Raw genomic sequence first — 56,466 nt, 5'->3', positions numbered from 1 at the left:
CGTGGCCGTCCGGGTGAAGCAGATCCTGCAGAAGAACAAGGAACTGCAGGACATCATCGCCATCCTGGGTGTCGACGAGCTCTCCGAAGAGGACAAGATCACCGTCGCCCGCGCGCGCCGGATCGAGCAGTTCCTCTCGCAGAACACGTACATGGCGGAGAAGTTCACCAACACGCCGGGTTCGACGGTGCCGCTGAAGGACACCATCGAGTCGTTCAAGAAGATCACCGAGGGCGAGTGCGACCACATCGCCGAGCAGGCCTTCTTCAACGTCGGTTCGCTCGACGACGTCGAGCGGCGTTGGGCCGAGCTCCAGAAGGAGCTCTGACCTCTGATGGCTGACGAGGCCGGCAAGCACCTCGAGGTCGCGCTGGTCGCGGCCGAGCGGGTGGTCTGGGAGGGACAGGCGAAGATCGTCATCGCCCGTACCACCGATGGCGACATCGGCATCCTCCCGGGCCATGCCCCGCTGCTGGGTCTGCTGCAGGGCGGTACGGTCCAGGTTCGGACGGTCGACGACGAGTACTTCGTCGCGGCCGCTCCGGACGGCTTCATCTCGGTGGCGCACGACCGGGTCTCGATCCTGGCCGAGAACGCCGAGATGGGACACGACATCGACCTCGAAGAGGCGAAGCGGGCGCTCGAGCAGGCCCAGGCCACCGGGACCGACAGCGAGGACGAGCAGGAGCAGGTCCGGCTCGCCGAAGCCAGGGTGAGGGCCGCCGAGAAGGCGTCCTGAACCCACCTGCAATAATTCAACAGAGTCGGTCAGTACGGTTCGGGGATGGCGCCACCACAGCGAGGGCGCCAGGAATGAGGTTGGCAACTTATGAGCACAGTCCTCGAATCAGTCGGGGTCTGTTGCCTTGCTGCCGTACTGCTGATCATCGCTTTCGCGTGCCGTCGTCGCTGGTTGTCCAGGGACGGCGGCACGTTCGATTGCAGCCTGCAACTCGCTGAGAAGGACCACGGCCGCGGCTGGGCGCTGGGACTGGCCCGCTACGTCGGCGACGACCTGCAGTGGTTCCGGGTCTTCAGCCTCGCCTGGTGGCCGAAACTCACCGTCAACCGCCGCCAGCTCGAAGGCGTGACCACCCGCCGCCCGATGGGCAACGAGCCGCTCGTCACCTACGCCGGCCACGTCATCGTCGACGCCGAGCTCCGCGACCGTACCGTGCACTTCGCGATGACCGAGGAAGCCCTCACCGGCGTCCTCGCCTGGATGGAATCCGCGCCGCCCAGCACCCAGACGTACCTCTGAGGTCACCCGATAGTGGCTGAGTTCGGCTTCTACGACATCGTGCGGATCCGTCGGACCGCCACGACCATCAGGCTCGGGATAGCTGATCAGCTCGGCGTGATCGGCGGGATCTCGACGCCAGAGGTCCTGGCGGTGGTGGTCGATGAAGAGGCCTATTCGCTGGACGCGATGAACCTGGAACCGATGGGCGAGAAGGCGGACCCTGAGCTGTTCCGGAGCGCTGGAAGGATCTCGGTACGACCGCAGCGGTACGGTCCGGAGGATGATCCTGAGTAGCTGCGTGCCGGCGTGAGTTCGGAGCGGCTGGCCGGCCTCAGTGCTGTTGAGGTGAAGAACGCGGTGGGGATGGCGGCCTATGCGCGGGGTCTCGGGTATGCCCAAGGGGGAGCCGTTCGGTCGACCTGGTGGGATCCGGCGGTCAACGCGCTGCGCGGGCGAGTGCGGGGGCAGTTGGAGAACCTGTACGAGGTTGCGGTCTTCGTCTCGATCGGTGGAGACGGCCGGGCGAGCTATCTCGACGGTGAGTGCAGTTGCCCGGTCGGGCTCGACTGCAAGCACGTCGCCGCGGTGGCGCTGACGGCCATCCTGTCCTCGTCGGAGTCGGACGGGTCGGACGAGTCGGGCCTGTCGGCTGCCACGGAGACGGCGGTGACTGCGGAGCAGGCGCCCGTGGGCCGGGCGAGAGGCCGGGCGGTCGGCTGGGAGGCGTCGCTGGATTCCCTGGTTGGCCAGGAGCCGCCCGTCCTGCGCGAGCGAGCCGGCGCCGCGCCGCTCGCGATCGAGCTGTCCCTGGTGATACCGGCTCCGTACTCGACGAAGAGCCGGTCCGGAGCGGGCGAGCCGGTGGTCCTCGCCCGGGTGATGAAGCGGGGCAAGAACGGCTGGATCCGGGGCAACCTGAGCTGGGCGACGCTGGACAACCCCTACAGCGAGCTGGTCGGGGCGCACGCGCAGGCGCTCCAGGAGCTGTATGCGTCCTACACCTCGCGCCGGGCCAGGTCGTCGTACCGCCACGACGAGAAGACGTTCGAGCTGTCGGCCTTCGACAGCAGGCAACTCTGGCCGCTGCTGGACCAGGCGCTGGCCGTCGGCGTCCGCCTCGTCCACAGCCGGAAGAATGCCGGCGATCTCGATCCGTACGGGGTCGCCGAGTTCTGTCTGGACATCACGACGGAGGAGTCCGGGGCGCTTCACGTCCGGCCGCTCACCCGGATCGTCGGCGATCAGCAGGACCCGCCGCCCGACGTGGTGCCGGTCGAGTTCATCGGCGCCGAGGGGCACGGGCTGATCTGGGTCGACCGGTCGGATCTCGGTCCGTCCACGGATCTCGAGGGGTTGCGCTTCCGGCTGGCCAAGTTCGTCAAGCCCGTACCGGCCGAGCTTCAGCAGCTGGCGCTGGCCGCGCAGGAGTTGCAGATCCCGGCGACGGACGGTCCGCGGTTCCGCGCGGAGTACTACCCCAAGCTGCGGCAGTTGGCCACGGTCGTCTCCTCCGACGAGTCGTTCGCCCCGCCGGCGATCTCCGGCCCGGAGCTGAGTCTGCAGGCCGCGTACGGGCCGGACCATGCGCTGGATCTGCAGTGGAGCTGGCTCTATCGGGTCGACGGCTCGGACCTGCGGGTGCCGGTCGGGCAGGACTCCGGCCCAGGCGAGATCTACCGCGATCTGCAGCAGGAACGCGAGATCCTCGCCGAGCTCGACCTCGAGCAGGAGCAGCTACCCGAAAGCCTGCAGGAGTTCGGTACCGTCCGTTTCAGCACCGAACTGCTTCCCCAGCTGGTCGCGGACCCGCAGGTGGACGTCGAGGTGAGTGGCGAACCGGCCGACTATCGCGAGGTCGGCGACTCGCTGACCATCGAGGTCTCCGCCTCGGCCGAGGCCGGTCAGACCGATTGGCTCGATCTCGGGATCACGATCAAGGTCGAGGGCCAGCGCGTTCCGTTCGTCAACGTCTTCCGGGCCCTGACGGCCGGCAAGTCGTCCGTCCTGATGACCAGCGGCGCCTACTTCAGCCTGCAGAAGCCGGAGTTGCGGGCGTTGCGGGCGCTGATCGAGGAGGCGCAAGCGCTCCAGGACATCCCCAACGACAACCTCAGGATCAGCCGGTACCAGGTCAGCTTGTTCGAGGAGCTGGAGAACCTCGGTCTGGTGGAGAACCAGGCCGCGGGCTGGCAGCAGCAGCTGACCGCGCTTCGCTGCGTCGGCACGACCGACGCGGCCGAGCTGCCGGCGACGATCGCCGCGTCGCTGCGGCCGTACCAGCTGGAGGGTTTCCGCTGGCTGGCCTTCCTGTGGGAGTTCGGGCTGGGCGGCATCCTGGCCGATGACATGGGACTCGGCAAAACCCTGCAGACGTTGGCGTTGATCGCTCATGCCAAGGAGAAGCAGGATCCGGGCCCGTTCCTGATCGTCGCTCCGACCAGCGTCGTGTCGAACTGGCCGGCCGAGGCCGGGCGCTTCGCGCCGAGCCTGAAGGTGGTGACGGTCGCCGACACGTTGCGCCGTCGCGGTCAGAGTCTCGACGAGGTGATCGGCGACGCGGACGTGGTGGTGACGTCGTACACGCTGCTCCGCCTCGACATCGACGCGTACGCCGACCGCTCGTGGGCCGGGCTGATCCTCGACGAGGCGCAGGTCACCAAGAACCATCAGTCCAAGGTCTACCAGTGCTGCCGACGACTGCCGGCGCCGTTCAAACTGGCCATCACCGGTACGCCGATGGAGAACAACCTGATGGAGCTGTGGTCGCTCCTCTCGATCACCTCGCCCGGACTGTTCCCCAGCCCGTCCCACTTCGACCGGTACTACGTACGCCCGATCGAAAAGGAGGCCGACGCCGAGCGGCTGGCCCAGCTGCGTCGCCGGATCAAGCCGCTGGTCAAGCGCCGGACCAAGGAGCAGGTCGCCGCGGATCTGCCGGCCAAGCAGGAGCAGGTGCTCGAGGTGGAGCTCCATCCCCGGCACCGCAAGATCTACCAGACCCATCTGCAACGCGAGCGCCAGAAGGTCCTCGGCCTGGTCGCCGACTTCGACAAGAACCGGTTCACCATCTTCCGGTCGCTGACCCTGCTCCGGCAGCTGAGCCTGCATGCGGGCCTCGTCGACGAGGCGCACCGCGAGCTGGCCAGCGCGAAGATCGACGCCCTGCTCGAACAGCTCCCCGACATCATCGGCAGCGGTCACCGTGCCCTGGTCTTCAGCCAGTTCACCGGCTTCCTCGACCTGATCCGGCAGCGGCTGGACGCGGAGGGGATCGAATACTGCTACCTCGACGGCAGCACCAGCAACCGGCCCGCGGTACTGAAGAAGTTCAAGGAAGGCAGCGCGCCGCTGTTCCTGATCAGCCTCAAGGCCGGTGGTGTCGGGCTGAACCTGACCGAGGCGGACTACTGCTTCCTGCTCGATCCGTGGTGGAACCCGGCGACCGAGGCGCAGGCCGTGGACCGGATCCACCGGATCGGCCAGCACAAGTCGGTGATGGTCTATCGGCTGATCGCGAAGGACACCATCGAGCAGAAGGTGATGGAGCTCAAGGAGCGCAAAGCCGCGCTGTTCGCCGGCGTGATGGACGAGGGCAACGCCTTCGGCACCGGCCTCAGCCCCGACGACATCCGCGGCCTGTTCAGTTGATCGGTCGGTCTAGGGTCGATACATGACGGGCATTCTGCTGGAACTGGATCTGACGCGTGGGGTCCTGGAGACTCCGCCTGCTTCGCCGCTGGCCGCTTTTCGGGCTCGGCATCTGCCGACCATGCGGGAGCTGGTGCGGGCGCTGCGCAAGGGCGCCGAGGACGATCAGGTGGTCGGGCTGGTCGCGCACCTGGGCGGGCCGGCGCTGTCGCTGGCTCAGGTACAGGACCTGCGGGAGGCCGTGGCCGACTTCCGGGCGTCGGGGAAGGGCGCGGTCGCCTGGACCGAGTCGTTCGGCGAGATCGGCGGCGGGACCGTGCCGTACTACCTGGCGACGGCGTTCGACGAGATCTGGGTGCAGCCGTCGGGGGATCTGGCGATCACCGGGGTGTCGATCCAGGCGACCTTCATCAAGGGCGCGCTGGACAAGGCTGGGGTGATTCCGCAGTTCGGCAAGCGCCGGGAGTACAAGTCGGCGGTGGAGACCTTCACCGAGAAGGAGATGTCCGGGCCGGCCCGCGAGATGGCGTCGCGGCTGGCCGAGTCGGCGTACGAGCAGATCGTCGAGGGCATCGCAGTACGGCGCCGGCTGGAGCCTGCGAAGGTGCGGGAGTTCGTCGACGACGCTCCGCTGTCCGCAGAGGCCGGTCGTGAGGCCGGGCTGGTCGACAAGCTCGGCTACCGGTCTGATGTCTACGAAGCGTTGGAGAAGCGGCTGGGGGAGACCACACCGCTCCTGGCCGAGCGGTACGTCCGCCGCGGACCCAGGACGCTGCAGGAGGTACGCAAGAACCTCCCCTGGCCGCAGAAGCCCGTAGTGGCGGTGATCCGGATCAGCGGAGGCATCAGTGTCGGCCGCAACTCGGGTGGTGGACCCATTGGCGGCCCGGGCTCGGGGTCGGACACCATCGGAGCCGCCCTGCGCGCTGTAGCCGAGGACGACAAGGTCAAGGCCGTCGTACTGCGGGTAGACAGCCCAGGCGGCTCCTATGTCGCCTCAGACGCCATCCGCCACGAGGTACTCCGCCTGCGGGCCACCGGCCGCCCAGTCATCGCCTCCATGGGCAGCGTCGCCGCGTCAGGCGGGTACTTCGTCGCCATGCCCGCAGACGTCATCGTCGCCCAGCCGGGCACCATCACCGGCTCCATCGGCGTCTTCTCCGGCAAGGGCGTGGTACGGGACGCCCTGGGCCGCATCGGCATCTCCCGAGAGGCTGTGTCGGAAGGCGCCAACGCCCGGATGTACTCGGCCCAGGAAGAGTTCACCACCGAGCAGTGGGAACGCCTGGAAGAGACCCTGGACCGCATCTACGACGACTTCGTCGCCAAAGCCGCCCAGGACCGCGGCCTCCCCGTCGCCGACCTGGAAGCCCTGGCCCGTGGCCGAGTCTGGACCGGCGCCGACGCCCACGAGCGCAAGCTGGTCGACGAACTAGGGGGCTTCGAACACGCCCTCCGCCTAGCCTGCAACCGCGCAGGCCTCGACAGAGACAACATCACCCTCACCGCAGCGCCTCACCGATCCCTGATCGACCGCCTGCGCCCACCGGAGTCCACCGACGACCTGGCGGCCATGGCCCGCTCCTGGACCACAGACGGCCTCACCAGCACCATCTACGCGGCCCTGGGCCTCCCACCCACCGGCACCCTCACCATGCCAATGACCTGGCGCCTCAGCTAGCAGATCCGCGGCGTGACACAGACAGCTGAGGAGTCGCGCCGGATCGCCACGGCCGTGGCGGGCCGTCGGGGTGCCCGGAATGTGCGGCAGGCGGGGATCGGTACCGAGTTCGTGTTCTTCGTGGCGGACGGGGTGGACGGTCCGGAAGGCTACCGGGTCCCGCGGAGCGCGATGTTCCGGACGGCCAACAACGCCGGCGTCGCTGCGGCGAGACTGCAGGAGCAGGAGCGGTCGCTGATGGTGTGGGCCGCTGAACAAGGCGTTCCCAGCGTGCGGGTTCAGGACTTGATCGAGGTGGAGGGAAGCCCGGTTCTCGTCGTCGACGTCGTGCCGGACGACGGATCGGCGCTGGACGGCCGTTCGTTCGGCCGGATCATCGGCCTGCTACATCGTGCACCGGTTCCACGTCTGGCTCCGGTTGCCCAGCAGGGGCGCGCCATCGCCGAGCGGATCGCCCGCCGGCTCACCGAACGCCATGCGGCACTGAGCCGGTACGGGCTGGCAGCACTCCCCGGCGAACCCAGGTTGGCCGAGCTGGTCCGGGCGGGGAGTGGCCCGGAGGTGGTGACGCATCTGGACCTGCGCCGGCAGAACGTTCGCTGCAGGCGGGGAGAGGTGACGGCGTTGTTCGACTGGAGCAACGCACTGCTCGCGCCGGCGGCGCTGGAGCTTGCCCGGCTCACGGAGTACGCCGAGATCGCGGACAACGGACTGCCACTGGACGATGTTCTCGCGGGTTATCGCGAGGCGGGTGGGCAGGTCGCGAACGACACCGAGGCCTGGACGGTCCTCCGGCTGGACACCTCGGTGATGCTCGCGAACGTCTTCGACTCGGTGGCTCCGGACCAGCCGCTGCGGGATCTCTTCCTGGACAGATCCGACCAGCTGGCCCGGTCGATCAGCTGATCGCTACTTGTCGCGGTCTCCGCCGGGGACCCAGAGGACGTCGCCGCCCGAGGACAGGTTGGCTACCCGGCCGAGGATGAAGAGCAGGTCCGACAGGCGGTTCAGGTAGGTGATGGCGAGCAGGTTGACCGTCGGGCCGTGGGCTTCGACGGCTGTCCAGGCGGAGCGTTCCGCGCGGCGGGTGACCGTGCGGGCGACGTTGAGGTACGCGGCGCCCGGCGTACCGCCCGGGAGGATGAAGGAGCGGAGTTTGGTGAGCCGGTTGTTGTACTCGTCGCACCAGCCCTCGAGGCGGTCGATGTAGTCCTGGGTGATCCGCAGGGGCGGGTACTCGGGGTCCGGGGAGATCGGGTTGCACAGGTCGGCGCCGACGTCGAAGAGGTCGTTCTGGATCCTGGTCAGCAGCAGCACCAGGGAACTGTTCAGGTGGCCGGCCGCGATCGCGACGCCGATCGAGGAGTTCGCCTCGTCGACATCGCCGTACGCCACCACCCGTGAATCGGTCTTCGATGCCTTGCTCATGTCGCCCAGGCGGGTCTCGCCGGCGTCTCCGGTCCGGGTATAGATCCGCGTCAAGTTCACAGCCATGTCACGGCACTCTACGCAAGCTTTCGACAGCGAGCCGATACAGTCAGCGGGTGGAACGGTTTCGGATCGCAGGTGAGGCACGGCTCGAGGGCAGCGTCGAGGTGGCGGGCGCGAAGAACAGCGTGCTGAAGCTGATGGCGGCGGCACTGCTGGCGGAGGGTACGACGACGCTGCGGCAGGTGCCGAGCATTCTCGACGTCACCTTCATGGCCCAGTTGCTGGACACCCTCGGCTGCTCGGTGAAGATCGACGCGGACTCGGCCAGCGCGACGATCGCGGTACCGGCCGAGATCGGGTACCAGTGCGACTACGAGCTGGTACGCAAGCTGAGGGCCTCGATCTCCGTCCTCGGCCCGCTGCTGGGCCGCTGTGGCCGCGCCGAGGTGGCCCTGCCTGGTGGCGACAACATCGGCTCCCGCGGGCTGAACATGCACGTCGCCGGGCTGGAGTCGATGGGCGCGAAAGTCCACATCGAGCACGGTTTCGTGATCGCGGAGGCGCCGCAGGGCCTGCACGGCGCGGAGGTCTGGCTGGACTTCCCGAGCGTCGGCGCGACCGAGACGATCATGATGGCCGCGGTGCTCGCCAAGGGCACCACGGTGATCGAGAACGCCGCCCGCGAGCCGGAGATCCAGGACATCGCCGCGATGCTGGTCGAGATGGGCGCGCAGATCGAGGGCGCCGGTACGCCGAGGATCGAGGTGACCGGTGTCGACGGGCTGCTCCAGCCGGTCGACCACGTGACCGTCCCGGACCGGATCGTCTCCGGCAGCTGGGCCTTCGCCGCCGCCATCACCAAGGGTGACATCACCATCGCGAACGGTCACGCCGAGCACCTCGAGTTGCCGCTGGACAAGCTGCACAAGGCCGGCGCCGAGATCACCGTGCTCAACCCGGGCTTCCGGGTCCAGATGCACGACCGTCCGAAGCCCGTCGACGTCGTCACGCTGCCGTATCCGGGGTTCGCGACCGATCTGCAGGCGTTCGTGATCGCGATGAACGCGCTCAGTGACGGGGCCGCGATGGTCACCGAGAACCTCTTCGAGGGCCGCTTCACCTTCGCCCAGGAGCTCACCCGGCTCGGCGCCCACATCCAGACGGACGGCCACCACGCGGTGGTACGGGGTGTTCCGCGGCTGTCCGGAGCCCCGGTGGTCGCCAGCGACATCCGTGCGGGCGCCGCCCTCGTCATCGCCGGGCTCGCCGCCGAGGGCGAGACATTGGTCTCAGCCGCTCACCACGTCCACCGCGGCTACACGGACTTCGCCGGCAACCTGCGCCGCCTGGGCGCCGACGTGACCGTCGAGCCGGACGACGCCGAGCTGTACTGGAACTAACCCGCCCCGCGGGGCGGCGACGGGCTGGGGTGGTTGGAGGGGCGGGGAGGGGAGAGGGCAGGTTAGGGTCGGTCGCATGACTGAGCGTGTGATCAAGCCTGTCGGCCGCGGTTTCCTCTTCTTCGACTCGCACCCGGCCGGGTGCGAGCAGATCGTCCGGGACCTGACCGGGCAGGTCGAGGCGCGCACGCCGGACACCCGCCCGGTCGCGCTCGTGATCGGTTCCAGCTCGGGCTACGGGCTGGCCACGACCATCGCCGGGCTGGCCCGCTACGGCATCGACGGCGTCGGCATCTCCTTCGAGAAGGCGCCGGCCCGCCGTACGGCCACCGCGGGCTGGTACCGCACCGCCGCCACCGCCGCGTACGCCGAAACCGTCGGCAGCACCTTCCACTTCCTCAACGCAGATGCCTTCGCCGACACCACCAAGGCAGACGTGCTCGACCTGCTGCAGGAGAAGTTCGGGGGAGTCGACTACCTGATCTACAGCGTCGCCGCGCCCCGCCGGGTCGACCCGCGCACCGGCACGACGTACCAGTCGGCCATCAAGGCGATCGGCCAGGCCGCGCAGACCAAGAGCCTCGCCTACGACGACGGCCAGCCCGTACTGCAAGAGGTCGGCATCGAGGTCGCCACCGACGAGGAGGTCGCCGAGACCGTCGCTGTCATGGGTGGCGAGGACTGGGCCCGCTGGGTGGACGCACTGGAGGAGCGCAAGCTGCTCAAGGACGGCTTCACCACCGTCGCCCTCACCTACATCGGCAGTGAGCTCACCGGCCCCATCTACCGCCAGGGCTCGATCGGCGCCGCCAAGGCCCACCTGGAGGCCACTGCGCAGGACCTGAGCCGCAGGGACGGCGTACACGCCCGTACGTCGGTCAACGGCGCAGCAGTCACCCAGGCGTCGTCCGCGATCCCCGGCATCGGCCTGTACGTCAGCCTGCTCCACAAGGTGCTAGGCGACGGCATGCAGACCCCCATGCAGCAGTCGATCTCCCTGTGGGACCAGCTCACCGGCGAGCAGCCGCTGGACCTCGACGAGGACGGCCGCATCCGCCTGGACCGCTGGGAGCTGGCCGACGACATCCAAGCCGCGGTGCGCGCCAAGTGGGACGCAGCGACCCAGGAGAACATCGCAGAGGTCGCCGACACCGTCTGGTTCCAAGAGGAAGTCCGCCGCCTCTACGGCTTCGATGTCCCCGGCGTGGACTATGAAGCCCCCACCGAGGTCGACGTGGAGTGGCCGGCCAAGGCCTGAAGCCCTACAGCGGCTTGAAGGAGACCATTTCCAGGACCAGGTCGCCTGCCTCGTCGGAGGCGTCCAGGTCGATGGTGGCGGTGATTCGCCAGTCGTGGTTGCCTTCGGGGTCGTCGATGATCTGCTGGACCTCCCAGTAGCCCGGGTGCTCCTCGACGATGAACAGCGCCGGGCCGCGGGCGGCAGGGCCGGTGGGTAGCGAGTCGTGCTCGGCGTAGTACGCGGTACCGGCCTCTGCCCAGCGTCCGGCGTCCCACCCGGAGTCGTTGTCCAGTTGCCCCAGCTCCGCCCAGCGGTGCATCGAGACGAGCTCCACGCGGCGGAACATCGCGTTGCGGACAAGGACCCGGAAAGCCCTTGTGTTCAAGGTGATCCGGCGTGGGCCTTGGAGGACCGGCACGACGACCTCCTCGGTCGAAGGGTTGGTCAGCTCCTCCCACTCGTCGAGCAGGCTGGAGTCGGTCTGCCGGACGACCTCGCCGAGCCACTCGATCAGGTCGGTCAGGTCCTCGTTCACCTTGTCCGGCGGGACCGTCTGACGCAGCGCCTTGTACGCGTCGCTGAGGTAGCGCAGGACGATGCCCTCTGAGCGCGCCAGCGCGTAGTACTGGATGTACTCGCCGAACGTCATCGCCCGCTCGAACATGTCCCGGACGACGGACTTCGGCGACAGCCCGGCCTCGGCGATCCACGGGTGGGTCTGCCGGTAGATCTCCAAGGTTGCCTCGAGCAACTCCTCCAGCGGTTTCGGCCAGCTGATCTCGTCGAGCAGCTCCATCCGCTCCTCGTACTCGATCCCGTCGGCCTTCATCCCCTGCACGGCTTCGCCCTTGGCGTGGTGCAACTGCGCCATCAGGATCGCCCGCGGATCCTCCAGCGTCGCCTCGACCACCGACACCACATCCAAGGCATACAGCGGGTCCTCGGGGTCGAGCAGATCCAGCGCCGCCAGCGCGAAGGTGGACAGCGGCTGGTTCAGTGAGAAGTCCTTCTGCAGATCGACCGTCAGCCGCAGCGTCCGGCCGAACTCGTCGGGCTCGTCCAGTCGCTCGACGACGCCCGCGGTCAGCAGCGTGCGGTAGATCTGGATCGCGCGCCGGATCAGCCGCAGCTGCGCCTTGGAGTCCTCGTGGTTGTCCTGCAGCAGGTGCCGCATGCTCGCGAACGCGTCGCCGTCGCGGGCGATCACGTTCAGCAGCATCGCGTGGCTGACCCGCATCCGCGACTGCAGCGGTTCGGGGTCGGCGGCGACGAGCCGGTCGAAGGTGTCCTCGCCCCAGGTGACGAAACCCTCCGGCGGCTTCTTGCGCTGGACCCTGCGCTGCTTCTTCGGGTCGTCGCCGGCCTTCGCGAGCAGGCGGACGTTCTCGACGACGTGATCCGGCGCCTGGACGACGACGCTGCCGGAGGTGTCGTACCCGGCGCGACCAGCGCGGCCGGCGATCTGGTGGAACTCGCGCGCCTTGAGGATGCGCTGGCGGCGGCCGTCGTACTTGCTCAGCGCGGTCAGCAGGACGGTACGGATCGGGACGTTGATGCCGACGCCGAGGGTGTCGGTGCCGCAGATGACCTTCAGCAAGCCGGCCTGCGCGAGCTGCTCGACCAACCGCCGGTACTTCGGCAGCATGCCCGCGTGGTGGACGCCGATGCCGTGCATGATCAGGCGCTGCAGCGTCTTGCCGAAGCCCGGGCTGAAACGGAAGTGCCCGATCAGCTCCTTGATCTTCTCCTTCTCCTCCTTCGTGCAGACGTTGATGCTGGTCAGCGCCTGGGCGCGTTCCAGGGCGGACGCCTGGGTGAAGTGGACGACATACACGGGGGACTGGTGGGTGACCAGGAGCTCGGCGAGCGTCTCGTGCAGCGGCGAGGTGACGTACTTGTAGACCAGCGGCACGGGTCGCTCGGCCGAGGAGACGATCGCGGTCGGGCGGCCGGTCCGCCGGTTCAGGTCGATCTTGAAGCGCTCGACGTCACCGAGGGTCGCCGACATCAGGATGAACTGGGCGTCGGGCAGTTCCAGCAGCGGTACCTGCCAGGCCCAGCCGCGGTCGGGCTCGGAGTAGAAGTGGAACTCGTCCATCACCACCTGGCCGACATCGGCCGCCCGGCCCTCGCGCAGCGCGACGTTGGCCAGCACTTCGGCGGTACAGCAGATGATCGGCGCGCCCGCGTTGACGGACGCATCGCCAGTCAGCATGCCGACCTTGTCCGCTCCGAAGACGTCACACAGCGCGAAGAACTTCTCCGACACCAGCGCCTTGATCGGCGCCGTGTAGAACGTGCGCTTGCCATGAGCCAGAGCCGCGAAGTGCGACCCGGTGGCCACCAGACTCTTCCCGGAGCCGGTCGGCGTCGACAGGATCACGTTCGACCCCGTCATCACCTCGATCAACGCTTCTTCCTGCGCCGGATACAGCGAGATCCCCTGCTCACCGACCCAGGTGGCAAAGGCGTCGTACAGGGCATCGACTTCGGTGGTTCCCGGCAGTTTCTCGGTGAGCGTCATCCCCACCATTGTCCCGCATGACTCAGAACAGCCCTGCCATCAGGTCAGCAGGGTCCTGGGACGGCGGCCACTCACTGACCTGGCCGTCGGTGAGGGCGGCGATTCGGCAGCTGCCGTCGGTACGGCGTACCAGGTCGGCCGAGACGAAGGGGAGGGCCAGGTCGGTGATGACAGGCTCGATCTCGACCAGATCCAGCCCGGCCGGGAGCTGGAGACAGCGCCCACCGATCCACCAGGTCCGGACGGTCGGGCCGGGCGCGGACTCCTGTACTACGGCCCGCAGCGCCGCAGGCCAGCGCGCTGGATCCTGGGCCAGTCGATAGTCGTCAGGACTGGTCCGCAACGTCACCCGGCGAGCATCCAGCACCTTGGCGAAGGCCGTGTACTCGCCAACCGTCATCGGCCAGCCGCGATAGACAGCGTCATCACCCGCCGGCACCCCAGCGACCATGTCCTCCGGATGCTCGTGAGCGGTGCAGTCGACCAACGCCACCGGTACGCCGAGCGCACGCGCCGCATCCGCCTCAGCCACGAACCGCGCATCCACGCGACCCGGCTCCAACGGATCCCCCGGTACCAGCAGCATGCACTGAATTGTCCCTGCGAACTGAGCGGCTCGCCTGTTCTCTCCGCGCGCCCCCGGCCGAGGACTTCCTGCTGTAATCAGCGGAAACACAGCTGATCAATGCCGCTTGTACCTTCAGCCGGGTGACAGTTCTGTCGTCCCGGCGCCGGGTCCGGTTGTGGTTCGGTCAGCACCAGATCGGCGAGTACATCGGCGACGCCGCCTACGCCGACCGCTACGCCGCCGCCATGCGCCGCCGCTTCCCCGGGCTGGAGATCACCAACGAAGCCCTGGCGGCCCGGAGCCCCTCAGCCACGAGCCGCCAGGTGTCCGAGGTGGGCTACTCGAGTTCGTAGGCCCGCTTGATGGTCTGCTCGACTTTGTTGCCTGCAGCATCGATGGCGACGGCGCGCAGGGTGACGAAGCCGCTGGACGGCTGGTCGACCGACGCCTTGAAGGTGTTGATGCCGGTACGGCGTACCTGCACCTGATGCCACGAGCCGCCGTCGTCGAAGGAGGCTGACACCTGCAGCGAGACGATCGGCTTGACGGGTGCCAGGAAGGCCGTCTGGACGGTGACCGGGAACTCGAAGCGGCCGCCTGGAGCGCGGTTGCGGTCGTCCAACGCCGGTGTGTAGCGGACATTCAGCAGGGGGAGGGCGGTGTCCACACCGTCGGGGGTGCGTTGGGATGTGAAGGTCCAGTCGGACGTGATCTCGGTGGAGAGCTTCGTCCAGGGCTGGCCCGGCTTGACGACTTTGGACAGGCGGTAGGTGGCGGGGGCGGCGGGCAGGGCGAAGGTCTGGATCGCCACCGAATCCGTCGAGCCGATCTGCTGGCCGTTGCGGAAGAGCGTGGTCTGCTCGGACTCACTGCTGACGTCGCCGAGCCGGTCGGGCACGCCGTCGGAGAAGGTCGGCACGTAGACGCTCAGGCTGTCACCGTCCCGGGAGACCCACGGCAGCTTCGGCCGTCCGGGGTTGCCGATCCGCGGGTCGGGCAGGCTCGGGCCGAAGACGCCGCGTTGCCAGTTGAGCTTGGTGGTCCGGCTGGCCCGGAAACGGTTCACCTCGGAGTCGAGCACCGAGTGGTACTCGTACCCGTTCTCCTCGCTGAAGCTGTACACCTCGTTGCCGAATGCCCAGTCCACGCCCTTCGTCGAGTAGTACTCGTCCCGCCGGAACGGCAGGCTCATGCTGATCGACGGCGTGAAGACGAACAACGGCAACCGGGTACCGTCCGCAGCCGCCTGTGGAGCCGTTGGGAAGCCGTAGTTGTCGGCGTAGAAGCCGGGCTCGCCGGCATACGACGCGTCGATGTGCGCGTACTCGCCCAGCTTGGTGATCACGGCCGGCTGCGCCGGGATCCGGCCGGGCCAGACGGCGACATCGTGGTACAGGTACGGGCTGTTCAGGAACGACCCGATACCCGGGACCGGACCATCCGGGGCGCCTGCCCAGGCGACATGCGAGTAGGCCGTGTAGTTCCGGGCAGTGCCCGTCTTGTTCGGTACTACGTACAGCTCCGGGACAGTGTTCGGGACGCCGTCACCGTCGATGCCGACGCCACCGATGTAGGTGCCGGTGCCGAGCGGCCGGTTCATCCCGAGGCCGCCGGTCGCCGCGATCGCGCCGGTGACCGGGGCCTTGAAGGCGACCTGCTTCGCCTTGCGTCCGTCCAGCACGATCGGTCCGGTCTTGCCGATCACCAGGTCGCCCTCGGTGAAGTAGGTCAGGTTCTTCCAGCCGGGTGCGCCCTCGCGGGCGGTCGCGGTGTAGCCGTCGACGATGTAGTGGCCGGCCGGCAGCGAGACGGTGTCGCCGGCCGAGACGACGTACATCTCCTGGTGCTCCACGTTGATCAGGTACGTGCCGGCCGAGTGCGTGTCGTCGTTCGTGCCCGGCGCGCCGGAGAAGTCGGTCATCTCCACCTTGTGCGGGTAGCGCGACACCTCCTTGCCGATGCCAACGGTCGTGCGGATCGCAGAGCCGTTGCCGCTGGCAACCAGCCAGGCGGCGTACGCGCCCTCGGCCTCGCGACCATCGGTGCGGCCGGTGACCTTGACCTGAGCGCTGCCGTTGGCCGGGATCGTGATCGAGGACCGGTCGAGGTGGAACAGCTTGGCGCCGTCGAGGCGGAGCGTCAGGTGGACCGGCCGCGAGCTCTTGTTGACGTACGTCACCGGCTTGGTGACCGGTTTGTCGTCGCTGTGCGGCGCGGTCTGCAGACCGAGGTTGAGGTTGCTCGGCATCGCCAGCACCTCCTGCTTGATCGCCTGCGCGACATCGACCCGGCCGGCGCCCTGGGTATAGATGCCTTGGGCATCGAGTCCGACCGACGAGCCCATCAACGCCGACTTCAGCTCCGGGGCCTTCCAGTCCGGGTGCTGCTGGGCCAGCAGGGCGGCGGCGCCCGCGACGTGCGGCGCGGCCATCGAGGTACCGGACAATTCGGCGTACGAGTCGTTGATGGCGAACGGTGCCAATGGGGTGTTCGCGGCGCGGGCAGCGACGATCCGGCTGCCCGGCGCGGAGATGTCGGGCTTCACCGACAGGTCGCCGACACGCGGGCCCTGGCTGGAGAACTCGCTGTGCGTGTCGGACTTGGTGACCGAGGCGACAGCGAGGGCCGCGTCCGCGGCAGCCGGGGTGGATACGGTCTGTTCGGCGCCGAAGTTGCCGGCCGAGACGACGAACAACGTGCCGGTACTGGCGGTCAGCTCGTTGATGGTCTCGGACAGGATGTCGGTACCGTCGCTCGGCCCACCGCCGATGCTCATGTTGACGACCTTCGCGCCGGACGTCGCGGCCCACTGCATCCCGGCGATCATCGCGGAGGACTCACAGTTGCGGTCGTCGCAGACCTTGCCGATCATCAGGCCGGCATCGGGAGCGACGCCCTTGTACTTGCCTTGCGAAGCAGCTCCCGTGCCGGCCACGGTCGAGGCGGTGTGGGTGCCGTGCCCGACCCGGTCCACGACGTCGTTCTCGTCGACGTGGCCGTCCTCGTCGGCGGTGAAGCCCTTGGTCGCGATCACCCGGTCCTTGAAGTCCGGGTGCGTCGCGTCGTACCCGGAGTCGAGCACGGCGACCTTCACGCCCTTGCCGGTGAAGCCCGCCTTCCACGCCGCGGGAGCGCCGATCTGCGGGACGCTGCGGTCGAGGTTCGGAGTGACGCCGCCGTCGAGCCAGACCTTCTTGACGCTGCCGGCCAGGCCGGTCTTGCGCTTGGCCTGCGGGCTGTTCAGCCAGTTGAACCACAGGTCGCCGGCTTGCGACCGCTCTTGGCTGATCGCTACCGCGTCGATGATCGGCAGTTCGCGCTTGACCACCGTGCCTTCGGGGAGGGCGGAGCGGACGGTACGGGGAGCGCCGTTGGCGGCGTACTGGACCAGGAGGGGGAGGCGCGGCGAGGACTTGTCGTCGAGGCCGAGGGTGGCGAGCAGGCTGACGTCGAACAGGCGCTCGTCGACGACGCCGGACGAGACGAGGGGGAAGGCGTCCAGTGGGACGACGAGTTCCTTGCCTTCGAAGGAGGACTTGTGGAAGGCCATTCCTTCGCGGCCGGGGCCGGGCTGGACGTTGGCGGCGCGGTAGCCGGTCCCGGTCTTCTGGACGGTGACCTTGTCGCCGGTGACAAGGGTGATGGTGAGCGGGGTGGCGGTGAGCGGGGTGGCGGTGCTCGCCAACCCGGCGCCGGCTCCGTCAGTACCGGCGCTGGGTTGGCTCGTTGGTGGGTTTTGGAGACCGGCGGCGGGGAGCGCCAGGGCGGTGGCGACCGCGAGCGACACGGCGGTCGCGGCGGCCAGGTTTCGGGATCGGGACAAGGTTCACCTCACGAAATGGGCGTTTCGGGGGATTTCAGGGCAGGGCGAAGCGCGACGACGGCCGGGCGGGGCCGTCGCCGGATCAGGTGAGGGGCTCTGGTGAGAGAGGTGTTAGCGGATTGCGGGGGAGGGCGGGGTGGGTTTTTCGTCGGTCCAGCCGGACTCGAGGACGACGTTGGCGCCGCGCTTGAAGCCGTCGTACTCCTGGCTCAGCAACCGGCCGGTGTTCGGGTCGACGATGAAGTTGGTCTTGCCGTCCCAGAGCCTGGTCGGTCCACTGGAAGGCCTGCCGGATTTGGCCCAGTCCATGCTGATCTGGGTGCCGGTCCGGCCGATCGGGTCCTTGACGTTCTCCTTGATCCGCACGCCCGGCAGCATCGACAGCACGCGCAGCGCCGCACCGCGCAGCTTCGGCGGCGACGGCATCTCGAACAGCAACCGCCCGGCCGCGCTGAACACCTGGTAGTTGATGTCGTCGGCCGTCATCCACGACTCCGCATTGGCCGCGAGCACCGCGCGCAGCTTCTCGGGATCGGTCGGCAGCGCCTGAATCTGCTGGGCGCTCACCGGCTTCACCCCGCTGAGGTAGTAACCGGGCGGCACCTCGTCGAAGGTCATCTTGTTGACCACCGGCTCGGTCGGCGCCATCGTCACCGGGTCCGTCTCAGTCATCGGCCACTCCGTCGGCGACCCCTGCGCCCGCCACTTGGCCGCGTCCGCGCGAGTCGCCGGGTGCGCGCCGAGATCGACCCAGCCGAACCAGGACTCGACGCCTTGCCGCATCGGCATCCAGCTCTCGGTGATGCTCTTCTGCAGGATCTTGTACTTCGGTGAGCCGACCTCGATCGCGCCGCGGATCTGCAGGTTGCGGACCCGGAAGAACTTGCCGGAGACCTTCTCGTCGACCTCCTGCTTGATGGCGAGCTGGACCAGCACCTGGCTGGCCGTCATCAGCCTGGGGCTGGTCGGCGTGACCGTGCTCGGCACTGGTCCCGCATCGCCGCCGGAGCCCGGCGACAGGATGAGCGGCGTCGCGAGCGCGGCCAGCGCCACGGTGGCGGCCGTCGCGGTCAAGGCCATTCCGACCCGGCCGGACTTCGCAGCGGCGTACCAGCGATCCCTGCGACGAGCAGTTTCGGCTTCGCGGATCAGCTCCTGTACCTGCCTGCGCGCCTTGCTCGTCGCGTCGGCGGACGGACCGGGCTGCTCGGGGAAGGCTTTGCGGAGCTTGTCGAACTCGTTCATCTCAGGCCTCGTCACGCGTTGCGGTCGGATCGGTGTGGCCGAGGTGTTCGCGGACCACCTTGCGGGCCCGGGACAGGCGTGACGCCACGGTCCCGTTGGCGATGCCGAGCGCGGCGGCGACCTCGTCGTACGTGAGTTCGCCGAGCGCCACGAGCATGAGTACCTCGCGGTCCTTCGCGGAGACCTTCGCCAGCGCGGCGGCGAGTTGGCGGCTTGCGCCCTGCGCGGTCACCTGGGCGGCGACCCGTTCCTCGTGCCCGCCGGCGGGCGTCGGCAGCGGCAGCTTCGCGGTCGCCCGCCAGGCCCGTACTTCGTCCCGCCGGTGCCGCCGGATCAGGTTGGTGGCGATCCCGTAGAGCCAGGCCCGGACGGCGCCGTTGCGCCCGTCGAACTTGGCCCGCTGCCGGAACGCGACCAGGAACGTCTCCGCGGCCAGGTCGTCGGCCAGGTCGCTGCCCAGCCGGCGGGCGACGTAGGAGTGCACCTGAGGGAAGTACCGGTCGAAGATCTGCGTGAACCGGTCTGGCTCTCGCGCGGACGCCTCGAGGATGCGGGCGTCCTCGTCGGGGACGAGCGCGGGAACCCGGCCCGGCGCCAGCGGCCGGCCGGGCAACGCGAGCGTCGCCAGGGCGAGGTCGGGCGTCATCGAACTCCTCATGCCGTCGGCCGGAGGTTCGCCGGGACCTGTCGGCCCCGGGGCAGCGCTGGTGCTGCCGTCCGGCTCACCCTGTTCTTGTCCGATGTCCCCAGAACCCTTCTCGACCCCGCCGACAGTCCGCGTTCATGACGCGCTGGGGGTCGATCTGGATGACAACGGGAGTCAGAAGGAGTTGAGGAATCCTCTGGCGGCCTGCTCGTCGGCGGGCCAGACGTAGACGCTCCAGCCGTGTCTGCCCGGTTTGGCGTCCTTGGTCCGCGCGGCGGTCGCCTTGATGCCGAAGTCCTTCAGCATCGCGACCTTCACCCTGGCCTCGTTGTAGGTCTGAACCGTCTGGACATCGACCAACAGTCCGAAACTGTCCTTTTCGGCCGGTGAGTAGTCAGTACGGCGCACCAGGGACCCGCCTTTGGCCTTGGAGAAGGCCCAGCGGGTGAGCAGCACCATGCCGCCCGCGAACGCGATGGCGACCACGGGGAAGAGGAAGTAGTGCTCTGCGAACACGGACACCATTGTCTCAGCGATTGGAAGGTCTCGAACCCTTGGCAACCTTCCGTGTCGTCAGGGAGTCTCTACCAGTACAACGCTGCAAGCGCGGCCGATTCTCGGGGGCCGCCGGAAGAGCGGAGGGCACGGACATGCTCGCACCGACCCACGTGATCTACCTGACCGGACTGCTGGACGTCCGCTCGGTGGGCGACGTCAGACAGCAACTCAACCAGCTGATCGACAACTCCGAAGGCGACGTCGTCGTCGATCTCGAATCCCTCGACGCCCTGGACGCCACCGGCCTCGGCCTCCTGGTAGCCACCCATCGCCGCACCCAGCTCCTCGGCCGGCAACTCGTCCTGCGCCACCCGGTGCCGGCGGTGATCCGCATCCTCGCGGCCACCCGCCTACACAGAATCCTCCACATCGAACGAACCCCACTCCCCATCTCGGCCTAACCTCACCCCCTCACCCCCTCACCCCCCTCCCCGCCCGAGGTACCCCCTCGACCACCACCACCCCTCACGGTCGACTTTGAGCACCCGCCAGTCGCCGGCAGACCGACCCGGCGACCGCCCCGTGCCCAAAGTCGGCTCCGCTGTCGTGCCGGCGGCCACTTTGAGCACCGGCCAGTCGCCCGGTCGGGCTGCTGGCGACTGCTCCGTGCTCAAGGTGGCGGAGCGGCTGAGGGGTGAGGGTGGTGCGGGGGTGGGCGGTGGGGTGGGGTGTGATCTACCCCGCTCGTGACACCAGTCACGGGTGGGGGACTCACAAGGGCACATAGTCCTACTCTCGGGTATATGAGCACTCCGAAGGACCGCCCGTGGGTCATGCGGACGTACGCCGGGCACTCGTCGGCGGCGGAATCCAATGCGCTCTTCCGGCGGAATCTGGCCAAGGGGCAGACCGGGTTGTCGGTTGCCTTCGATCTGCCGACGCAGACCGGGTACGACGCGGATCACCCACTCGCCAAGGGCGAAGTGGGCAAGGTCGGGGTGCCGGTGGCTCATCTGGGGGACATGCGGGCGCTGTTCGATCAGATTCCGTTGGCGCAGATGAACACGTCGATGACGATCAACGCGACCGCGATGTGGTTGCTGGCGCTCTATCAGGTCGCGGCGCAGGAGCAGGGGGCGTTGCCGGACGAGCTGACCGGTACGACCCAGAACGACATCGTCAAGGAGTACCTGTCCCGCGGGACCTATGCCTTCCCGCCCGAGGCGTCGCTGCGGCTCAGTACCGATCTGATCGCGTACACGATCTCCAACGTTCCGAAGTGGAATCCGATCAACATCTGCAGCTATCACCTGCAGGAGGCCGGCGCGACGCCCGTGCAGGAGCTGGCGTTCGCGTTGTCGACGGCGATCGCGGTACTGGACCGGGTGCGTGACGGCGGTCAGGTACCGGCCGATCGGTTCGGGGACGTCGTCCAGCGGATCTCGTTCTTCGTCAACGCGGGTGTGCGGTTCATCGAGGAGACCTGCAAGATGCGCGCGTTCGTGCGCCTGTGGGACGACGTCTGCCTCAACCGGTACGGCGTGACGGACGCCAAGGCGCGCCGGTTGCGGTACGGCGTACAGGTGAACTCGCTCGGCCTGACCGAGGCCCAGCCCGAGAACAACGTCCAGCGGATCGTGCTCGAGATGCTCGGCGTGACACTGTCCAAGAACGCGCGGGCCAGGGCCGTCCAGCTGCCCGCGTGGAACGAGGCGCTCGGCTTGCCGCGGCCGTGGGATCAGCAGTGGTCGCTCCGGATGCAGCAGGTGCTCGCGTACGAGTCGGATCTGCTCGAGTACGACGACATCTTCGACGGCTCGCACGTGATCGAGGCGAAGGTGGACGAGCTGGTCGCCGGGGCGCAGGAGGAGATCGATCGCGTCCAGGCGATGGGCGGTGCCGTCGTCGCGGTCGAGAGCGGCTATCTCAAGCAGGCTCTGGTCGCGTCGCACGCCGAGCGACGGCAGCGGATCGAGTCGGGTGAGCAGATCGTGGTCGGCGTCAACAAGTTCGAGAACACCGATCCTTCACCGCTCACTGCCGATCTCGACACCGCGATCCAGACCGCCGACCCGCAGGCCGAGGCCGCCGCGCTGAGGTCTCTCGAAGAATGGCGCGCCAACCGAGACGCCAAGGCGGTCGAGGACGCGCTCGCCCGACTGCGCGAGGCCGCCAAGGGCACCGAGAACCTCATGCAAGCCACCCTCAGCTGCGTCCGCGCGGGCGCGACGACGGGGGAGTGGTCCGGCGTACTGCGCGAGATGTTCGGCGAGTACCGCGCCCCGACCGGCGTCTCCGGCTCGGTCGGCGTCTCCGGCGGAGGCGAGGCGATCGCCGCCGTCCGCGCCAAGGTCGCGGCCACGTCCGACGAGTTGGGCGGCCGGCTCCGCTTCCTGGTCGGCAAACCCGGCCTCGACGGTCACTCGAACGGTGCCGAGCAGGTCGCGGTACGAGCCAGAGATGTCGGTTTCGAGGTCATCTACCAGGGCATCCGCCTGACCCCCGAGCAGATCGTCGCCGCCGCCGTAGCCGAAGACGTCCACTGCGTAGGCCTCTCGATCCTCTCCGGCTCCCACATGGAACTCGTCCCCCAGGTCGTGAACGGCCTCCGCGAAGCCGGCCTCGAAGACGTCCCGGTCGTAGTCGGCGGCATCGTCCCCGACGCCGACGCCCGGGCTCTCCAGTCCGCCGGTGTAGCCGCCGTCTACACCCCAAAGGACTACGACCTGACCGGCATGATGTCGAACGTGGTAGATGTCATCCGTCGCGCCAACCATCTCTGAAAAGCAGTGGTGGTGGGGCATCTCTAGCTCTGCTGCTGTTTGGCCGCGATCAGGTCTTCGACGGCCTTGGGGATGGTGGTTTCGAAGTCGAGGAGTTTGGCCCAGGTGAGGGTGACGGTGATGACGACCATTTCGTCGTACAGGGCCTTCACGCCTTCGAGCCAGCCGTTGTACTGGTCCTCGTCGGCCATCACCTTGCGGCCGGCGGTCAGGTAGCCCTCGGGGATGCCCTGGACCAGCTCGACCTCGGCGGTGCCGCGGAGCAGCAGGACCTTCGGGGGGAAGGCGCCGGTGTCGATGGTCAGGGCGACCTTCGGGTTCTTGCGCAGGGCGGCGACTTTGGCCGCCTTCGGGACGGTGGCGATCTGGAGCTGGTCGCCCTCCATCCAGAAGCCGATCGGGATCACTCGCGGGTCGCCGTCCAGGCCGTCGTAGGCGAAGCGGGCCGGCTCGGGGCCGTTCAGCAGGGCCTGGAAGTACGGCTTGGCGAGGATCTCGGCGATCTCGGTCTTGTTCATGAGTTTCTTCCTCTCGGGTTGGTTCCTACACCCCAGGGACGAAGCCGCCACGACGTTCTCTACATCGCTAGGTTGAAGAAATGCGAGAAATTTTTGCCTTCGGTGCGGGGCAGGTGGAGCTGACCGAGGACGGGACCGTGGCGGCGGTGCAGCACCCGACGAGGAAGCACTCGATGCTGCTCAGCGACGGCCCGGTGCACGACCCGGCGCGCTACTGGGGCAAAGGGTTCGTGATCTCCAGCAGCGGCAGCCATCGGTTCGACGCGCCGGACTTCACCCGGTGGCGGCAGACGGGGATCGATCTCCTGTACCGCCTGGGCGACCTCGAGTTGCGGGTCGGACGCCGGTTCGGGGAGCACTGGACCGAGACGTACGAAGTACGGAACATCGCCGGCGATCCCGTGGAGCTCGGGTCGCTGGGAATCAGTACGCCGTACCGCGACCTCTACAGCTCATCCCGTGAAAGCCTCAACGAAGCCGTCCACGCCCACATCTGGACGGGCGGCGCCGACTCCTGGGTCTGGGCGCAGCCGATGGACGGCAGCGGCCCCGGCCTCGGGCTGCAACTCACCGAAGGCGAGCTCTGGGCGTACTCTGTCGAGTCCCGCGACGCCGACACCGGCAGCAACATCCGCGGCCACCTCTACCTCCATCCCACCGACCACGCCCGCGCGCCGCACGCGATGGGCGGCCAGCCGCAGATCGTCCTCCAACCGGCCGAATCCCATCGCTGGACCTGGCAGCTCGCCTGGCACGACACCCTCGAAGCCTTCCACTCGACCCGCACCCCGCTGATCGACGCGACCACCCTCGCCGCTGAGGTAGGCGAGACGATCACCATCCAGCTCGCCGACCGAGCAGATGGCCCAGCAACCATTACGTCGGACACACCCGGTACGCAGTACGTCGAAGCGACCGACGGCGCGAGCGCCTCCCGGATCAATGTCCTGTTCCACGAACCTCTCCGCACGATCGTCGAGCGCCGGGTCCGTTTCGTACTGGACCACCAGCGCCCGGTCGAGCTGAGCACCAGCCGCCGTTTCTCCTTCGTCCCCTACGACAACGAGACCGGCCTGCGCATCCTCTCCGGCGGCTGGCGCGACTGGTCCGACGCCCGGGAGAGGATCGGCACAGCCTTGTTGCTACAGGCAACAAGAGACCGTGGCTGGGGTGATCGTGACGAGCTCGACGAGGCGCTGGCCGGCTACCAGCAGTTCGTCACGGAGTACCTGGTCTCCGAGGACGGTACCGTCGCCGACGACAGCCTCCACGAGGGCCGTGTCCGCCTCTACAACTTCCCCTGGTTCGCCCGCTTCTTCCTCAACCAGGGCGACCCCACCACGGCGATCCGCATCATCGACCGGTACTACGAACTAGGCGGCACCCACTTCCTGGCCTTCGACCTCGGCCCGCTCCTGCGCGAACTCGCCAAGGTCGCCCCCAGAATGCGCGACCACCTGGCCAACCACGCCCAAGCCTTCCTTGACCACGGCGACGACCTCCCGCCGCACGAGGTCAACTACGAGCAATCCATGGTCGCGCCACTCCTGGAACTCCTGATAGCCGCCTACCAAGAGGCCCCCGACTCCTTAGACCCCAATGAGCTAAGCCGCCGCCTCCCGTGGCTGACAGCCTTCGCCGCCGACCAGCCCGACGTCCGCCTTCGCCACATCCCCATCCGCCACTGGGACGGCTACTGGTTCGGCCTGCTGCGCCTGTGGGGCGACGTCTACCCGCACTACTGGTCGATCCTCAGCGCCGCCGTCTACCTCACCTGGCCCCGCGACCTGGTCACCCAAGTCGAAGCCGACCAACTCGACAAAGCAGGCCGAGCAATCCTCCAGGCCAACCTCGTCAACTTCCACCAGGACGGTTCGGCCACCTGCGCCTTCGTCTATCCCAGCGCCGTCAACAACCGCCCCGCCCACCTGCCCGACCCGCTGGCCAACGACCAGGACTGGGCCCTCGTCTACGCGCTCAGGCTGGGTCAGGGGAGTTTGGCGTAGGCGCGGACTGGGAAGGTGGCTAGGCCTTGGATTCGGGGTGGGGTGGCGGTGAAGGTGGCGCCGGTTGGGGGGAGGTGTGCCAGGCTGGTCAGGTGTTCGACGATGGGGAGGCCGGCGCCGAGCAGGAGGGTGTGGGCAGGGCGGGTGCCGTCGGTCATGTCGTCGACGTTGGCCGCGTCGATGCCGACCAGGGCGACGCCGTTGTCGATCAGCCACTGGGCGCCGTCGCGGGTGAGGAAGTGCGCGTTCTCGACGTACTGCGGAGTGCCGAAGCGCGCGTCGTCGCCGGTGTGCAGCAACACCGCCTTGCCTCGTACGTCGTACGTCGCCAGCGCGGCCGCGTCGATCCCGAGCCGGCCACTGTCCTCCACCCGCACGACGATCGCGGGCAGGTCGGCCAGCCGGTCGAGTGGGAAGCCGGTGAGGTCGTGGCCGTCGGCGTACCGGTGGTTCGGGCTGTCCAGGTACGTGCCGGTGTTGGCGACCATCGAGATCTTGCCGATCTCGAACTCGGTACCCGGCGCGTAGATCTCCCGCGACGCCTCCCGCGTCAACTGCAGGCCGAGCTCCGGCCCGGGCAGGTTCGGCAACGTCACCATGCCGTCGCGGATCACATGATTGAGCTCGACGTACCGCGGCCGCCCACCGCTCGGCTCGCTGCGGGCTGCTGGTCCGCCCCGGGTGCCCTTGTGAGCAGCCTCGACGATCTCCAGGTTGGTGAGCTCGACGTCGCCGGCCATCAGCAGGCCGAGCGAGTCGAGGAAGAACTCGCCGACCTCCGCCGACGTCACCTCCGCGGACGGTACGTCGACGAGGAACCCCTGCACCTGCAGCCCACCGCCGTTCGTGAAGGAAACAGCGGCGTCGAAGCGCGCGCGATAGCTAGCCATGCCGGTCATCATCACCCATCCCCATCCCCATCGCCCACCGCGCCGAAGCCCATCCCGTGATCACTCGTCGCAACCTCCTGCTCGCGGGCGCCGCCGGTGTCGCCGGCATCGCCGTGACTGCCGGCGCTGTCGGTCTGGCTCGCCGTGGCCCGGGCCGGTCGAAGCCACAGACAGATGCCCAGACAGATGCCCAGCCGGATGCTCAGTCGCGGAAGGGCCCACTGACGATCTCCTACGGCGGTGACGAGTCGCGGGTTGCGGACCTCTATCTCCCTGAGGGCGACAGCAAGGTCCCGGTAGCCGTCGTGATCCATGGCGGCCTCTGGATGAGCAGCTACGGCCGCGAACTCGCGACCCCGCTGGCCGAGGACCTCGCCAAGCAAGGCATCGCCGGGTACGCGATCGAGTACCGCCGAGTCGGCAACGGCGGCGGCTGGCCGATGACCTTCGAAGACGTCGCGGCCGCGATCGACAAGCTGGCCGACCAGCCGCGAGCGGACCTCAGCAAGGTGGTCGCCGTCGGCCACTCAGCAGGTGGGCAGCTGGCCGTCTGGGCGGCGGGGCGATCGGGTCTCCCGCCAGGAGCGCCGGGTGCGACGCCACGCGTCGTACTGGTTGGGGCGGTGTCCCAGGCCGGAGTACTGGACCTGGTGAACGCTTACGACGAGAAGCTCGGTGGCGATGCGATCCCGGCCTTCCTCGGTACGACGCCTGCCAAGGACCGCAGGCGGTACCAGCTGGCGTCACCGTACGAGCGCCTGCCGTTGAAGGTCCCGGTCGCTCTCGTGCATGGCACTCGCGATGGGCAGGTGCCCATCGAGCAGAGCCGCCGCTACCGCGATGCCGCCGTGGCCAAGGGCGATCAGGTGAAGCTGACCGAACTCGAACACGTCGGTCACTTTGAGCTGATCGACCCGGACGACCAGGCCTGGCACACCTGCCGCGCAGAGACCAAGCGCCTGGTGAGCAGCTGAGTCGTCTCGGCGAGAGCTTGGCCGGCCGGGAGCTGGATGCCGACACCCGGTACGACTACCAGGCGGCACTGGATGCATACGAGCAGGAGGTGCACTACATCCGGTACGGCGAGCTGAACGTCCCGTACTGGGAGGTCGGCGATCCCAACGAGCCGTACCGGTTCGGCTGGTTCGACAGCGGCGGTGCTCGCGCCGTCGCGATGAACCTGCGGTTGAAGCACCTCGGGCTCGACGCGGGCCGGGGTCGCAGGGACCCCGGCATGCTGCGCCGGAAGCGCCGCCCGTAGTCAGAGCTTCGGCAGTAGTTCGCGCAGTACGTCGGTGGTGAAGTTGTGCAGGCTGGTGCCGTAGGAGATGCGTGTGGCGCCCAGGGCGATCAGGTCTGCCGCTGTCGGGCCGTTCGGTTTGGCGTGGGCGTTGAAGGGGCCGCCGATGTCCGTGGCGAGCTTCTGCAGGACGTCCAGCGGTGCTGCGATCGGGTAGACGCAGTCGGCCCCAGCGCGACGGTAGGCGCGGCCGCGGGCGATTGCTTCATCAACGCTCCCATGGGTGATGAAGATGTCGACCCGGGCGTTGATAACCAGGTCCGCGCCGGCAGCAGCTCGTACTGCGCTCAGGTAGTCGGCCTGCCGCTCCACCTCGACCAGCTGGTCGTCCACCGAGTCCTCCAAGTTGCACCCGACAGCACCTGTCTCCAGCAGCCGCTCGGCGAACTCCTTGGCGTCCAGCCCGTACCCGGCCTCCATGTCTGCCGTCACCGGTACGTCGACAGCCCGGGCGATCCGCGCGACCGCCTCGAACATCTCGGCGACCGGGGTCAGCTGGCCGTCGTCGTACCCGAGCACCCGGGCGACCGCACCACTACTGGTGGCGATCGCCGGGTACCCGGCCTCTGCGATGGCCCTGGCGCTGACCGGATCCCAGGCGTTCGGCAGCAGTAAGGGAGTGGGCCCGTGATGCAAGGCCCGGAAGGCCTCGGCTTTGCTCGGGGTGGTCATCGGATCAGCTCGGGTCGTAGTGGCCGGGCTCGATGCGGCAGGTGACGCCGACCCGGTTCCAGGCGTTGATCATGATGATCAGGCTGATCAGCTGGGCGAGTTCCTTCTCGTCGAAGGCGTTCGCGGCGATCTCGTAGACGTCGTCCGGGACGTGGTCGACGCTGATCAGCGTGATCGCCTCGGTCAGCTCCAGCGCCGCCTGCTCCTGCTCGGTGTAGAACTTCCGCGCCTCCCGCCAGGTGGCGACGAGATTGACCCGCTGGGCGGTATCGCCCTCGTGCAACGCGTCCAGCGTGTGCATGTCGAGGCAGTACGCGCACCCGTTCAACTGCGATGCCCGAATCCGCACCAGATGCGCCAATTTGCTGTCCAGCCCCAGCGCCGACACCTCGTCCAGCGCGATCAACGCCTGGTAGAACTCCGGCGCATGCGTGGCGAGCTTGACCCTACGACGTGTGTTTGTGCTCATGCAGACAACGCTAGCGCTGGATCGGCCCAGGTGTATGGTCCACTTCCATGGGGATCCCAAGGGCCAATTCAGTGGCGGAGGCGAGCGCTGACAGCGTCACGGGCGCCGACCTGCACCTCGACCTGGCCAACCGCCGCGGCCGTGCCGACCTGGTCAACGCCCTCCACGAGTCGATTCGCACCGGCCGCCTCACCCCAGGTACCCGCCTCCCCTCCTCCCGCCAACTGGCCAAAGACCTGGGCATAGCCCGCAACACAGTCGCCGACGCGTTCGGCCAACTAGTAGCCGAAGGCTGGCTGACTGCCAGACAAGGCTCAGGCACAGTAGTTGCCGACCGCATCCTTCCTCGCAGTGAGGTGCCAAAGCCTCACCCAACCCCAGAAACACAGAGGTTCCGGTATGACCTGACACCGGGGTCGCCTGATGTGTCGACCTTTCCGCGGAGTGAGTGGCTGGCTGCGGCAAGGAGGGCTTTGCCGGCTGCGCCCAACGACGCCTTCGGGTATGGGGATCCGCGGGGGAGGGTGGAGTTGCGGGAGAATCTGGCGGACTACCTCGCGCGAGCGCGCGGCGTGCGGGCTGATCCGGACCGCATCGTCATCTGCTCCGGCTACGTCCAGGCGCTCAACCTGCTGACCGATGTGCTGCGGCTGCAGGGCGCGCAGACCATGTCCGTCGAGGAGTTCGGCTACGACCTGCACTGGGACGTGATCCGCTCCAGGGGTGTCGAGCCAAAGCCCGTCCCGGTCGACGAGTACGGCGTCCGCGCAGACCTGCTCGAGGGCCGCGCCGCCCTCCTGACTCCGGCCCACCAGATGCCCACCGGCGTCCCGCTCGCGCCGGACCGGCGTACCAAAGCAGTCGAATGGGCCCGCGAGACCGACGCGATCCTGATCGAGGACGACTACGACGGCGAGTTCCGCTACGACCGTCAACCAGTAGGCGCCCTGCAAGCCCTGGACCCCGAGCGAGTCGTCTACACCGGTACTGCGAGCAAGAGCCTCGCCCCAGCCCTCCGACTCGCCTGGATGGTCCTGCCGGAGCACCTGATGGACCCCGTCCTAGAGGTGAAGCGCACCACCGACCTGCTGACCGCCACCCTCGACCAGCTCGTACTAGCCGAGTTCATCGCCTCCGGCCACTACGACCGCCACGTACGCCGTACCCGCCAGCACTACCGCCGCAGACGCGACCACCTGGTCGAGTTGCTCGCCGTCCGAGCTCCAGGCGTCACCGTGGCCGGCATCTCAGCCGGCCTGCACGTCTTGCTCGACGTACCGGGCGAAGCGGCGGACATGGTCGCCCGGGCCAGCCGCCAAGGCCTGCTGATCGCATCGCTGGACAGGTACCGCTTCACCCCGGACCCGGCCGCCCGCCAAGCCCTCATCGTCGGTTACGGCACCCCACCCGACCACTCCTACAACGGCGCCCTGGACCTGCTCTGCCAGGTCCTCGCCGTCTAGCCGTCAGCGGCGGAGCTTGCGAAGGATCGCGGCCAGCTCGGCCCGCTCCGTCTCGCTGAGGATGCTGAAGTAGGCCTCGGCCTCCGCATCGTTGGAGGCCCGGATCGCCTCGCCGACCCGAGTCCCTTCGCCGGTCGGCGCCACCAGCGTCGCGCGGCGGTCCTGCGGATCAGGACGCCGTTCCACCAACCCGCGATCCTGCAGGGCGTCGACCACCTCGGTGGCCGAGCGGGCCGCGATGCGAAGGCGGTCGGAGAGCTCGTTGAGCCGGAGCGGTCCCTCGCGCAGCAAGACCCCGAGGGCGCGCGCATGGGACGGCGCGATGTCCAGCGGGGCCAGCGACTCCTTGCGCAGATGCCGGAGCTGGCGAGCGACCCCCCAGAACGACTCGGGCAGCGTCTCCTCGTCGTCATCGGCCATGGGAATACGGTACCAACCAATCCTGTTGTACCCTCATAGTGAGGTAACCTCAGCATATCTTCCGACCCCGACAGAACGGTGTAAGCCTTGGATTACCAGACTCAGCAACGTGGCCGCCCCGAAGGCGGCCGGAAGTCGGCCACAGCCGCCGAGAAAGCCCAGGCCCGCGAGGTGTCGCTGGCCCGGATCGGCCGGCTCTTCAGCACCCACAAACTCTCCCTCGCCATCGTCACGGCGATCATCGTCGCATCGTCCGTGGTCGCGATGGCGTCACCCTTCCTGCTGCGCGCCGTCATCGACCAGGCGCTGCCCCAGCAGAACCTCGAGCTCCTGATCTGGCTGGTGATCGGCATGGTCGCCGTCGCCGCCGTCACCTCGATCCTCGGCGTCATCCAGACCTGGATCAGCACCAAGGTCGGCCAGCAGATCATGCACCGGCTGCGGACCGACGTCTTCGCCCACCTGCAGCGCCAGTCGATCGCCTTCTTCACCCGGACCCGCACCGGCGAGGTGCAGTCCCGGATCACCAACGACATCGGCGGGATGGAGCCGGTCGTCACCTCGACGGCCACCTCGATCGCCGCCAACCTGACCACCGCGATCGCCACCGCCGTCGCGATGCTCGCGTTGTCGTGGCAGCTCTCGCTGATCTCGCTCGTCGTGATGCCGCCGGCCATCTACCTGACCCGCAAGGTCGCCCGGATGCGCCGGGAGATCACCGCGCAACGCCAGCGCGAACTGGCCGATCTCAACGTCACGGTCGAGGAAGGCCTGTCGATCAGCGGGATCCAGCTCAGCAAGACGATGGGCACCGCCGCGACCCTGGTCGAGCGGTTCACCGCGTCGTCGACCCGGTTGATCGATCTCGAACTCCGCTCGGAGCTGGCCGGCCGCTGGCGGATGGCCTCGATGAGCGTCATCTTCGCCGCCATCCCGGCGATCATCTACCTGAGCGCCGGCCTGCCGATGACCGCCGGAACGCTGTCCATCGGCACCCTGATCGCGTTCACCACCCTGCAGGCCGGGCTGTTCCGGCCGCTGATGGGACTGCTCAACGTCGGCGTCGCGCTGACCAGTTCGCTGGCCCTGTTCGCGCGGATCTTCGAGTACCTGGACCTGCCGATCGACGTGGACGATCCGGCCGACCCGGTCGAGATCGACCCGGCCCGAGTCGTTGGCCACGTGCGCTTCGAGGACGTCACTTTCGTCTACCCAGGCAGCGAGACGGCCGCCGTGGCCGGGGTCAGCCTGGACGTGCCGGCCGGTACGACGCTCGCGCTCGTCGGCGAGACCGGATCGGGCAAGAGCACTCTCGCTTCATTGGTCGCCCGACTCTATGACCCGACCAGCGGACGCGTCACGATCGACGGTATCGACCTCCGCGACCTCCGCCTGGCCGATCTCAGCGCGGTGGTCGGCGTCGTCAGCCAGGAGACGTACCTGCTGCACACGACCGTGCGCGAGAACCTCCGCTACGCCAAGCCCGACGCGACCGACGCCGAGATCGAGGAAGCAGCCCGCGCCGCTCAAGTACACGATTTGATCTCCGGCCTTCCGGACGGCTACGACACCATGGTCGGATCTCGCGGCCATCGCTTCTCCGGCGGGGAGAAGCAGCGGATCGCCATCGCCCGTACGCTCCTGCGCAACCCTCGTGTCCTCGTCCTTGACGAGGCCACCAGCGCGCTCGACACCGAGACCGAGCGAGCGGTCCAGCAGGCCTTCGACCGCCTAGCGGAGGGACGTACGACCATCACCATCGCCCACCGGCTCTCGACCGTACGCGACGCCGACCAGCTCGCCGTGGTCGACCACGGCCGGGTGATCGAGTCCGGAACCCACACCAGCCTGGTCGAAAGCAACGGCCGCTACGCCCAGCTGGCGAGCTAGGACTGAACCAGAGCCAGTACTTCGTCGGCGCAACCCCACGACAGCGTCACACCGGACCCGCCATGGCCGTAGCAGTGAATCACCTGGCGGTCGCCGGTACGGACGCTCTCGCACCGAACCGACGGGCGAGCGGGCCGCAGTCCGACCCGGTGCTTGATGATTTTCGCCTTGCGCAGTTGAGGAATCAGCACCGCGGCCCGATCGAGAATCGAGCCGGCGGTCTTCTCGTCGACCGCCAGATCCCAGCTGTCGGGCTGCGACGTGCCGCCCACGACGACGTCGTTGGATCGCGGTACGACGTAGCAAAGCTCTTCCGGTCCGTTGTCGGCCATCAGCCACTCGGTGAGTCCGAACTGCTCGACGGTGAAGATCTGCCCGCGGACCGGCGTGACGGTGCGATCCTGCGCGGTCAGTCGCGCGCCGAGACCGGTGCAGTTCACCACGATCGGTGCCGTGTTCGGCAGCGCCGAGAAGGGGGCCCGGTTGAGCGTCCCGCCGGCGGCCTCGAGCCGTTTCACCAAGTACCGCAGGTAAAGCGGCATCTCCACGACCGGCGTGGTGAACGACCACCCGTCCCGGAAACCAGGCGGCGGCGACCCGACCCGCTCCAGATCAGTGAGCACATCGACCCAGACAGGCTCCGGCGTCGGCTCGAGCAGGTACTCCTTGCCGTGCCGCAGCCGCACCGACGGCTCGCTCCGCGCCAGCTCGGCGAACTCCCGGTACGACGTCCGCGCCCAGCCGGCGACCCGATCACCCGCCGACTGGAACGGATACCAGATCGCGGCGGCCACCCCCGACGTCGTCTCCAACGGCAGATCGCGAGCGAACACCGCCACGTCGTACCCGGCCTCCGCCAGCCGGACAGCACAACTGAGCCCGATCACTCCGGCTCCGACCACGATGACGCGCATTCACGCATTGTGTCGCCCCTCAGCCACTCCCGCTACCTGAGCCTGTTGCCGACCGAGTGGCTGGCTGCTGCTCGTGGCGAGGGTGCTGTGGTTGCGGGGTGCTGTGGTGAGGGACTGTGGTTCGCGGTCTCCGCTGCGGGAGTGTCCTAGCCGAGGCACTGGGCGTCAAGAGCGCTTCGCGCCCCTTCGGGATCGAACAAGTTCGACTCTTGACACCCAGCACCACGACCAGGGGAAGACGCAGCTACGCGGATCCCGCGGAGGGGTATGAGCCGATGGAGCACCTTGGCAAGGCGGGTCGTGTGCCAGGGTTGCTGACGGCAAGGCCGGTCGGGTGGGCAAGGGGCAAGGTGGGGAGGCTTTCAGCCCCGGTCGGGGGCATTTGCCTCCCCGGTTGCTGGAGAATCCTCCCCAACGCCCCGATCCGCGCGACCTTGTGCACGACGTGGGCAGATCCGCGGCCGGGAGATGCCCAGGTGATGCACAAAGTGCCTCAGGCAACTGCTTTGGAGTGGGCGAGCGATCCACAGTCCCTCACCTCGGCAACGCCGAATCCACGGCACCTTCACCGCGCCACGATCAGTGCAGGTCGACGGCCAGTGAGTACAGCCGGGTGATCTGGGTGGGGCCGAAGTTGTCGTCGGAGATCAGGTAGAGCTGGCGGCGACCGCTCGGCAGGAACCCGCCGAGGGCGAGGCCTTCGACGTTGTCCAGCAACGGGTTCGGCTGCGGCTGCTTGGCGACCGCGCCGGACGGCGGGCAGTTCACCAGGTCGAACAGCAGCTTCTTGTGCACGTACACGCTGTCCGGAGCATCTGCGAGCGACGCCTGCTTGCTCACGTCCTGCGCGCCCTTCAGCGAGACGCTGAACACCCGGATGGTGTTGCCGACGCCGGGCGTGAAGGTCCGCTCCATCGACACGAGCTGGTCGCTGTGCACGTAGGCGAGCTCGACCAGGGCGAGTCCGGGGTCGGGCTTGTACGCGAGCTGGGCGGCGACGGTGTACGCGCCACCGGGCCGGCCCGTGTAGCGGAGGATCCGGTTGCGACTGCTGCCCGCGGCGTCCGTGCCGTCGGAGGCGAGAGGGCCTTCCATTCCGGCGTACAGGGTGCGGCCGTTGGTACTGATCGCCAGCGACTCGAAGGTCGCGTTGGCGGTGGCTTCGCCGGCCGGGGCGACCTGGAACCGCGACGGCACCGGCAGCGAGGCGAGCTCGAGACCGCTGGCGAGGCTGAAGCGGCGGATCGACGGCTCGCGTTCGGAGGTGGCCAGGATCGTGCGGCCGCCCAGCTCGTTGACCAGGCCTTCGCCGTCGAAGTCGACGTTGTTGTACGGCGTACCGTCCGGCCGGCGCAGGATCGTGACGCTGTCCACGGCGACCTCGGGCTTGCCGTGGTCGTCGCCGAGCTGAAGGCCGAAGACCCGGGCCGGGGTGTCGGTGACGTTGTCGACCAGGGCGACGGCGTGGTTCGGCGCGTTGAGGTTGATCGCGGAGAGACCGGCCACGGGCAGTCCGGCGTACGAGGTCTTGTCGAGGCTGTCGGTGAAGCCGCGGAAGCTCGCGTCCGGCGAGCACGCCGCCGGGTCGCTGCCGTGGCGATCGATCAGCGGCGCGGCCGTGGCGGTCAGCGAGGTGGCGAGAGCTGCGAGCGTGATGGTCGCGGCCAGGGGAGTCTTCCAGTGCATGCGATGTCCTCTGAAAGTCAGCGTTGGGGGCCGCCACAGAACCTACTACCCGGCAGTGAACGGCGAACGCCGGCTGCAGGTTGCTGCAGCCGGCGTTCGAAGGGGATGCGGGACTACTCGACGGTGACCGACTTGGCCAGGTTGCGCGGCTTGTCGACGTCGTGGCCGAGGGCGACCGCGGCGTAGTACGCGATGATCTGCAGCGGGATGGTGAGCAGGATCGGGTCGAGCTCCGGCTCGTTCTTCGGTACCTCGATCACCGCGGCGGCGCCGTCCGGGACCTCGACGCCCGGGTGGGTGACGACGTACAGGGGGCCCGAGCGAGCGGCGATCTCGTGCAGGGCGCCGATGTTGCGGTCGAGCAGCTCGTCCTTCGGCACGATCGCGACGCTCGGCACGTCCGGCGAGATGAGCGCGAGCGGGCCGTGCTTCAGCTCGGAGGTCTGGTACGCCTCGGCGTGCCGGTACGAGATCTCCTTCAGCTTCTGGGCGCCTTCGCGGGCGACCGGGTAGCCGCGGGTCCGGCCGACGTAGAAGACGCTCTCGTGCTTGGCCAGCCGGCCGGCGATCTTGGCCAGCTCCTCCTCCTGGTCGACGATCGCCTGGATCTGCTCGGGGATCCGCTTCAGGCCCTCGATCAGCCGGCGGCCGTCGGCGGGGGAGACGTCGCGGATCCGGCCGAGGTGGATGCCGAGCATCGCGAACGCGACGGCCATGTTGGTGAGCGCCTTGGTCGACGCGACCGAGACCTCCGGGCCGGCGTGCAGGTAGACGCCGCCGTCGACCTCGCGGGCGATGCTGGAGCCGACCGCGTTGACCAGCCCGATCACCCGGCCGCCCTTGCGCTTCAGCTCCTGGACCGCGACCAGCGTGTCGAGCGTCTCGCCGGACTGGCTGACCGCGACGTAGAGGGTGTCGCGCTCGACCACCGGGTTGCGGTAGCGGAACTCCGACGCCGGCTCGGCGTCGGCGGGGATCCGGGCCACCTCCTCGATGAACTGGGCGCCCATCTGGCCGGCGTAGTACGCCGAACCGCAGCCGAGGATCTTGACCCGCTTGATCTCCCGGGCCTCCCGAGCGTCCATGTTGAGGCCGCCCAGGTGGACGGTGTGGAAGCGCTCGTCCAGGCGGCCCCGAAGCGCCCGCTGGACGGCCTCCGGCTGCTCGTGGATCTCCTTCATCATGAAGTGCTCGTGCAGGCCGCGCTCGTACTCGTCGGCCTCCCACTCGACCGTCTTGGCGGTCTTGGTGGTCGGGGCGGCGTCCTGGGTGAAGGTGCGGTAGCCGTCGGCCTTGACGGTGGCCATCTCGCCGTCGTCCAGGTAGACGACCTGGCGGGTGTAGCGGATCAGCGCGGCGGCGTCGGAGGCGACGTGCATCTCGCCGTCGCCGATGCCGAGGATCAGCGGGCTGCCGTTGCGGGCGACCACGATCCGGTCGGGGAAGTCCAGGTCGACCACGGCGATGCCGTAGGTGCCCTCGATCCGGCGCAGCGCGGCCATCACCTTCTCCTCGAGGGTGGCGCCGTCGGACTGCTCGATCAGGTGCGCGAGCACCTCGGTGTCGGTCTCGGAGCGCAGCTTGACGCCGGCCTCCTCGAGCTGGCGGCGCAGCGCCCCGGCGTTGTCGAAGATGCCGTTGTGGACGACGGCGATCCGCTCGTTGCCGCTGGCGTGCGGGTGCGCGTTGTCCTTGCTCGGGCCGCCGTGGGTGGCCCAGCGGGTGTGCCCGATGCCGAGCTTGCCGCCGAACCGCTTGGGCAGCGAGGCCTCCAGCTCACGGACCCGGCCGGCGTCCTTGTGCACCTTCAGCTCGCTGGATCCGACGACGGCGACCCCCGCCGAGTCGTAGCCGCGGTACTCCAGCCGGGCCAGGCCGTCCACCAGGATCGGCGCGGCAGGCTTGGTGCCGACGTATCCGACGATTCCGCACATGGGGAGGGGTGTTCCTTTCGTGGGGGTTCTTGACCGGGGTGGTGGGGCGGGGAAGGTATTGAGCTAGCCGTAGACGATCCGGCGCAGTTGCCGGGCGGACAGCTCGGGTGAGCGGACCGGCCAGTGCCGCAGCTCGCTGCCGAGCCGGGCGAAGATCTCGTCGTTGCGGGCGCCGTAGGTCTGCAGCTCGCGGTGCCGGCGCCGGACGTACTGCTCGGTCGTCTCGGTGAAGTAGGCCAGGACGTCGGCGACCACCCGGCGGGCGTCGTCCGGCGTCAGTCCGGTGGTGCGGCTGACCTGGTCAACGAGGTCTTCGCTGGGATCCGCCGCCTCACTCATCACCCGCTCACTCTGCAGCGAAATGAGGTTCATTGGCAAAGATCTGCCCGAATTCGGGCACACTTTACCTGGATCACACACTGTAGCTGAGTCAGAACAAGCGCAGTACGTCGGACTCCATGCCGCGCAGCAGGTCGTAGTCGACGGTGACGCACTCCAGGCCGCGGTCGGTGGCCAGGAACTGGGCCTGCGGCTTGATCAGCTGGGCGGCGAAGATGCCGCGGACCGGGGCCAGCAGCGGGTCGCGGTTGAGCAGTTCGATGTACCGGGTGAGCTGTTCGACGCCGTCGATCTCGCCGCGGCGCTTGATCTCGACGGCGACGTGCTTGCCGTCCGCGTCGCGGCAGAGCAGGTCGACCGGCCCGATCGCGGTCGGGTACTCCCGGCGTACCAGCGTGAACCCCTCGCCGAAGGTGTGCACGTGCTCGGCCAGCAGCTCCTGCAGGTGCGCCTCGACCCCGTCCTTGATCAGCCCCGGGTCCAGCCCCAGCTCGTACGACGAGTCGCTCAGCACCTCCTCGAAGGTGATCCGCAACTCCTCGCCGGCCTTGTTGGTGACGCTCCAGACGCCCTCTTCCTCCGTCAGCTTGCACGGCGGGGACATCCAGTTCAGCGGCTTGTACGACCCGCCGTCGGCGTGGATCAGCACGGACCCGTCCGCCTTCACCATCAGCAGCCGGGGCGCCATCGGAAGATGGGCGGTCAGCCGGCCGGAGTAGTCCACTGAGCAACGAGCAATCACCAGGCGCACGAGAAAGCACCGTAGTCCAATCCGGCCCGCAACCCCATGCCGCCCTGCCGTGCCGGGTGAGAAGCTGTGGTTCATGAAGCCGAAGATCAGCCTGAAGACGCGGTTGGAGTACGACGCGGTCGCCAAGGGACTCGCCGACGAAGGTGTGGTCGAGGGCAGCATGTTCGGCATGCCCTGCCTGAAGATCGAGAAGAAGATGCTGGCCGGCCTGTTCGGCGACGCGATGACCTTCAAACTCCCACCCGGACCCCGCGAGGAAGCCCTGAAACTCCCCGGCGCCGAAGCCTTCGACCCAGGCATGGGCCGCCCGATGAAGGAATGGGTCGTCATCCCCCTCGAACACTCCACCACCTGGCCCCACTACGCCGAACAAGCCCTAGCCTTCGTCCGCCCGTGACCCCGACACACCCCACGGCTCTCCTATGAACCTGATGTGCCCCGCCCGGCTGATCCTGCTGCCGTCCGGCTCCCGGGAGCGGCTGGCCGGCGAGCGGATCGCCGCCGTCTACGCCACGCCAGCGGTGGCGGAGCCAGCCGCCGCGCTGGCGGATGACCTGGGGGTCAGCTTGACGGTCCTGCGCCCACAACATCTGGCCCAGGCGGACGCGACCCAGGCAGAGCAGTGGCCGGTTGAGGACGTCTTGCGGGGGATTGCGGATCAGCATCGAGGGGAGACTGTGGTGGTGATCGCCCCGGAACTCGACCTCAGCATCGACGTACCAGCGGTGATCGAGCACGAAGGCGACGGCTGGTACGTGGTCGCTCCAGGAGGTACGCCGGGATGATCCGCGCCGGCATCGTCCTGCTCACGGGCAACGGAGTCGCCGCGATCGAGCGGGTCCGCGACGGCATGACCTACTACACGCTGCCCGGCGGGGGAGTCGAGGACGGCGAGACCCCGCAGGAGGCGGCCGTCCGCGAGTCCCACGAAGAACTCGGACTGATCGTGCGCGTCGATGGACTCCTCGCGGTGGTCAACTTCCGCGGCAGCACGCAGTACTACTACCGCGCCGAAGTGCTGGGCGGTGAGTTCGGCACCGGTACGGGCGACGAGCTGGCCAGCCCCGCGCACTCGAGAGCGGGCACCTATCGACCCGTCTGGCTCGACCCGAGCCAACTCGCGGTACGAGATGTCAGACCGCCCTCCATCGCGCAAGCCCTGGCAGCCGTCACAGCCCAGGATCGCCTCCTTGACGACTGGACCAGGACCCCGCTGGTGGTCGACGAGGTGTGACCTTGCCAACCGTCGTGACACAGCTCATGTGCGGACCAGTGTGGCGACTGGCACACTTCGAGCCATGGCGCGCGAACTGAAGACGGTCGGAGTGGTGGGTCTCGGCACGATGGGTGCCGGTATCGCGGAGGTGTTCGCCCGGCACGGGCTGAGCGTCGTCGGCGTGGAGCGTGACGAGCAGGCGGTCGAGCGCGGCCGCGGGCACATCCAGCACTCGACCGACCGCGCCGTGAAGCGCGGCAAGCTGTCGCCCGAGGACCAGCAGGCGCTGTTCGACCGGGTCACCTTCGCCACCGAGATCGAGGCGCTGGCCGACTGCGACCTGGTGATCGAGGCCGTGATCGAGCGGCTCGAGCTGAAGCGCGAGATCTTCTCCGCGCTCGACAAGGTGGTCCGCGAGGACGCCATCCTGGCCACCAACACCTCGTCGTTGTCGGTGACCGAGATCTCCGTCGCCACCCAGCGCCCGCGCCGCGTGGTCGGCATGCACTTCTTCAACCCCGCGCCGGTGCAGGAGTTCGTCGAGGTGATCAAGACCGTCGTCACCGAGCCGGACGTGGTCGACGACGTCATCGCGCTGGCCCGCAAGCTGGAGAAGGTTCCCGTCGTCGCGGCCGACCGGGCCGGCTTCATCGCCAACGCGCTGCTGTTCGGGTACCTCAACCACGCGGTCTCGATGGTCGAGTCGCACTACGCCACCCGCGAGGACGTCGACGCGGCGATGCGGCTGGGCTGCGGCTATCCGATGGGTCCGCTGGCGCTGCTCGACCTGATCGGCCTCGACACGGCGTACGAGATCCTCGACACGATGTACAAGCAGGGCCGCAACCGGCTGCACGCGCCGGCCCCGATCCTCAAGCAGATGGTCACCGCCGGGCTGCTCGGCCGCAAGACCGGCCGCGGCTTCTACACCTATGAGTCGCCCGACTCGCCGGTCATCGTCGATGACGACCTGACTCCCTCGGACGAGGGCGGCGCACCGGCGGTCCGGGCGGTCCAGCAGATCGGCGTCGTCGGCTCCGGCACGATGGCGGTCGGCATCATCGAGGTCTGCGCCAAGGCCGGGTACGACGTCTTGTACGTCGCCCGCGGCACCGAAAAGGTCGACCGGGTCCGCGCGGCGCTCGAACGGTCGCTGGAGAAGGGCGTCCAGCGCGGCAAGCTCTCCTCCGAGGAGCGCGACTCGGCCCTGACCCGGATCACCGGTACCGCGAAGCTCGACGACCTCGCCGACGCCGACCTGGTGATCGAGGCGGTGGTCGAGGAGCTCAGCGTCAAGCAGGCGCTGTTCGAGACGTTCGACGAGATCTGCAAGCCGGGCGCCGTCTTGGCGACGACGACCTCGAGCCTGCCGGTGATCGACCTGGCGATGGCGACCAAGCGCCCCGCGGACGTCGTCGGCCTGCACTTCTTCAACCCGGCGCCGGTGATGAAGCTCGTCGAGGTGGTCAGCACGGTGAGCACCTCGCCGGAGGTCGCCGACACGGTCGCCGCCGTGGCAGTTGCCGCAGGCAAGCATCCGGTACGGTGCGGCGACCGGGCCGGCTTCATCGTCAACGGCCTGCTCTTCCCGTACCTGAACGACTCGGTCCGGATGCTCGAAGCGCACTACGCCGGCGTGGACGACATCGACGCCGCCATGAAGCTCGGCTGCCGCCTCCCGATGGGTCCGTTCGAGCTCCTCGACGTAGTCGGCCTGGACGTCTCCCTGGCGATCCAGCGCACCCTCTACCTGGAGTTCCGGGAGCCCGGCTTCGCCCCGGCCCCGCTGCTCGAACACCTCGTCACCGCCGGCTACCTCGGGCGCAAGACGGGCCGCGGATTCCGCGACTACTCCAGCTGACGGATTTACGGCTCCGCGGTGGCGTAGTCGCCGCAGGGGCCGCCGCCGATGGCCTCGGGGATGACTGTTGCGCGGCGGTCGGGGCGTACGAGCGGGTTGTAGAAGCCGGCGATCTCCGTGCTCTCTTCTGAGATGTAGTGGAAGATCAATGACCGCCGGAAGCGATCCGTGCTGGTGTTCGGTCGTGAGCCGTGCACGACGCTGCCGTGGAAGAAGAGCACGTCGCCTGCCTTCATCCGGGTCTGTACCTTGCTCAGCCCCTCGGGGATGGGCACCTCGGCATTGGTGAACGACTCGGTCAGATCAGCCTCCTCCGGGCAGACCAGCTCCACCTCATGGGACCCCGGTACCACCGCCAGCCCGCCGTTGTCCGCGTCCACGTCGTCGATCGCGATCCACGCGGCGAGACACGTCTCCGGATGTGCCCGCAAGAACGTGTTGTCCTGGTGCATCGCCTGGCCCCGCGCGCCCGGCGGCTTGAAGTAGAACATCGACTGAGCCCCCAATGCGGGCCCGATCAGGGTCTCGACCACATCGAGGATCCGCCTGTCGAGCATCCACTCCAACGCCAGCCGCCCGGCTTCCACCTCGGTCCGTCGATGCGGATGAACGAACCGTGGGTACTGCGCGAGCGGGTCCTCCGCGGGCACTCCGTCGTCGATCGCCAGCGAGTGGTCCACGGCGACCTGCTCCATGTAGGCAGCCTTGATCTGCTCGACTTCGGCCGGACTGAGCACGCCCGGGACCTGGACGATCCCGTCCCGCGCGTACACCTCTGCAACTGTGCTGGTCATGTCTCCAGCATCCTGGAGACAGCGTCCGCGGAGGATACCCTATCGAACTGTGAACCTTCGAGATCCTGCTACAGCGGACTCCTTCACCCCGACCGTGCGCCGGCTGATGGCCGGCGAATTCGACGAAGGCCCGGCCTACGCCACGTACCGCCGACGCGGTACGACGGACTGGCTCCTGATCCACACCCTCGATGGTCAAGGCAGCTTCGGCAGCGGCATTCACGCCGGTCCCGGCATCACCACCCTCATCCGCCCAGGCACCCTCCAGGACTACAGCACCACAGACGACCGCTGGCATTTCCTCTTCGCCCACTTCCATCCACGTCCCGACTGGCTCCCGCTGCTCGAGTGGCCATCAGTTGCCCCCGGCATCCTTCAACTCCACCCGAGCCCAGCCGCCGCGGACCGAATCACCCACGCCCTGTCCGACGCGGTCCGCCACCAGAACAGCGTCCTCACCCAAGGCGAACTCCTCAGCGTCAACGCCCTCGAAGCAGCCCTCCTCTGGTGCGACACCCAGAACCCCAAGGCAGCCCAGATCGACGACCGTCTGCTCCGAGCCATCGAGTACATCGACCGCAACCTCCGCGCCGACCTCTCCCTCGCCGTCCTGGCCCGGGAGAGCACCCTCTCCGTCTCTCGCTTCGCCCACCTCTTCCGCACCCAACTCGCCACCACCCCTCAACAGTTCGTAGAACGCCGCCGCCTGGACACCGCGGCCCGCCTCCTGGAACTGACCTCCCGCCCCATCGCCGCCATCGCCACCGAGGTCGGCTTCCCCGACCCCCTCTACTTCTCCACCCGCTTCCGCCACCACACCGGCCACAGCCCCACCCACTACCGACGGCAGTTGGGCTCTACGCTGCTGCCATGACTGCTCGTTCAGCCTTGGCCGTTGGTACCGCCCTCGCCGTCATCGCGCTCTCCGCCTGTGCTCCCGAAGACGACTCCGCGGGTCCTGCGGCCGCGCCGTCCTCGGCTGATGCCTGTAGCAAGGACAAACTGGCGCTGAAGACCGCCGGGACGTTCTCGGCCGGCACCGACAAGCCGGCGTACGAGCCGTGGTTCTCGGGCGACGACCCGGCCAACGGCAAGGGGTACGAATCGGCCGTCACCTACGCGGTGGCGAAGAAGCTCGGCTTCGAGGCGAGCGAGGTGAAGTGGCAGACGGTCCAGTTCAACGCCGCCTTCGCGCCCGGACCGAAGAAGTTCGACGTGGATGTCAACCAGGTGTCGATCTCGGCCGACCGGGCCAAGGCCGTCGACTTCTCGACCGGGTACTACGACGTCCGGCAGACGGTGATCACGACGGCGGGCAGCAAGATCGCCGGTGCCACGTCGATCGCCCAGCTGGTCGACGCGAAGCTCGGCGCACAGGTCGGGACGACGAGCTACACCTCGCTGCGGGACGTGATCAAGCCGAAGCAGAAGCCGGCCGTCTACGACTCCAACGATTTGGCCGTGCAGGCGCTGAAGAACAAGCAGATCGACGGCATCGTGGTCGACCTGCCGACCGGCTTCTACATGACCGCCGCCCAACTCGACGACGGCAAGATCGTCGGCCAGCTCCCGGCGACGGACAAGCCCGAACAGTTCGGCTTCGTACTGGCGAAGGGCTCGAAGCTCACCCCGTGCGTCTCGCAGGCGGTCGACGCCCTCCGCGCCGACGGAACGCTGGCAGCCCTGCAAAAGCAGTGGCTGACCGCGGAAGGCGCCCCCGAACTCTCGTGAGCCGAGAGCCAGGGACGACCGGCGGCACGGCGGAGCCTGACGGCCCCGCGGCGGGCGGGTGGAGGCCGTCTGCGGTGCAGGTGGAGCGGTTGGCTTATCGGCGGCGGCAGACCGTTCGCTCCGGTGCCATCGCCGGGATCAGCACCGTGGTGGTGTTGGTGCTGGTTGTTTTCGGGGTCGGGTCGACGCCGGGGTGGCCGCGGGTGCGGGCGACCTTTTTCGACTTCCATCGTGGCTGGGAGGCGTTGCCGGTCGTTGCGCAGGGGTTGTGGCTGAACGTCCGGGTGATGCTCGTCTGCGCTGTGCTGATCGTCGTCTTCGGACTGACGCTGGCGATCATGCGGACGCTGCGCGGGCCGATCTTCTTCCCGTTCCGGATCTTCGCGGCCGCCTACACGGACATCTTCCGCGGCCTGCCTCTGCTGCTGGTGATCTTCCTGCTCGGCTTCGGCGTACCGGCGCTGCAGTTGCGTGGTTTGCCCAACCAGGCGGTCATCTGGGGTGGCGCCGCGCTGGTGCTCACCTACTCGTCATACGTCGCCGAGGTCTTCCGCGCGGGCATCGAGTCGATCCATCCGTCCCAGCGGGCCGCGGCACGCTCTCTCGGGTTGTCGCACCAGCAGACGCTGCGCTTCGTAGTACTGCCTCAAGCCGTACGCCGGGTGCTCCCGCCCCTGCTCAACGACTTCGTCTCGCTGCAGAAGGACTCCGGGCTGATCGCGGTCCTGGGCGTCATCGACGCGATCCGCGCGGCCCAGCTGGAGACGGCCGAGGACTTCAACTTCACCCCGTACGTCGTCGCCGGCCTGCTGTTCGTCGCCCTGACGATCCCGCTGACCCGGTTGACTGACTTCATCGCCCGACGGCAAGGCTGGTACGGCGCCGGGGGAGGTGTGGTGTGAGCCTGCTGTCCATCCACAAGGTGCGGAAGTCCTTCGGCAGCAACCTCGTGCTGGACGACTTCAGCCTGGACGTCGAGGCCGGGGAGTGCGTCGTCCTGATCGGCGCCTCCGGTTCCGGCAAGTCGACCCTGCTGCGCTGCGTGAACCTGCTGGAGACCGTCGACGACGGGGTGATCGAGCTCGACGGCGCCGACATCACCGACCCGCGGATCGACACCGACAAGGTCCGTTCCGGCATCGGCATCGTCTTCCAGTCCTACAACCTCTTCCCGCACCTGTCGGTACTGGACAACGTGACGCTGGCCCCGATCCGCGTCCATCGCGTACCCCGCGACCTCGCCCGCACCCAGGCCTTGCGGATGCTCGACCGGGTTGGCCTGGCCGACAAGGCCTCGGCCAAACCCGACGAACTCTCCGGCGGCCAGCAGCAACGCGCCGCCATCGCCCGGGCCCTGGTCAACTCACCCAAGCTGATGCTGCTCGACGAGGTCACCTCAGCCCTCGACCCCGAACTGGTCGGCGAGGTCCTCGATCTCCTCCGCGAACTGAGCTCCGAGGGCATGACAATGCTCATCTGCACCCACGAAATGACCTTCGCCCGCCAGGTCGCCGACAAGGTGTGCTTCCTCGACAACGGCCGCCCACTCGAGGTCGGACCCCCGGCGGAGGTCCTGGAGAGCCCCCGCGAACCCCGCACCCAGGAATTCCTCCGCCGCATCCGGCTGTAAGTCAGCCGAGTGGGTTGAGTTCCTCGAAGTCGGCGGCTTCCATGACTCGGCGGACGCCGATTGGTTGCTGGATGGGGATGCCGCCGGGGCCGGGGACCTGGGAGACGAGGGCGGCGATCTCCAGGGCGCGGTCGAGGGACTCGACGTCGACCATCTGGAAGCCGGCCAGCATCTCCTTGGACTCCACGAACGGGCCGTCGGTGATGACCGGCGCGGCCTTGCCGTCGGAGATCACCGTCTTGGCCTCGTCGGGCCAGCTGAGGGCGAGGTGTTCGACCAGCTCGCCACTGGCCCGGAGCTCGTCGTTGAGCGCCGTGTAGTACGCCATGTGCGCCTTGACGTCCTCGGGCGCCCACTCGGTCATCGGCGTGTCGATCACGCCGGGCTGGTAGTCCACGATCAGCAGGAACTTCGTCATCTCGAACAACTCCTATCGATTCAGGTGCCGCTTACCCCCAGGGACGAAGCCGGCGCCCGGTTCTCTACATCAGCGCGACGACAAATACGTGAGGACTGCCATCACCCGCCGGTTGTCGTCCTCCGACGGGGGCAGGTCGAGCTTGGAGAAGATGTTGTTGGTGTGTTTCGAGACGGCCTTCTCGGTGACGAACAGCGCCGCCGCGATCGCCGCGTTGGACCGCCCCTCGGCCATCAGCCCCAGTACTTCGGACTCGCGCGGCGTGAGTCGCCCGATCGGCTCGTCGCGGGTGTTGCGCGCCAGGAGCTGCCCGATCACGTCCGGGTCCATCGCGGTACCGCCGCCCGCGACCCGGCGTACCGAGTCGAGGAAGTCGGCCACGTTCGAGACCCGGTCCTTGAGCAGATAGCCGACCGCGCCGCCGCCCCCGGTGAGGAGCTCGCGGGCGTAGAGCTGTTCGACGTACTGCGAGAGCACCAGGACGGGCAGCCCCGGTACCTGCCGGCGCGCCTCGATGGCTGCCTTCAACCCCTCGTCGGTGAAGGTCGGGGGCAGCCGGACGTCGACGACGGCCACGTCCGGCCGGTGCTCGACGAGCGCCGGGACCAGCCGGGGGCCGTTGTCGACTGCCTCCAGTACTTCGAAGTCGTGGGCTTCCAGCAGCCGGATCAGGCCATCCCGGAGGAGGGCGTGATCTTCAGCGATGACGACTCGCAAGGCAACTCCATGATCACGGTGGTCGGCCCGCCGGTCGGGCTGGCCACGGTCAACGTACCGTCGAAGGCGGCCAACCGCCGCTCGATCCCGTACAAACCGCCGCCGGGCCGTACCGTCGCGCCACCCACGCCGTCGTCGCCGACCAGGATGTGCAGCCGCTCGTACTCGTGGCTGAGCTGCACCCACGCGGTCGTCGCCGCCGCGTGTTTGAGCGCGTTGGCCAGTGCCTCGGCGACAGCGAAGTACGCCGCGGACTCCACCGGCGCCGGCGGCCGGCCGGGCAGGTCGATCGTCACGTCGACCTTGAACGGCATGCTCAGGGCAAGCGCCTTGACCGCGCCTTCGAGGCCTCGGTCGGCCAGCACCGGCGGGTGGATGCCACGGACCAGATCGCGCAGCTCGGAGAGCGCAGTACTGGCGGACTCGCGGGCCTCGGTGAGCAGGGCGGCCGCCTGGGCGGGGTCGCGGGCGACCATCTCCTCGGCCATACCAAGGTTCATGCTCAGCGCCGCGAGCCGGGCCTGCGCGCCGTCATGCAGATCGCGCTCGATCCGGCGCAGCTCGGCCGCCTGGGTGTCGACGGTCTCGGCGCGCGACTCGGCCAGCGCACGGACCCGGATCGCCAGTTGCGCGCTCTCGGTCGGGCCGAGCAGCGACTTGCCGAGGTAGGCGCTCGCCTTGAGCAGCCGCTCACCCGCGCCGAGCCAGATCATGAACGCGATCAGGCCGAAGGGGATCATCACGAAGCTGGTCGCCACGTTGACGCTGAACAGCCCGCCGAAGGGCTCGGTGAAGACGCCGTCGGGCGTCACCCAGACCAGGAACGGGTAGATCAGGTAGAAGATCGAGGCCAGGAACAGGACGGCCGACAGCAGGTTCAGGGTGAAGCCGACCACCGCGTTCACCAGCAGCCAGGCGATGTCGCGCCAGGTCGCCGGATCGCTCAGCGTCGTCCGCAGCCACATCAGCAAGCCCTTCATCGGGGGCTTCTTGTACGGCCTGGCGATCGGCTGGCCGAGGATGCCGCCGTAGATCACCCGGTGACAGTTCGCGAACCAGCGGGCGCACGGCACGAAGACCAGCAGCAGCGGGATGCCGACCCAGACCGCGATCAGCGGCACCGCCACCACGTTGAGAACGAAGAACGCGATCCCGATCTCGGCCAGGATCGCCAGCCCGAGCGCGACGAAGGGCTGAGCGAGCGCCGGGAACCGGATCGGCACCCTCGGCGCCTGCTGTGTGATCGTCATACCGACCATCATGACGGAGAGCCAGGCCGGGCTCAGTGGTGTTAGCTCCACCGTCGGGTGGGCGGTGGCACCCCGGCGTACTGAGGTAGTAGCACTCATGCTTTCGGATGGTTCGCGGCACAGGCTGGTTGCACTACGCTGGCCCGCGGCTGAACGCCTAGGCCTCCCCACCGCTCTGAGATGAGGACTCAATGGCTCAGCCCATTGCGCTTGCCCCTACCCGCGAACGAACAGCCACCAAGGGCAGCGACTTCGCGCCGTTGCTTCGCGAGGTGAAGGAAGCCGGGCTGCTCGACCGCCGGACCGCCTCCTACGTGATCGCGATCACCTTGAACGTGGCGCTGATGGCGGCGACGTGGGCCGGAGTCATCCTGCTCGGCAACTCCTGGCTGCAGTTGCTGCTCGCGATCCCGCTGGCGATCTTCACCACCCGCGCGGCCTTCTTCGGCCACGACGCCGGCCACCAGCAGGTCGGCAGCTCGCGCAAGCTGCACGACGTCCTCGGCATGCTGCACGGCAACTTCGTCTGCGGGATGTCGTACGGCTGGTGGAACGACAAGCACAACCGGCACCACGCCAACCCGAACCACACCGACAAGGACCCCGACGTCGGCGAGGGCGTGCTGGTCTGGACGCTGGAGCAGGCCGAGGGCCGTACCGGCCTGTACGGCTGGCTGACCCGGCACCAGGCCAAGATCTTCTTCCCGCTGCTCACCCTCGAAGGCCTCAACCTCAAGGTCTCCAGCGTGCTGTTCCTCTGGAGCCGCCGCGATCGTCGTGAGGCGCGCATCGAGCTCGGCCTGATGGCCGCTCATCTCACCCTGTACTTCGGTGCGCTCTTCCTCATCATGTCGCCCGGCAAGGCCGTCGCCTTCGCTGCCTTGCACCACGCGCTCTTCGGCCTGCACCTGGGCAGCGTCTTCGCCCCGAACCACAAGGGCATGGAGATGCCCGACGCCGACACCAACTGGGGCCACCTGGAGAAGCAGGTGCTGACGTCGCGCAACGTGAAGGGTGGCCTCGTCACCGACTGGCTGATGGGCGGCCTCAACTACCAGATCGAGCACCACCTGTTCCCGAGCATGCCGCGCGCCAACCTCCGCTTCGCCCAGCCGCTGGTCGAGGCGTACTGCGCGAAAGTCGGCATGCCGTACCTGAACACGGGCGTCGTCGAGTCGTACCGGATGGGCCTCGGCCACATGCACGAGGTCGGCAGCGAACTGCGGGACCAGAACAAAGCAGTCTGAGCGGTTGCCGCGGCCGCCACAGCCGTCCCCGCTTGGGGTGTCGACGACCAGCGACCAGGGGCGGTACGGCCGCCGACTCTCGATCGCGACGACCGGCACATCGTGAACCGGCTCTCCTCGGAGCGGGCGCTGCGGCATCTCGAGGTGCTGTCCGAGGAGATCGGCCCGCGGATCGGCGGTACCGCCGGCGAGAAGCGCGCCGCCGACTACCTGGCCGGGCAGTTGCGCAGCTACGGCTACGAGACGCGATACGAACCGTTCCCGGTCGCGGACAAGTTCCTCGCCCAGATCGGTGATCCGCGCAACCTTCTGCCCGACGACCTGTGCTGGCAAGCCGGCGCGGCTCCCGGCGGCAAGCTGGATGTCACCGTGACGGGTCCGGCCCGCGATGTGGGGCCGGCGACTGCGCCTGTCTGGCCGGCCGATGTCGCCGGCGCAGTGGTGCTTGCCGATGACAACGCAGCGGCGCGAGCGGGATTCGTCGCGGAGGCGGCCACTCGCGGGGCGGTCGCCGTCGTACTGCTACCGGCCGACCAGGTGTTTCCCCGCCGTGCGTCGGCCTTCTCGCCTGCCGGGCTGACTGGTGCTTCGTTGCCGGTCGTCGGAGTTGCCCAGGTGCAGAAGCGGTTGCTGCGCGAGGCGTTGGCCGTGGTCGCTTCGTTGCCATTGACAATCAGTACCGCGGCGCATCGCGGGCTGATCTCGAACAACGTGATCGGCGAGCGGGCCGGCAACGGCGCCGGCTCGCCGATCGTGATGGTGAGCGGGCACTACGACTCGGTGATCGGCGCGCCCGGGGCCAACGACGACGGGTCGGGGACCGCGCTGACGCTGGAGATCGCGCGGGTGCTGAGCAAGTACCCGACCGAGGCGACGCTGCGGTTCGCGTTCTGGGGTTCGGAGGAGCAGGGCATCCTCGGATCGCGCCATCACGTGAAGCAGTTGACGCAGGATCAGCGGGATCGGTACCGGGCCGTCTTCCAGAACGACATGGTGGCGACCAGTTGGGACCCCGCGATCGTCTACTGGCTGCTCTCCTTCGACGGCCTCGCGAACGCGGCGACGACCGCGGTACGAGCGTCAGGCCAGCGCCTCGGCTACGACCCGCAACTGGTAGGCCCGGTACTCCGAGGCTCCAGCGACCACCAGTCGTTCCAGGAGGTGGGAATCGCCGCCGCCAACTTCTCCTGGCGGGGCGAACTGACCCCGGCATCCCTCGAACCGCCCTACCACTCGCCCGAGGACACCATCGCCAAGAACGTCTCCCTGGAACGCCTCCAGGTGTCGATGGAACTCATCGGCACGGCCGCCTACGCCTTGGCCCGCCGGCCCTAGAGGTCGACTACTACTTTGCCGGTTGCTTGACCCTGCTCGACGAGGGTGTGGGCTTCGGCGATCGTGTCCAGCGTGAAGTCGCCGTCGTGCAAGCGCGGGCGCAGGAGCCCGCGCTCTGCCAGGACGGCGGCTTCGCGGAGGATCTCTCCGTGGTGCGCGCGGTCTTCGCCGGTGAGCAGCGGGTGGAGGGTGAAGACGCCTGAATAGGTGCCGGACCGGAATGAAAGCGGTGCGAGCGAATGGGTGCCCCACCCGAGCGCGCTCACCACGTGCCCGTCGTACCGCTTGGCGGCCTTGAAGCTGTTGTCGAGCACTTCACCGCCAACGGTGTCGAAGACGATGTCGAACCCAGCGCCAGCGGTGTACTTGCCCACGTACTCCTCGATGCTGCTCGTCGTGTAGTCGATCGCGGTCGCGCCGAGCTCTTCGATGACCCGCAAACTGGCAGGCGAGCCGGTCGCGAACACCTCGGCCCCAACAGCCTTGGCCAACTGAATCGCCACCTGCCCGACGCCACCCGCGCCACCGTGGATCAGCACTCTCTGCCCCTCGCGAATCTTCGCCTGATCCACGAGCGCCTCCCACGCCGTGATGAAGACAAGCGGCAACGCAGCCGCCTCCCGAAAACTGAGCCCGGCCGGCTTCCGCGCCAGCAGCCGCGCATCCACCGCAACAAACTCAGCTAGCGTCCCCTGCCGCTCACCCACCCCACCAACCAACCCAAACACCTCATCCCCAACAGCAAATCCACCCCAAGCGCCGCCCACCCCATCCGGGCCGGCCACGCCGCGCGGGGTGGCCAGTTCTGGGCCGATGGCTTCGACTACTCCCGCGGCGTCCAGGCCGAGGATGGCTGGGAGGTGGGTTTGGGCGTGGGCTGCTTTGCCGGTCCGGATCTTGGTGTCGAGCGGGTTCACTCCGCTGGCGATGATCCGGACCAGCACCTCGCCCGGGCCCGGTGTGGGCTTGGCGACATCTCGTAGTATCAGGGGAGTGCCGAACTGCTCCAGCACCAGTGCGCGCATAGCTGTACTCCAAACGGACAGGTCTGTCTGATTATTTGCAGGCGGCGTCGACGAGGACGCGGGCGGCTGCCTTCGCCGCGGTCGGCAGTGCCGGGTCTTGCTCAAGCCGCTCGGCGGCCAGGGCGCCGTCGATCAGCAGGGTGATCCTGGTGGCGAGCGCGACCGGATCGTCAGCCCCGGCAGCCTCGGCCAGGAAGCGGACCCATTCCCGCACCGCCTTCTTGTGCTGCAGCGTCGCGGCATGCGCGCGGCTGCCCGGCTCGCTCTCCGCGGCGGCGTTGATGAACGGGCAGCCGTACAGCTGATGCCGTCGGTAGGCGTCGTCCACAGCGTCGAACAGACCGACCAGCTGCTCCTTGGGATCGGTGCCGGCCGCGATCGCCGCCTGCCGCAGGTAGCCGCGCCAGCGCTCGTCGGCCTTCACCAGATAGGCCTCGACCAACTCGTCCTTCGACGGGAAGTGCGCATAGAGCGTCGACTTCGCGACGCCCGACTCGGCGATGATCCGATCGATCCCCACGCCCCGCAGGCCATGGACCCGGAATAGCCCGTCGGCCGTCGTCAGGATCCGCTCCCGGGCCGGTGGCCGCTTCTCTGTCGCCGTAGTGCTCATACTTGAAACATACAGACAGGTCTGTCCGATTTCAAATCCGTTGACCGCCTCGAGCCACTGTGCTGACGGCTGGCGTCGGCCGATAGGCTTGGCGTTGTCATGGTGTCCCGCAAAAAGAAGCCCTCGAAGCACACGCGACCGGTCAGTGACCGGCCGCTGATGGGTGGGCACCAGACGCGGGAATCGCGCTCCGACGGCGACTGGATGGTCCGGCACGTGAGCGGCTCGGCAGCGGGCAAGTCCTATCGCTGCCCCGGCTGCGACCAGATGATCCTGCCGGCGACGCCACACGTGGTCGTCTGGCCGGAGACCCCCAGCCTGCTGTCCGCGATCGGCGGCGGCCAGTCCCTGGACGAGCGCCGCCACTGGCACAAGGCCTGCTGGCAACGCCATCGGTGAGAAAGGCTGTTGATGAAGCTTCCGGTTACGGCGTACGGCGAGAGCGGGTCGCCCGTGGTCGTCATGCACGGGCTGTTCGGGTCCGGGCGGAACTGGATGACGGCCGGACGGCGGCTGGCCTCGGCGCATCGGGTCTATGCCTTCGATCTGCGCAACCACGGCAGCTCGCCGCATACCGGCACGATGAGCTATCCCGAGATGGCGCAGGACGTGTTCGAGACGATCACCGACCTCGGCGTCGGCCCGGTCGGACTGGTCGGTCACTCGATGGGCGGCAAGACCGCGATGCTGACCGCACTCCGGCATCCCGAGGTGGTCGAGCGCCTCGTCGTGGTCGATGCGGCTCCGGTGACGTACCCGCCGGCCTTCGTCGAGTACGCCCGGGCGATGCGCAATGCCGACTTGTCCCACGTCCAGCGCCGCGCTGACGTCGATGCCCAGCTCGTCGACGCCGTCGACTCGGCCGGCACCCGGGCGTTCCTGCTGCAGAACCTGATCCTCGACGACCAGGGCGCCCGCTGGAAACCGAACCTGCCCGTCATCGAGGCCGCACTCCCCGCCATCTCCGGCTGGCCAGACGACGAAGAGGGCTCGTACGACGGCCCGACGTTGTTCGTCTACGGCGGCAAGTCCGACTACGTCCAGCCGGACCACCGCGACATCGTCACGCGGTACTTCCCGCACGTTCAGTACGCCGAGATCGCCGAGGCGGGGCACTGGGTGCATGCCGAACGCCTCGACGATTTCCTCGCTGCGGTGACGCCGTTCCTCGCCTGACCCTGACCGTCAGTGGATCATCGGCGGTGGTGCCGCGCCCTCCTCGACCAGGTCTGGCGCCTGGCGTTTGCGCGGGAGCATCAGGGCCGGGATCAGGGTGATGGTGACCAGCACCCAGGCGACCCAGTAGCTGTGCGCGAAGGCTGACGCGGCGTCGACCAGACCGCGGGCGATCGCGGCGGGGTCGACGTGGAGTGCGCCGAGAATCTCCGGGCGGGTGTTGGACAGGATCGCCGCCTGGGTCTCACGCAGTCCGTCGCCCAGGCCGGGTGCGCCCTGCGTACCGGGAATGATCGGCGAGTTGTTGAGCTGATTGGTGAGCACGACCGACATCGTCGCCACGCCCACGGACGAGGCGATCTGCTGGCTGATGTTGAGCAAGGTCGAGCCACGCGCGACCTGGGCCCCGGACAGGGTCCGCAGTGCGGTGGTGAACAGCGGCATCATCGTGCCGCCCATCCCGAAGCCCATCACGATCAGCATCGCGATGATCAGCCCGTACGACGTCGTGGCGGTGATCTGGGTCAGGCCGAACATGCCCACGACGATCAGCGCCAGCCCGACCGGCACGATCCGGCCGACCGGGATCTTGTCGACCAGCCGGCCGGCGATCGGCATCGTCACCATCGCCCCGAGCCCCTGCGGCGCGACCAGCAGGCCCGCCTGCAGCGTGGACTCGCCGCGGATCTGCTGGAAGTACGTCGGTACGAGCAGCAGCCCACCGAAGAACGCGGCGGCGAACAGGAACATCGTGATGATCGAGATGGTCAGGTTGCGGTCGCGGAACAGCCTCAGGTCGAGTAGTGGATGCTCCGGCCGGAACGAGTGCCAGACGAAGGCGAGCATCAGCGCGACGCCGATCAGCATCGACACCCAGACCCGCGGGGCGCCGAAGTCACCGCCCTCGGCGGGCAGCGACGAGATACCGAACAGGAACAGCGCGAGCCCGGGGGACATCAGCACCACTCCGAGGATGTCCAGGGACTCGGACTTGTGCGCCACGTCCGGAGCCAGCGCGCGCCAGGCGTAGATCAGCGCGATCACGCCGAGCGGCACGTTGATCAGGAAGATCCAGTGCCAGCTGGCCACCTGGATCAGCCAGCCGCCGATGATCGGTCCCAGGATCGGGCCGAGCAGCATCGGCACACCGAGGATGGCCATCAGCCGGCCCATCCGGTGCGGCCCCGCGGCCCTGGTCATGATCGTCATCCCGAGCGGCATCAGCATGCCGCCGCCCAGCCCCTGCAGGACCCGGAAGCCGATCAGCATGTCGATGCTCGTCGCGGTCGCGCAGAGCGCCGATCCGGCGGTGAAGAGGAAGATCGCGGCCATGTAGAGCCGCTTGGTGCCGAACCGGTCGGCCGCCCAGCCGGTCAGCGGGATCACGGTCGCGAGCGCGAGCGTGTACGCCGTGACGGTCCACGCGACGGTGGAGTAGGAGACCGGACTGTCGGGCGAGCCGAACTCGTCCTGGAACGTCGGCAGCGCGACGTTGACCACGGTGATGTCGAGAATCGACATGATGGCCCCGAGCACCACGACGCCGGCGATCTTCAAGACGGCGGCGTCGATGTTGTCCGGGTACTCGGGCTGAACAGCGGATTGACTCACGTTTCCCCCCTCGGCAGGAATCACGTCGGAGCCGACATTACGCGCCGGTCCGGGCCAGGCACGAGCATATTTCCTGACTGAACCTCGGATTTGAAACTCTTCAGCCGACCTGCGCGGTGCTTTCGCTCAAAGTCTTCATTCGTTAGTTCAACGATAAAATTAAGGCTCATGAGCCAGGACATCAGAGACTTCGTACCGCCGTACTGCGAACTGCTGGGACTCGGGGAGCCGACGCATCAGGAGCCGGCCTTCGGGCTGCTCCGCAACGACCTTTTCGCGGCGCTGGTGGATCAGGGCTTCCGATCCGTCGCGCTGGAGACCGATCGGGTCTCCGCGCTGCTGGTGGACGACTACGTCCAGGGTGGCGCGGGGGACCTCGACACCGTGATGAGTCAGGGCTTCTCACATCGGTTCGGGGAGCTGGTGGCCAATCGGCGGCTGGTCGGCTGGATGCGGGAGTACAACGCAGGTCGCCCGGCCGACGAGCGCGTGTCTTTCCATGGCTTCGATGCCTCTACCGAGAACACCAGCGCTGCCAGCCCGCGGATCTATCTCGAACATGCCCGCGACTACTTGGGTCTCGAACTCGAGCTGGATCGTCTGCTCGGTGACGACGAGCAATGGAGCCGCGACGAAGCGATCCTCGATCCTGCCCAGTCGCTCGGGGACACCCCTTCGGCCTTGCAGTTGCGCGTCATCGCTGACGATCTGCTCACCACGCTCTACGCCCGCGCGCCAGAACGCATCGCGGCGACCTCGCGAGCTGACTGGTATCGCGCCCGTACCCATCTCACTACAGGTCTCGGCCTGCTGAGGTATCACAAGCAGGCCACTGTACCGGGCCCGCAGGAGGTACGGATCGGCCGGTTGATGGCTGCCCGCGACTCGCTCATGGCCCAGAACCTCCTGGACATCCGCGGCATCGAGGCTGAGCGCGGCCCGACGCTGGTCTTCGCCCACAATGCCCACGTGCAGCGCATGACGGAGCCGAATCGCGAGTGGTACTCCGCCGGCTCGATCGTGGCCGAGTTGCTGGGCGAGCGGTACGCCGTCATCGCCGGCAGCCTGGGGAGCAGCGAGACTCTTGGACTGGCAGAGCCGGCCCCCGATACCTACGAGGGCGCCCTGCAGCGCGGGGTCACCACCTGGGGCCTGATCCCCGCCAGTGCAATTCAGCCTGCCTTGACGCGTACTGACATCGACCCTCGGCGGGGTTACTTCCCGCTCGACCAGGGGTTGCTCGACCAGGTCGACGCAGTCCTGCATATCCAGGCGGGCTCAAGCGCCCTTGAGTAAGGTGCCGCCATGAGTTTCCGGCTGGCGGCGTACGCGGTGTGTATCGACGATGGGCGGGTACTCCTCGCCCGCTACGTATCGCCGGCGGGGGAGGGGACGTGGTGGACGCTGCCGGGCGGCCGGGTCGAGCATGCCGAGGATCCGTACGACGCGGTGACCCGCGAGGTCGAGGAGGAGACCGGCTGCTCATCCGTTGTCGAGCGCCTGCTCGGTGTCGACTCGCGACTGATCTCCGCCGCCGAGAGCACCAACGGGGTGCTCCATCAGAACGTCGGCGTCTTCTATGCGGTCCGCATCACCGGCGGCGAGTTCCGGCCGGAGCCGAACGGGGAGACGGCCGAGTCGGTATGGACGCCGCTGCCGGACGTTGCCGGCCTGAGCCGATCGGTGGTGATCGACGTCGGCGTCGGCCTGGCGGTGGCGGCGCCTGGTACCGGGCATCTTCCGTCCATCGCCGTGGGTGGGTTGGTCCGGCACTGAGCGGTCGCACCCATCTGGCCGGCGATCGGCTCCGAATCGCTGTGGTCCCGTCGATGAGGGCGGGAGTGTACGTGCGTGGGATCA

55 protein-coding genes (1 of these 55 cut by a window edge) are annotated in these 56,466 nt (G+C 68.2%); 31 read left to right on the top strand and 24 right to left on the bottom strand.

Going from position 1 to position 56,466, the window contains the following annotated elements; genetic code table 11:
* The 7 genes from atpD to ACIA12_RS38475 form a co-directional block, all read left to right on the top strand.
* Positions 1-328, top strand: the 3' portion of a protein-coding gene (atpD, locus tag ACIA12_RS38505) for a F0F1 ATP synthase subunit beta (protein WP_396372406.1). The gene continues 1,127 nt to the left of window position 1, outside the view; the window shows 328 of its 1,455 coding nt (coding positions 1,128-1,455); its start codon lies off the left edge, out of view; the stop codon is at positions 326-328.
* A gap of 6 nt (positions 329-334) precedes the next feature.
* Positions 335-739, top strand: a complete 405-nt coding sequence (locus ACIA12_RS38500) for a F0F1 ATP synthase subunit epsilon (RefSeq protein ID WP_396372405.1) — start codon at positions 335-337, stop codon at positions 737-739.
* A gap of 90 nt (positions 740-829) precedes the next feature.
* On the top strand, positions 830-1,261 hold the full coding sequence (locus ACIA12_RS38495; RefSeq protein WP_396372404.1) for a DUF2550 domain-containing protein: 432 nt from the start codon (positions 830-832) through the stop codon (positions 1,259-1,261).
* 12 nt (positions 1,262-1,273) lie between these two features.
* The gene (locus ACIA12_RS38490) at positions 1,274-1,537 is read left to right on the top strand and encodes a hypothetical protein (protein WP_396372403.1); all 264 of its coding nucleotides are present in this window, start codon (positions 1,274-1,276) and stop codon (positions 1,535-1,537) included.
* Between the two features lie 12 nt (positions 1,538-1,549).
* The gene (locus ACIA12_RS38485; protein ID WP_396372402.1) at positions 1,550-4,891 is read left to right on the top strand and encodes an SNF2-related protein; all 3,342 of its coding nucleotides are present in this window, start codon (positions 1,550-1,552) and stop codon (positions 4,889-4,891) included.
* 22 nt (positions 4,892-4,913) lie between these two features.
* Positions 4,914-6,572 (top strand): signal peptide peptidase SppA, encoded by a 1,659-nt coding sequence (gene sppA, locus ACIA12_RS38480; RefSeq protein ID WP_396372401.1) that lies wholly within the window; start codon positions 4,914-4,916, stop codon positions 6,570-6,572.
* Positions 6,573-6,584: 12 nt separating this feature from the next.
* Complete coding sequence (locus tag ACIA12_RS38475; RefSeq protein ID WP_396372400.1) at positions 6,585-7,478, top strand: phosphotransferase; 894 nt, start codon at positions 6,585-6,587, stop codon at positions 7,476-7,478.
* Positions 7,479-7,481: 3 nt separating this feature from the next.
* Here ACIA12_RS38475 and ACIA12_RS38470 read toward each other — a convergent pair whose 3' ends face one another.
* Positions 7,482-8,066 (bottom strand): cob(I)yrinic acid a,c-diamide adenosyltransferase, encoded by a 585-nt coding sequence (locus ACIA12_RS38470; RefSeq protein WP_396372399.1) that lies wholly within the window; start codon positions 8,064-8,066, stop codon positions 7,482-7,484.
* A 50-nt stretch (positions 8,067-8,116) separates the two neighbouring features.
* On the opposite strand from ACIA12_RS38470, the gene murA reads away from it, so the two are divergent.
* Positions 8,117-9,403 (top strand): UDP-N-acetylglucosamine 1-carboxyvinyltransferase, encoded by a 1,287-nt coding sequence (gene murA, locus ACIA12_RS38465; protein WP_396372398.1) that lies wholly within the window; start codon positions 8,117-8,119, stop codon positions 9,401-9,403.
* 76 nt (positions 9,404-9,479) lie between these two features.
* Entirely contained in the window at positions 9,480-10,661 is a 1,182-nt protein-coding gene (fabV, locus tag ACIA12_RS38460; RefSeq protein WP_396372397.1) for an enoyl-[acyl-carrier-protein] reductase FabV, read from the top strand.
* A 4-nt stretch (positions 10,662-10,665) separates the two neighbouring features.
* On the opposite strand, the gene ACIA12_RS38455 is transcribed toward fabV, so the two are convergent.
* Both ACIA12_RS38455 and ACIA12_RS38450 read right to left on the bottom strand, forming a co-directional pair.
* Positions 10,666-13,167 (bottom strand): DEAD/DEAH box helicase, encoded by a 2,502-nt coding sequence (locus ACIA12_RS38455; protein ID WP_396372396.1) that lies wholly within the window; start codon positions 13,165-13,167, stop codon positions 10,666-10,668.
* Positions 13,168-13,189: 22 nt separating this feature from the next.
* Positions 13,190-13,753 (bottom strand): ATP-grasp domain-containing protein, encoded by a 564-nt coding sequence (locus ACIA12_RS38450; protein ID WP_396372395.1) that lies wholly within the window; start codon positions 13,751-13,753, stop codon positions 13,190-13,192.
* 122 nt (positions 13,754-13,875) lie between these two features.
* Between ACIA12_RS38450 and ACIA12_RS38445 the strand changes: the two genes are divergently transcribed.
* Positions 13,876-14,088 (top strand): hypothetical protein, encoded by a 213-nt coding sequence (locus ACIA12_RS38445; protein ID WP_396372394.1) that lies wholly within the window; start codon positions 13,876-13,878, stop codon positions 14,086-14,088.
* Here ACIA12_RS38445 and ACIA12_RS38440 read toward each other — a convergent pair.
* The 4 genes from ACIA12_RS38440 to ACIA12_RS38425 all read right to left on the bottom strand — a co-directional run bounded on the left by ACIA12_RS38440 (position 14,073) and on the right by ACIA12_RS38425 (position 19,974).
* On the bottom strand, positions 14,073-17,558 hold the full coding sequence (locus ACIA12_RS38440; protein WP_396372393.1) for a S8 family serine peptidase: 3,486 nt from the start codon (positions 17,556-17,558) through the stop codon (positions 14,073-14,075). The genes ACIA12_RS38445 and ACIA12_RS38440 overlap by 16 nt on opposite strands.
* A gap of 111 nt (positions 17,559-17,669) precedes the next feature.
* Positions 17,670-18,803, bottom strand: a complete 1,134-nt coding sequence (locus ACIA12_RS38435) for a CU044_5270 family protein (RefSeq protein WP_396372392.1) — start codon at positions 18,801-18,803, stop codon at positions 17,670-17,672.
* A gap of 1 nt (position 18,804) precedes the next feature.
* On the bottom strand, positions 18,805-19,449 hold the full coding sequence (locus ACIA12_RS38430) for an RNA polymerase sigma factor (RefSeq protein WP_396372391.1): 645 nt from the start codon (positions 19,447-19,449) through the stop codon (positions 18,805-18,807).
* A 174-nt stretch (positions 19,450-19,623) separates the two neighbouring features.
* Positions 19,624-19,974, bottom strand: a complete 351-nt coding sequence (locus ACIA12_RS38425) for a hypothetical protein (RefSeq protein ID WP_396372390.1) — start codon at positions 19,972-19,974, stop codon at positions 19,624-19,626.
* 125 nt (positions 19,975-20,099) lie between these two features.
* Here ACIA12_RS38425 and ACIA12_RS38420 point away from each other — a divergent pair, with 125 nt between their 5' ends.
* Together ACIA12_RS38420 and ACIA12_RS38415 are read left to right on the top strand one after the other, a co-directional pair.
* Positions 20,100-20,408, top strand: a complete 309-nt coding sequence (locus ACIA12_RS38420; protein WP_396372389.1) for an STAS domain-containing protein — start codon at positions 20,100-20,102, stop codon at positions 20,406-20,408.
* A gap of 342 nt (positions 20,409-20,750) precedes the next feature.
* Positions 20,751-22,730: a protein meaA gene (locus tag ACIA12_RS38415; RefSeq protein ID WP_396372388.1), complete on the top strand. Its 1,980-nt coding sequence runs from the start codon at positions 20,751-20,753 to the stop codon at positions 22,728-22,730.
* Positions 22,731-22,753: 23 nt separating this feature from the next.
* On the opposite strand, the gene ACIA12_RS38410 is transcribed toward ACIA12_RS38415, so the two are convergent.
* The gene (locus ACIA12_RS38410) at positions 22,754-23,248 is read right to left on the bottom strand and encodes a pyridoxamine 5'-phosphate oxidase family protein (RefSeq protein ID WP_396372387.1); all 495 of its coding nucleotides are present in this window, start codon (positions 23,246-23,248) and stop codon (positions 22,754-22,756) included.
* 80 nt (positions 23,249-23,328) lie between these two features.
* Between ACIA12_RS38410 and ACIA12_RS38405 the strand changes: the two genes are divergently transcribed.
* Positions 23,329-25,254 (top strand): hypothetical protein, encoded by a 1,926-nt coding sequence (locus ACIA12_RS38405; RefSeq protein WP_396372386.1) that lies wholly within the window; start codon positions 23,329-23,331, stop codon positions 25,252-25,254.
* Here ACIA12_RS38405 and ACIA12_RS38400 read toward each other — a convergent pair.
* Positions 25,236-26,144 carry a cyclase family protein gene (locus tag ACIA12_RS38400; RefSeq protein WP_396372385.1) on the bottom strand — a complete coding sequence of 303 codons (909 nt, stop codon included), beginning with the start codon at positions 26,142-26,144 and terminating at the stop codon, positions 25,236-25,238. The two genes, ACIA12_RS38405 and ACIA12_RS38400, sit on opposite strands and share 19 nt — an antisense overlap.
* A 56-nt stretch (positions 26,145-26,200) precedes the next feature.
* Here ACIA12_RS38400 and ACIA12_RS38395 point away from each other — a divergent pair, with 56 nt between their 5' ends.
* The gene (locus tag ACIA12_RS38395) at positions 26,201-27,118 is read left to right on the top strand and encodes an alpha/beta hydrolase family protein (protein WP_396372384.1); all 918 of its coding nucleotides are present in this window, start codon (positions 26,201-26,203) and stop codon (positions 27,116-27,118) included.
* Positions 27,119-27,135: 17 nt separating this feature from the next.
* On the top strand, positions 27,136-27,405 hold the full coding sequence (locus tag ACIA12_RS38390) for a hypothetical protein (protein WP_396372383.1): 270 nt from the start codon (positions 27,136-27,138) through the stop codon (positions 27,403-27,405).
* On the opposite strand, the gene ACIA12_RS38385 is transcribed toward ACIA12_RS38390, so the two are convergent.
* A complete protein-coding gene (locus tag ACIA12_RS38385) occupies positions 27,406-28,116 on the bottom strand; it encodes an isocitrate lyase/phosphoenolpyruvate mutase family protein (protein ID WP_396372382.1) in 711 nt (236 codons plus the stop codon).
* 4 nt (positions 28,117-28,120) lie between these two features.
* Complete coding sequence (locus ACIA12_RS38380) at positions 28,121-28,585, bottom strand: carboxymuconolactone decarboxylase family protein (protein WP_396372381.1); 465 nt, start codon at positions 28,583-28,585, stop codon at positions 28,121-28,123.
* A 47-nt stretch (positions 28,586-28,632) separates the two neighbouring features.
* Here ACIA12_RS38380 and ACIA12_RS38375 point away from each other — a divergent pair, with 47 nt between their 5' ends.
* Positions 28,633-30,048 carry a PLP-dependent aminotransferase family protein gene (locus ACIA12_RS38375; RefSeq protein WP_396372380.1) on the top strand — a complete coding sequence of 472 codons (1,416 nt, stop codon included), beginning with the start codon at positions 28,633-28,635 and terminating at the stop codon, positions 30,046-30,048.
* Positions 30,049-30,051: 3 nt separating this feature from the next.
* On the opposite strand, the gene ACIA12_RS38370 is transcribed toward ACIA12_RS38375, so the two are convergent.
* Positions 30,052-30,468 carry a MarR family winged helix-turn-helix transcriptional regulator gene (locus tag ACIA12_RS38370; protein WP_396372379.1) on the bottom strand — a complete coding sequence of 139 codons (417 nt, stop codon included), beginning with the start codon at positions 30,466-30,468 and terminating at the stop codon, positions 30,052-30,054.
* Positions 30,469-30,555: 87 nt separating this feature from the next.
* Here ACIA12_RS38370 and ACIA12_RS38365 point away from each other — a divergent pair, with 87 nt between their 5' ends.
* Positions 30,556-32,358 carry an ABC transporter ATP-binding protein gene (locus ACIA12_RS38365; protein ID WP_396372378.1) on the top strand — a complete coding sequence of 601 codons (1,803 nt, stop codon included), beginning with the start codon at positions 30,556-30,558 and terminating at the stop codon, positions 32,356-32,358.
* Here ACIA12_RS38365 and ACIA12_RS38360 read toward each other — a convergent pair.
* From ACIA12_RS38360 to nucS, 5 genes are all read right to left on the bottom strand, one after another.
* On the bottom strand, positions 32,355-33,272 hold the full coding sequence (locus tag ACIA12_RS38360) for an FAD-dependent oxidoreductase (protein WP_396372377.1): 918 nt from the start codon (positions 33,270-33,272) through the stop codon (positions 32,355-32,357). The genes ACIA12_RS38365 and ACIA12_RS38360 overlap by 4 nt on opposite strands.
* A gap of 579 nt (positions 33,273-33,851) precedes the next feature.
* Entirely contained in the window at positions 33,852-34,958 is a 1,107-nt protein-coding gene (locus ACIA12_RS38355) for an esterase-like activity of phytase family protein (protein ID WP_396372376.1), read from the bottom strand.
* A gap of 113 nt (positions 34,959-35,071) precedes the next feature.
* The gene (glmS, locus tag ACIA12_RS38350; RefSeq protein ID WP_396372375.1) at positions 35,072-36,892 is read right to left on the bottom strand and encodes a glutamine--fructose-6-phosphate transaminase (isomerizing); all 1,821 of its coding nucleotides are present in this window, start codon (positions 36,890-36,892) and stop codon (positions 35,072-35,074) included.
* A 63-nt stretch (positions 36,893-36,955) separates the two neighbouring features.
* On the bottom strand, positions 36,956-37,231 hold the full coding sequence (locus ACIA12_RS38345) for a hypothetical protein (RefSeq protein WP_328335311.1): 276 nt from the start codon (positions 37,229-37,231) through the stop codon (positions 36,956-36,958).
* 91 nt (positions 37,232-37,322) lie between these two features.
* Positions 37,323-37,982 (bottom strand): endonuclease NucS, encoded by a 660-nt coding sequence (gene nucS, locus ACIA12_RS38340; RefSeq protein WP_396372374.1) that lies wholly within the window; start codon positions 37,980-37,982, stop codon positions 37,323-37,325.
* A gap of 73 nt (positions 37,983-38,055) precedes the next feature.
* Here nucS and ACIA12_RS38335 point away from each other — a divergent pair, with 73 nt between their 5' ends.
* The 4 genes from ACIA12_RS38335 to ACIA12_RS38320 all read left to right on the top strand — a co-directional run bounded on the left by ACIA12_RS38335 (position 38,056) and on the right by ACIA12_RS38320 (position 41,059).
* A complete protein-coding gene (locus tag ACIA12_RS38335) occupies positions 38,056-38,379 on the top strand; it encodes a hypothetical protein (protein ID WP_396372373.1) in 324 nt (107 codons plus the stop codon).
* 25 nt (positions 38,380-38,404) lie between these two features.
* Positions 38,405-38,767, top strand: coding sequence for a hypothetical protein (locus tag ACIA12_RS38330; RefSeq protein ID WP_396372372.1), 363 nt, complete (start codon positions 38,405-38,407; stop codon positions 38,765-38,767).
* A complete protein-coding gene (locus ACIA12_RS38325; RefSeq protein ID WP_396372371.1) occupies positions 38,764-39,216 on the top strand; it encodes an NUDIX domain-containing protein in 453 nt (150 codons plus the stop codon). The genes ACIA12_RS38330 and ACIA12_RS38325 overlap by 4 nt, the downstream gene beginning before the upstream one ends.
* A gap of 64 nt (positions 39,217-39,280) precedes the next feature.
* Entirely contained in the window at positions 39,281-41,059 is a 1,779-nt protein-coding gene (locus ACIA12_RS38320) for a 3-hydroxyacyl-CoA dehydrogenase family protein (protein WP_396372370.1), read from the top strand.
* A gap of 5 nt (positions 41,060-41,064) precedes the next feature.
* Here ACIA12_RS38320 and ACIA12_RS38315 read toward each other — a convergent pair whose 3' ends face one another.
* Complete coding sequence (locus ACIA12_RS38315) at positions 41,065-41,853, bottom strand: phytanoyl-CoA dioxygenase family protein (protein ID WP_396372369.1); 789 nt, start codon at positions 41,851-41,853, stop codon at positions 41,065-41,067.
* A gap of 49 nt (positions 41,854-41,902) precedes the next feature.
* Here ACIA12_RS38315 and ACIA12_RS38310 point away from each other — a divergent pair, with 49 nt between their 5' ends.
* From ACIA12_RS38310 to ACIA12_RS38295, 4 genes are all read left to right on the top strand, one after another.
* The gene (locus ACIA12_RS38310) at positions 41,903-42,727 is read left to right on the top strand and encodes a helix-turn-helix domain-containing protein (protein WP_396372368.1); all 825 of its coding nucleotides are present in this window, start codon (positions 41,903-41,905) and stop codon (positions 42,725-42,727) included.
* A complete protein-coding gene (locus tag ACIA12_RS38305) occupies positions 42,724-43,584 on the top strand; it encodes an ABC transporter substrate-binding protein (protein WP_396372367.1) in 861 nt (286 codons plus the stop codon). Before ACIA12_RS38310 ends, ACIA12_RS38305 begins: the two co-directional genes overlap by 4 nt.
* A gap of 74 nt (positions 43,585-43,658) precedes the next feature.
* Complete coding sequence (locus ACIA12_RS38300; protein WP_396372366.1) at positions 43,659-44,486, top strand: amino acid ABC transporter permease; 828 nt, start codon at positions 43,659-43,661, stop codon at positions 44,484-44,486.
* The gene (locus ACIA12_RS38295) at positions 44,483-45,214 is read left to right on the top strand and encodes an amino acid ABC transporter ATP-binding protein (RefSeq protein ID WP_396372365.1); all 732 of its coding nucleotides are present in this window, start codon (positions 44,483-44,485) and stop codon (positions 45,212-45,214) included. Before ACIA12_RS38300 ends, ACIA12_RS38295 begins: the two co-directional genes overlap by 4 nt.
* 1 nt (position 45,215) lies before the next feature.
* On the opposite strand, the gene ACIA12_RS38290 is transcribed toward ACIA12_RS38295, so the two are convergent.
* The 3 genes from ACIA12_RS38290 to ACIA12_RS38280 form a co-directional block, all read right to left on the bottom strand.
* Complete coding sequence (locus ACIA12_RS38290; RefSeq protein ID WP_396372364.1) at positions 45,216-45,632, bottom strand: YciI family protein; 417 nt, start codon at positions 45,630-45,632, stop codon at positions 45,216-45,218.
* Between the two features lie 69 nt (positions 45,633-45,701).
* Entirely contained in the window at positions 45,702-46,349 is a 648-nt protein-coding gene (locus ACIA12_RS38285) for a response regulator (RefSeq protein WP_396372363.1), read from the bottom strand.
* Positions 46,301-47,599: a sensor histidine kinase gene (locus ACIA12_RS38280; protein WP_396372362.1), complete on the bottom strand. Its 1,299-nt coding sequence runs from the start codon at positions 47,597-47,599 to the stop codon at positions 46,301-46,303. The genes ACIA12_RS38285 and ACIA12_RS38280 overlap by 49 nt, the downstream gene beginning before the upstream one ends.
* A 191-nt stretch (positions 47,600-47,790) precedes the next feature.
* Between ACIA12_RS38280 and ACIA12_RS38275 the strand changes: the two genes are divergently transcribed.
* On the top strand, positions 47,791-48,846 hold the full coding sequence (locus ACIA12_RS38275; protein WP_396372361.1) for a fatty acid desaturase family protein: 1,056 nt from the start codon (positions 47,791-47,793) through the stop codon (positions 48,844-48,846).
* Positions 48,847-48,948: 102 nt separating this feature from the next.
* Complete coding sequence (locus ACIA12_RS38270) at positions 48,949-50,181, top strand: M20/M25/M40 family metallo-hydrolase (protein ID WP_396372360.1); 1,233 nt, start codon at positions 48,949-48,951, stop codon at positions 50,179-50,181.
* Here the strand turns inward: ACIA12_RS38270 and ACIA12_RS38265 are convergent.
* Both ACIA12_RS38265 and ACIA12_RS38260 read right to left on the bottom strand, forming a co-directional pair.
* Positions 50,178-51,206, bottom strand: a complete 1,029-nt coding sequence (locus ACIA12_RS38265) for a zinc-dependent alcohol dehydrogenase family protein (protein WP_396372359.1) — start codon at positions 51,204-51,206, stop codon at positions 50,178-50,180. The genes ACIA12_RS38270 and ACIA12_RS38265 overlap by 4 nt on opposite strands.
* A 31-nt stretch (positions 51,207-51,237) precedes the next feature.
* Entirely contained in the window at positions 51,238-51,819 is a 582-nt protein-coding gene (locus tag ACIA12_RS38260; RefSeq protein WP_396372358.1) for a TetR/AcrR family transcriptional regulator, read from the bottom strand.
* Positions 51,820-51,918: 99 nt separating this feature from the next.
* Here ACIA12_RS38260 and ACIA12_RS38255 point away from each other — a divergent pair, with 99 nt between their 5' ends.
* Together ACIA12_RS38255 and ACIA12_RS38250 are read left to right on the top strand one after the other, a co-directional pair.
* Positions 51,919-52,218 (top strand): hypothetical protein, encoded by a 300-nt coding sequence (locus ACIA12_RS38255; RefSeq protein ID WP_396372357.1) that lies wholly within the window; start codon positions 51,919-51,921, stop codon positions 52,216-52,218.
* Between the two features lie 12 nt (positions 52,219-52,230).
* Positions 52,231-52,995: an alpha/beta fold hydrolase gene (locus tag ACIA12_RS38250; RefSeq protein ID WP_396372356.1), complete on the top strand. Its 765-nt coding sequence runs from the start codon at positions 52,231-52,233 to the stop codon at positions 52,993-52,995.
* Positions 52,996-53,004: 9 nt separating this feature from the next.
* Here the strand turns inward: ACIA12_RS38250 and ACIA12_RS38245 are convergent, their stop codons facing one another.
* A complete protein-coding gene (locus tag ACIA12_RS38245) occupies positions 53,005-54,606 on the bottom strand; it encodes a DHA2 family efflux MFS transporter permease subunit (protein WP_396372355.1) in 1,602 nt (533 codons plus the stop codon).
* 168 nt (positions 54,607-54,774) lie between these two features.
* Here ACIA12_RS38245 and ACIA12_RS38240 point away from each other — a divergent pair, with 168 nt between their 5' ends.
* A complete protein-coding gene (locus tag ACIA12_RS38240; RefSeq protein WP_396372354.1) occupies positions 54,775-55,902 on the top strand; it encodes an erythromycin esterase family protein in 1,128 nt (375 codons plus the stop codon).
* A 9-nt stretch (positions 55,903-55,911) separates the two neighbouring features.
* Entirely contained in the window at positions 55,912-56,382 is a 471-nt protein-coding gene (locus ACIA12_RS38235; protein WP_396372353.1) for an NUDIX hydrolase, read from the top strand.
* Positions 56,383-56,466: the final 84 nt, after the last annotated feature.

This window comes from Kribbella sp. NPDC051620 (genome assembly GCF_044453825.1).
Taxonomy (GTDB): Bacteria; Actinomycetota; Actinomycetes; order Propionibacteriales; family Kribbellaceae; genus Kribbella.
The sequence above is the reverse complement of the archived record's forward strand: the minus strand, read 5'-3'. Positions and strand labels throughout refer to the sequence as shown.

Coding starts and splice junctions, on each gene's coding strand:
- ACIA12_RS38500 (WP_396372405.1), top strand. CDS start 335: ATGGCTGACGAGGCCGGCAAGCACCTCGAGGTCGCGCTGGTCGCGGCC.
- ACIA12_RS38495 (WP_396372404.1), top strand. CDS start 830: ATGAGCACAGTCCTCGAATCAGTCGGGGTCTGTTGCCTTGCTGCCGTA.
- sppA (WP_396372401.1), top strand. CDS start 4,914: ATGACGGGCATTCTGCTGGAACTGGATCTGACGCGTGGGGTCCTGGAG.
- ACIA12_RS38470 (WP_396372399.1), bottom strand. CDS start 8,066: ATGGCTGTGAACTTGACGCGGATCTATACCCGGACCGGAGACGCCGGC.
- fabV (WP_396372397.1), top strand. CDS start 9,480: ATGACTGAGCGTGTGATCAAGCCTGTCGGCCGCGGTTTCCTCTTCTTC.
- ACIA12_RS38455 (WP_396372396.1), bottom strand. CDS start 13,167: ATGACGCTCACCGAGAAACTGCCGGGAACCACCGAAGTCGATGCCCTG.
- ACIA12_RS38450 (WP_396372395.1), bottom strand. CDS start 13,753: ATGCTGCTGGTACCGGGGGATCCGTTGGAGCCGGGTCGCGTGGATGCG.
- ACIA12_RS38435 (WP_396372392.1), bottom strand. CDS start 18,803: ATGAACGAGTTCGACAAGCTCCGCAAAGCCTTCCCCGAGCAGCCCGGT.
- ACIA12_RS38430 (WP_396372391.1), bottom strand. CDS start 19,449: ATGACGCCCGACCTCGCCCTGGCGACGCTCGCGTTGCCCGGCCGGCCG.
- ACIA12_RS38425 (WP_396372390.1), bottom strand. CDS start 19,974: ATGGTGTCCGTGTTCGCAGAGCACTACTTCCTCTTCCCCGTGGTCGCC.
- ACIA12_RS38420 (WP_396372389.1), top strand. CDS start 20,100: ATGCTCGCACCGACCCACGTGATCTACCTGACCGGACTGCTGGACGTC.
- ACIA12_RS38415 (WP_396372388.1), top strand. CDS start 20,751: ATGAGCACTCCGAAGGACCGCCCGTGGGTCATGCGGACGTACGCCGGG.
- ACIA12_RS38410 (WP_396372387.1), bottom strand. CDS start 23,248: ATGAACAAGACCGAGATCGCCGAGATCCTCGCCAAGCCGTACTTCCAG.
- ACIA12_RS38405 (WP_396372386.1), top strand. CDS start 23,329: ATGCGAGAAATTTTTGCCTTCGGTGCGGGGCAGGTGGAGCTGACCGAG.
- ACIA12_RS38400 (WP_396372385.1), bottom strand. CDS start 26,144: ATGGCTAGCTATCGCGCGCGCTTCGACGCCGCTGTTTCCTTCACGAAC.
- ACIA12_RS38385 (WP_396372382.1), bottom strand. CDS start 28,116: ATGACCACCCCGAGCAAAGCCGAGGCCTTCCGGGCCTTGCATCACGGG.
- ACIA12_RS38380 (WP_396372381.1), bottom strand. CDS start 28,585: ATGAGCACAAACACACGTCGTAGGGTCAAGCTCGCCACGCATGCGCCG.
- ACIA12_RS38375 (WP_396372380.1), top strand. CDS start 28,633: ATGGGGATCCCAAGGGCCAATTCAGTGGCGGAGGCGAGCGCTGACAGC.
- ACIA12_RS38370 (WP_396372379.1), bottom strand. CDS start 30,468: ATGGCCGATGACGACGAGGAGACGCTGCCCGAGTCGTTCTGGGGGGTC.
- ACIA12_RS38360 (WP_396372377.1), bottom strand. CDS start 33,272: ATGCGCGTCATCGTGGTCGGAGCCGGAGTGATCGGGCTCAGTTGTGCT.
- ACIA12_RS38355 (WP_396372376.1), bottom strand. CDS start 34,958: ATGCACTGGAAGACTCCCCTGGCCGCGACCATCACGCTCGCAGCTCTC.
- glmS (WP_396372375.1), bottom strand. CDS start 36,892: ATGTGCGGAATCGTCGGATACGTCGGCACCAAGCCTGCCGCGCCGATC.
- ACIA12_RS38345 (WP_328335311.1), bottom strand. CDS start 37,231: ATGAGTGAGGCGGCGGATCCCAGCGAAGACCTCGTTGACCAGGTCAGC.
- ACIA12_RS38335 (WP_396372373.1), top strand. CDS start 38,056: ATGAAGCCGAAGATCAGCCTGAAGACGCGGTTGGAGTACGACGCGGTC.
- ACIA12_RS38330 (WP_396372372.1), top strand. CDS start 38,405: ATGAACCTGATGTGCCCCGCCCGGCTGATCCTGCTGCCGTCCGGCTCC.
- ACIA12_RS38325 (WP_396372371.1), top strand. CDS start 38,764: ATGATCCGCGCCGGCATCGTCCTGCTCACGGGCAACGGAGTCGCCGCG.
- ACIA12_RS38320 (WP_396372370.1), top strand. CDS start 39,281: ATGGCGCGCGAACTGAAGACGGTCGGAGTGGTGGGTCTCGGCACGATG.
- ACIA12_RS38315 (WP_396372369.1), bottom strand. CDS start 41,853: ATGACCAGCACAGTTGCAGAGGTGTACGCGCGGGACGGGATCGTCCAG.
- ACIA12_RS38305 (WP_396372367.1), top strand. CDS start 42,724: ATGACTGCTCGTTCAGCCTTGGCCGTTGGTACCGCCCTCGCCGTCATC.
- ACIA12_RS38290 (WP_396372364.1), bottom strand. CDS start 45,632: ATGACGAAGTTCCTGCTGATCGTGGACTACCAGCCCGGCGTGATCGAC.
- ACIA12_RS38280 (WP_396372362.1), bottom strand. CDS start 47,599: ATGACGATCACACAGCAGGCGCCGAGGGTGCCGATCCGGTTCCCGGCG.
- ACIA12_RS38275 (WP_396372361.1), top strand. CDS start 47,791: ATGGCTCAGCCCATTGCGCTTGCCCCTACCCGCGAACGAACAGCCACC.
- ACIA12_RS38265 (WP_396372359.1), bottom strand. CDS start 51,206: ATGCGCGCACTGGTGCTGGAGCAGTTCGGCACTCCCCTGATACTACGA.
- ACIA12_RS38260 (WP_396372358.1), bottom strand. CDS start 51,819: ATGAGCACTACGGCGACAGAGAAGCGGCCACCGGCCCGGGAGCGGATC.
- ACIA12_RS38255 (WP_396372357.1), top strand. CDS start 51,919: ATGGTGTCCCGCAAAAAGAAGCCCTCGAAGCACACGCGACCGGTCAGT.
- ACIA12_RS38250 (WP_396372356.1), top strand. CDS start 52,231: ATGAAGCTTCCGGTTACGGCGTACGGCGAGAGCGGGTCGCCCGTGGTC.
- ACIA12_RS38240 (WP_396372354.1), top strand. CDS start 54,775: ATGAGCCAGGACATCAGAGACTTCGTACCGCCGTACTGCGAACTGCTG.
- ACIA12_RS38235 (WP_396372353.1), top strand. CDS start 55,912: ATGAGTTTCCGGCTGGCGGCGTACGCGGTGTGTATCGACGATGGGCGG.